The organism is Pleurocapsa sp. CCALA 161 (genome assembly GCF_003003995.1).
In the GTDB taxonomy this organism is placed as follows: Bacteria; Cyanobacteriota; Cyanobacteriia; order Cyanobacteriales; family Xenococcaceae; genus Waterburya.
Genome location: NZ_PVWF01000038.1, coordinates 1 through 42664, shown reverse-complemented (window position 1 = coordinate 42664; position 42664 = coordinate 1). Strand labels below are relative to the sequence as shown.

Genomic DNA, 42664 nt, shown 5'->3' with positions numbered 1-42664 from the left:
AAGTAACAAGTAACAAGTAACAAGTAACAAGTAATAAGTAACAAGTAACAAGTAACAAGTAACAAGTAACAAGTAACAAGTAATAAGTAATAAGTAATAAGTAACAAGTAACAAGTAACAAGTAACAAGTAATAAGTAATAAGTAATAAGTAACAAGTAACAAGTAACAAGTAACAAGTAACAAGTAACAAGTAACAAGTAACAAGTAACAAGTAATAAGTAACAAGTAACAAGTAACAAGTAACAAGTAATAAGTAATAAGTAATAAGTAACAAGTAACAAGTAATAAGTAATAAGTAACAAGTAACAAGTAATAAGTAATAAGTAACAAGTAACAAGTAACAAGTAACAGCTGCTTTTTTTACTTCCAGTTAAAGGGAGAAATCGCCTCTTTTTTGATATACGTTGCTGATTTGAATTATATAGATACTGTTGAAAAACTATACCTCGATTCAGCAACGCCTTTTTTGATAATTAATAGTTTTTTAAAGATACTAATAATAATACAGAATATTATCATTGACTACTTTTGTTATTGATAACATTCTGTATTATGTTTTTATAATAGTCTATAAATATAAAAATCTATCTTTAATTTATAAGAGAGAAAAATCAAGCTAATCAACAAAATAAAAGCCAATTATTTTTTAGTTTTTATAATCACTGGTATCTTTAATTACAGTTTTAATAATTAAAGAATTGCAAACTTAAGCTAAGACATAAAAATATAAAAGGCAATTTTTATTAAGCAGAAGACAATAGCTGATTTATATTTTTATGATGCAAATATTTAAAAATATCTGTTGTATTTAAGCAAATTAAATCATGAAACAACTATTGTTTGAAGTTAAAAAATATTTTTGGTTGCCAATTTTATTGATAGTATCAATCCCCCAAATTGCTTTAGCTCAAGAACAAGCTACGTCAGGAGGTATCAGCGGAATATTTGAAGGAGTATTTCAACGTATTGTCGATGTTCTTAATCTCTTTTTGTACTTCAAAATTGGTGGTGAAAACGGATTTCCCCTAATCGTACTTTGGTTAATTGCTGGGGGAATTTTCTTTACTCTACGCATGAAATTTATCAATGTGAGAGGCTTTAAACATGCGATTGAAGTAGTGCAGGGTAAATATGATAACCCCAACGATGAAGGTGATGTATCCCACTTTCAGGCACTAGCAGCAGCCCTTTCAGGGACAGTAGGTATTGGCAACATTGCAGGGGTAGCGATCGCCATACGTATGGGTGGGCCTGGAGCAGCTTTGTGGATGACGGTAGCAGGCTTTATCGGAATGTCGAGTAAGTTTGCTGAATGTACTCTCGGTCAGAAATATCGCATCATCAAGCCCGACGGTACGGTGGGAGGAGGGCCAATGTACTATCTTTCTCGTGGTTTATCCTCGATCGGCATGAGCAAACTAGGAAAAGGATTAGGGGTATTATATGCAGCCTGCTGTGCGATCGCTGCTATGGGCGCAGGAAATATGTTTCAGGCAAATCAAGGTTATGCTGCTGTGGCTAACGTTTTTCCCTTTTTTGAGAATTATAGCTGGCTGTTTGGCATCATCTTGGTAACTATTGTCGGGTTGGTAATTCTTGGCGGGATCGAGCGTATCGGTTCGGTGGCAGGGGTTTTAGTCCCAGTCATGGCAGTAATTTATGCCTTAGCCTGTTTTTGGGTGATCTTAGTTAAATTTACCTCAGTACCAGCAGCGCTCGGCACAATCATTACTACAGCCTTTAATCCTCAAGCAGTGGGAGGAGGAGCTATTGGCGCGATTGTCGTTGGGTTTCAACGAGCGGTGTTTTCTAATGAGGCGGGGATTGGTTCAGCTGCGATCGCTCATTCTGCTGCTCGTACCGATGAACCAGTTAGAGAAGGAATTGTGGCATTGCTAGAGCCGTTTATCGACACGATCTTTATTTGTAACATGACGGCAATTGTGATTGTGCTGACAGGAGTTTATGCCGATCCAACTTCTGCTGAACTGGATGGATCGAGACTTTCTGCTGCATCATTTGGCACCGTGATTAGCTGGTTTCCCTATGTGATTGCGCTTGCTGGTCTTTTGTTTGCCGTTTCCACCATGATTTCTTGGAGTTATTACGGACAGATGGCTTGGGCTTATATATTTGGGGACAAAACCGTCAACATCTACAAAGTGTTATTTCTCATTTGTGGATTTATTGGTACGGTGATCGATCTCAATCTGGTTTTAGAATTTAGCGATATTGTCCTGCTGGCGATGTCTTTACCCAATCTTTTAGGCTGTTTTCTACTGTCTGGTGTAATTGCTAAAGAGCTAGATAGCTATATGACTCGCCTCAAATCTGGCAGGATGTCAACAAGAATTGAAGAACAAGTTAAAGAACCTGTCCTTAAATAAACGGAGGTAAACTATGAGTTGGCTGAGAAAAAAATCTGTTCTAGTTCCTATTGATTTTTCTGAATGGTCTTATAGCGCGATCGCCACTGCTAAAGAATACGTTGAAACTGAAACTTCTTTAAAACTAATTCACGTTCTGACACCTCTGCATCCTGCTGATCCAGCGTCGATGTGGAATACTCTCGATCATGAGCAGAGAAAACAAAAGGTCAAAGTGTTTCTCAAAGATAAGCTAGTCGAGATGGGATATCAAGAAATTCCCATTGAAGTAAAAATAGGCGATCCAAGTACGGAAATTGTCGATTATGCCAAGGAAACAGGAACAGAGCTAGTCGTCATGCCTTCCCACGGACGTAAGGGCGTAAGTCGCTTTTTATTGGGTTCGGTAGCAGAAAGAGTAGTGCGCTTGTCTCCTTGTCCTGTATTAGTTCTTAAATAAAAATGGAGCTATACGGCAATGAGTATTTAATGGTGGGGGGAATTATTTTTCTAGCTGCTCTAACTCAGAGCATCACTGGATTTGGTTTTGCCATCGTTGCCATGTCTTTCTTGCCAGGGGTAGTTGGTTTGCAAATCGCAGTACCGTTAGTTACCTTAGTCAGTATTGTGGGTAATCTGGTAATTTGGTATTACTATCGGCGTGATTGTAGCTTTAAAACAGTTGGGGTACTAACTATTGCCTCTTTAGTTGCTACCCCGCTTGGTGTTTTATTACTGGACTATATTCCTGAAGCGATCGCCTTAAAAGGATTGGGAATATTGATTTTTAGCTATGTTATCTATGATGGGTTTAATTTGTCTTTACCCAGCTTAAAATCTGCAATCTGGGCTTGTCTACTGGGGGGAATGTCAGGTATTCTCAATGGTGCATATACCGTTGGCGGACCTCCAGTAATTATCTATGCCCATTGTCGGCGCTGGAATCCTCAAGAGTTTAAAGGCAATTTGACTGCCTTATTTTTTTTTAGTTCTTTGCTTGCTGCCCTAACTCATGGTTTTCAGGGAAATATAACTTTATCTGTCAGTCAGTTCGCAGTTTATAGTTTGCCTGGTTTTGCCCTTGGACTTTGGCTAGGAATAATCCTTTCTCAAAAAATAAATCCTTTGATATTTAAGCGTATTACCCTAGCTTTGCTGCTGGTGTCGGCTTTAAGACTGTTGATTTAGTCGATTGTAGAAACAATTAATTCTTGTCGGCTTGAGGTTCAGTACCTTGACTAAGCTGCCAGGCGATCGCATTTAAAACTAAACTGCCGTTATATGAAATACAAAAATGATACAGATAGATAAATAGTCCCCAAGTCCCCAAATCCCCAAATTTTTTATTTGTAGCAAACATTTGTAGATTTTATATTACCTTTACGATTGGAGAATTCTTCAACATTGTCAAAGTTAGTGTTCTACATTTGACGTAAACAAATCAATTCGCGATTGACTTAAGTACCAATCTGAGACAGCTGATGGGTCAATCAGATAATTTTTTACTTCGCGCTCAGACGAACAGGCCTCCCAGGCAACTGAACCTGTGGGAGTCACAATCATACTTGGACACTTTTGAGCAACATGAGCATTGTTGGCGCACATAACAAAGCGTTGGTTTTCAGCAGCACGACTAATAAGGTGGCTTCGCCAAACAGGAGCTTGGGTTGCATCACCAACAGCATTAGTAAGATAGACAAATATGTCAGCGCCCCTACGGGCTAAATACTGCCATTGTTCAGGAAAACGAATTTCACGACAAAGTTGAATTCCTAGCTTGATCCTACGACCGCTGATATCAAGTTCTACTACGGAAAGCTGAGAACCTGCGGTAAACACAGCACGTTCGCTCGTGGCTAAATTAACTTTACGGTAGACAAATTGCGCTTGTTGTGGGCCATAATATATTCCCGCGTTGTACCACTTCCCATGTTCCAGTAAGCACGACCCAAAGACCAAATGAATATTCGACTGTGTGGCAGTTTCTTGTAGTTTTCGCAGTGAGAGCGTTAGAATTTGCTGATTAATTTTACTTAAAAATTCGGTGTCTTCTGCATAACCAGAGAGTGCGCCTTCGGGTAAGATCACCAGTGTATTGGGTTCGGCTTGTGAAAGAATAGACAGAATCACATCCAAATTGTATTGAATATCAAGTGTTACTGGGAATTGTGCCACAAGTACAGGAATAAAGTTGCTCATCCTAAATTAGGAATTGTTAATTCTTGTCGGCTTGAGGTTCAGTACCTTGACTAAGCTGCCAGGAGATCGCATTTAAAACTAAACTGCCGTTACCCGAACAGGATTCTTGAAATTCTTCCTGTTCGGCGACGATTGAACCCAGCCTTTCGATAGTTTTGCCGTATTTTTTGTCTTTAGCTAATTCTTTTTCTTCTGTAGTTAGAGGACGCGATCGCTCTAAAACTACTTTAATAATGGGTATATATTGTTCTGCCTGTTCTGATGCTTCTTGAACCTCAAGCTGAAGCTTGGTTAATTGGATAATTTCTTGAGCGCCCTGGACAATGGGCAACAATTTCTGACTATCTGACACGGTTTTGCTAGATTTTACTTGAGGACTATCGCTTGGTACATAGAAAATGTGGTCTGGAGTTAAACCATCGGGAAAACGATTGACATCGATTTCTTCTTTTTCCCACATCTCCTGCACAAGATCCAAGGCCTTAGCGCGATTTTTTTGATTATCTCCTGTTCCCGCTACTTCGATTAAAATACCTTCTTGTTCGGTTGCTGGCTTAGAAAGATCGCTAACTGCCACAAAATGAGAAACTGCTGGGGTTTTTGCCATCTTAAGTAAAAATCCGAAAATTCCAATATTATTGTACTACTTTAAATTAAATAAACTCAAAAAGATCCGAACCTAATTTGACTTCTAACAGACGATTTCAAGCCATCCTGGTGAATATTTTCCTGCTGCTACGCTTGGTCTGGCAAGCAACACCTCTTTATTTGTGTTTATCTTTGGCAATCCAAGGATTTCAGTCTTTAATACCTGCTTTGATGTTGCTGATTAATAAGGCGATCGTCGATTTGGTAATTGCTAACTGGGGGAACGCTAATTTTGTCTGGCGACCTTTAATTGTTTTAGTGGCGTTGCGGTTTGGGGTTACCTTTGTGCAAGCGGTATTAACTCAAGCCAGTCTTTATGTGGGTCAGATTTTCAACGATCGCCTCAATCTACATACTAAATTTGTTCTACTGGAAAAGTCTGCTCAACTAGATTTAGGGCATTTTGAATCTCCTGAGTTTTACGATACTCTCGCCCGCGCTCAAGATAGCGGTAGTAATCATCCTGTGCGAGTAATTCAAACACTGACGGGATTATTTGGTCAGGGAGTTACTTTAGTTAGTTTGTTGGGCTTGCTGTTGCAGTTTAACGTGGCAATTGTGCCTTTATTGTTTTTTACGGCTTTACCTTCTTTTTGGACGAGTATTGTCTATTCTGGCAGACGGTTTTGGATGACTCGTATGGAGACGGAAAGCGGACGTGTATCTAACTATATTCAGCAGGTGCTAACTAATCCTGAATTTGCTAAGGAAGTAAGGTTATTTAATTTGGGTAAGCATTTATTAGGACAGTGGCAGGATATTCGCCTTGATTTTAACCAAAAGTCAGCAGCGATCGCTTCTGAATATACGCGCATGCGCGGTATCTCTGGAGTGCTGGTGGATAGCGGTTTTTATCTTGCCTATATCTGGACGTTAATTAAAACCATCGCGGGTCAAATTTCGGTGGGGGACTTTACGATGTATACAGGAGCATTTAGCCAAGCGCAACAGGTATTGCCGTCCATCTTAGAGAATATTGCCCGTGTCTATGAATCTAATTTATATGTCTCGCAATACTTCGATTTTCTTGCTCTCCAGCCCCAGGTGATTAATGCCTCTGGTCCTCAGCCTTTTCCTCACCCAATTATGCAGGGGTTATCTCTCAAAAATGTCAGTTTCACCTATTCAGGTGCGAGTAAGCCGACTTTAAGTAATTTAAATCTGGAAATTAAACCAGGAGAAAGTATTGCCCTAGTTGGTTTAAACGGTGCGGGCAAAACAACTCTGCTCAAGCTAATTACTAGATTATACGATGTTGATTCAGGGGCGATCGCGATCGACGGTATTCCCTTAGCCGAAATTAAGCTATCCGAGCTACATCAAAATATCGGTGTCTTAAATCAAGACTTTGCCCGCTATCAGCTTAGTGTCAGAGATAATATTGGCTTTGGTAATTTACCTCAAAGAGAAAATCAGTTCCGTATTGAGCAAGCAGCGATCGCTTCAGGAGCAGATCGCGTAGTTGATACTTTGAAAGATGGCTATCAAACTCGTCTGGGCAAAATGTTCAAAGGAGGAGTCGATCTTTCGGGGGGACAGTGGCAAAAGATCGGTATGGCAAGAGCCTTTATGAGCGATGCACCGATCCTAATTTTGGATGAACCTACCGCTGCTCTAGATGCGATCGCTGAATATGAATTATTTGACAAGTTTCGTACTCTAACCGCAGGTAAGATGACCTTTTTTGTCAGCCACCGCTTCTCTACAGTACAGCTAGCGGATCGCATTGTGGTTTTAGAAAATAGCCAGATCGTCGAAGTTGGCTCTCACCAAGAATTAATGACTCACAACGGTCTGTATGCTGAGATGTTTCTTAAACAGGCATCTAGTTACAAGTTACCATGATCCAACTATATAACTAAAGATTGTTGACAAATTCGATCTTTTTGGCAGCTATCTATCCTGCTTAAAATATAAAAAAAACCTCGAAATATCTTAATAAAAAATTTATCTGTCTTAAGGCATGACTGTATCCCTTTACGTGTCTTGTTGACAGGCGATCGTCTATTGTAATCTAGTTAAATATACGGATAAAATTAACTATTGAGTGTAATTTTTAGTTAACATAACAAGGTGAGTTAAGCGTTTTTGCTAAATTTTTCTCGTTACTTGAATCTTATTTGATTGAACAGCATTATTAAAATTCCATCCTGTTCAATTGATACTCAACGCCTATTTATGATTGGCTTGGTTTTAAGGTGACAATCAAAATTGAGCAATTGCGTCACGAACACAAAAATAGAATAGCTGTATTTGTTATCACTATAATCTGCCTTTCAAAAACTTTTCCACAATATTTTCCAAGCTTTTTGAAGCAGTTATTTTAACTCAAATCAGGGACTAACACATCCCTAAAAATTTTGCACACACCGTTTTTTTTCGGAATCAATAATGACAAAGACTACTTCGGCAGTTAAGGCTTTTATCTCCAAGCAAAACTGTGAGCCTCTGGCGTATCAGAACGTGGAAAGAGCTGTAGAAGCTATTTGCTGTAGCGAACAATTTAGAAGCTTGTTGCTTTCATTAATTGATAGCCCTGCTTTTTCTCAGGAACTAGGAAGAGAGTTTGCTCAAGTGGATGCGGTCAAGGGTATATCCGCTTGTCGTAAACTGCGCACCTGTCTTAATCTCTCTTTTAGCAACTTTTTTGGCGTTTTAGCCGAACTTTTAGCAGCCTTTGACGAAGCTAAAGCTCAGGATTGGTATGAGTTTGCAAACAAAATACACTCCTCAGAATTAGGCACAATTAAGCTGATCGATTATTTAAAAAATAGTGCCGAAGGAAAATTTTATCAAGACTTGGCAGAACGTTTAGTCAGAGAAAATCCCCACGCCATTTATCCTACTTCTAGCTACCGTGAAAGCCGTGGTTATGTAGAAAGTACCCCTGACGACCAAACTATTGAAGCAGTAATGAGGTCAAGCACTTTTACTTCCATAAAAGTTGTGGATAATTCTCTCGATCCTGAGCAGTTGTTACTGAGAGATATGTATATTTCTCATGGACGCTGTGTCTGTCTTGTTGACCAAAACGTCGATGGCTACTTTGGTGAACAGCTAGAACATTATTTTGATTATCACGGTATTCAGCTTGACAAGTTAGTATATCGAGCAATGGAAGTAGATAAAGGGATCTACACTGTCGAAAAAATGCTCGGTGATTTTAAAAACTTAGGAGTATCGCGCAACGAACCAGTCTTAATTGTCGGTGGTGGAGTATTAGCTGACACTGGTGGATTAGCCTGCGCCCTATATCATCGCAATACACCTTATATCATGCTTTCTACGTCGATTGTAGCGGGTATCGATGCAGGTCCTTCTCCTCGCACCTGTTGTGATGGCTTTGGTTATAAGAATCTTTTTGGCGCTTATCATCCCCCAATATTATCAATTACCGATCGCTATTTCTTCAAGACTTTGAAAGAAGGATGGTTGCGTCACGGCATCATTGAAATCATCAAAATGGCTGTGACTAAAGATGCGCAGTTATTTGAGATGATGGAACAGGCAGGGCCTCGATTGATCGAAACGCGCTTTGGTACTGTAGATGCTGATGCTGATGCTGAGATTAATCTTCTCTCCCAGAAGATTTTGGGTGCGGCGCTACGCAGCTATGTAGCAGCAGAATACGACAACCTTTATGAAACCCACCAATGTCGCCCTCATGCCTATGGTCATACTTGGTCACCTGGGTTTGAAATTGAGGCTGGTTTGTTACACGGACACGCAGTTTCTATCGGCATGGGTTTTGGTGCTTATTTAAGTCTTCGTCTGAATTGGATTGATGAAGCACAATTCCAGCGAATCATGCGCCTAATTAGTTCCTTTGGCTTGAGCCTGTGGCACGATATTATGTATAGAACAGATACTCTGTGGGCATCTCAGCAAAAGATCTTTGAGAAGCGTGGCGGCAATTTAGCTGCACCATTACCTAAAGGTGAAATTGGGCAATGTGGTTATCTCAATTATCTAACTCGCGCAGAATTAGATCGGGCAGTTGCGGAGTATCGGTTAATTTGCCTTGAGTATCCTCGTAAAGGTTTAGGAATCGAACCTCACTGTAGTGATGTCGGGTTGGAAGATCCTTCCACAGTGGCTCATGCGCCTCTAGAATCGATAGGCATCAATTCGCAACCACTTTCTGCTGTGTAGAACAAGATTTAGAGATTTTCCCCGATTAGATATCAAAGCTATAGTTGGATAGTCAGGTTGTTCCTGACTATCCAATATTTTTTGCTAAATATTTTGAACAGGGGAAGTTGCATAATACCCATTAGGACTGTTAGAAAAGAAAGTAATGTCATCAAACCAAACTGAGCAACCCTACCTTTTCATTTACTTTTTCATTCTATGGTAACCTCAGATAAACTTTGTAAAATTAAAGTAGTTTAATCAGCAGGATTGATATGAAATTAATAAAAGATGTAGCTCAGTCACTGCTCTGGAAAAATGGTTACAATCTTCAGCGAATTCGTGATTTTCCCGAAGAAAATATTGACTTATTAAAATTATTAGTCAAGCAGTTATTTCAAAATACTTCTGAAGCTGTCATTCTCCAGATTGGAGCCAACGACGGCAAAACAGGTGACCCAGTTCATTTAATAATTACCCAAGGTAATTGGTCGGGGATTTTAGTTGAGCCTCTGCCCAATTTATATCATGAACTTTGTCATACATATAGCCATTTATCAAAGCTCAAATTAGAAAATTGTGCGATCGCCAAAGAAGATGGGATGGTTAAACTCTATCGAGTTATGGCGGATGAATCACTACCCAAATATGTTAGGTTACTTGCCAGTTTTGATCGCAATATTATTCTTAAACAAAAGCCATTAATTCCTAATATTGAGCAACTTATTGAAGTTGTTGAAGTGCCGGCAATGAGTCTGGCTTCGCTGATCGAAAAGCACAGTATTCAACACGTAAATCTATTACAAATAGATACTGAAGGTTTTGATTACGAAATTCTTAAAATGGCATTTCAAAGCAACCTATTACCAGATATTATCAACTTTGAATACACTCATCTTCAGCCAGAAATAACTATAGAATGCGGAAATTTACTGGCTTCAAAAGGATATTCTTATCTCAAGGTTGGTCGAGATATAGTTGCAGTACAGCAAAGCTTGGTTAATTGACTGGATCAATTGGAGTAACCATGCTATTAATATAGTCTTTCATAGTCTTTCTTGATAAATCTTGGCTTGAATATTCTGGTAATTATTTTGTAATTGTTTATCTAGTTCGGTCTAAATCTATTGTGTCTAAACACTTTATATCTAGGCTCATGTAAAAAACGCCTAAAAATTTGCCAATGAAAATTTATACATTTAACGCCGCTGAAGATACTCGTGTCGAAATGTTATGGTCATTGAGATCTCAAAATAGAGACAAGATCTTTAGTCAATTTATAGCCGAAAACCGCTATACAGAAGTTGACTCAATTCAGGATTGTGACGTAGCAATTTATCCCAACAAAGCCTTTACTCCAGAAACTTTAGCTTTTGATAGTTCTGTGTATCAGGCAGCCCAATCAGCACAAACTTACCGTAAACCGCTGATTATCGATGCAACGAGCGACTCGGATGTGTTATTGGATATACCTTGGGCAAACATTTTACGCAATGGTTTGTATAAAAGTTTAAAAAAATCATTTGAAACAGAATGTCCTTACTGGAGCAATGAGCGAACAAAAAGAGGTTTGGATTCTCTAGATATTTCCCCCAAAGGCAAAAAACCAGTTATTGGCTTTTGTGGAACTACATCCTCTCGCGGCAAGTTGGCAAACTTGAGTAAATCTATTGTGCCTGATGCTGTGACCAGATTAGTCTTATCTCAAGGAAAATTATCTCGTCGGGTAGATCCCAGAATAATTGAAGGGATGAGTCTTCAGCTTAGGGAAACGGTAATGAAGATCCTGGCTATCGATTCAAGACTTGAAGTGTGTTTTGATGTTACCAACAATCGTCAAAGTTATTACGTTCATAATGAATCTAATAAAATTGCCCTAGAAAACTTGTTTATTACTAACACTGACAAAAGCGATTATGTATTGTGTGTCAGAGGTGGCGGTAATTTTTCGGGACGCTTTTATATGGCGTTAAATGCAGGGAGAATCCCAGTGGTCATCGATACTGATGGGGTAATTCCCTATGAAGAACAGCTACATCTGATTAAAGTTCCAGTCAATTCGCTCAACAAGTTGCCAGAAGTAATTGCAGAGCATTTTGCAACCACCACCGAACAAGAATTAAAAGAAATGAAACGAGAAAATCGTTTAGCTTACCATCAACTTTTATCCCCTGAGAAATTTTTACCAAACTATATTAGGCAGTGTTGCAACAAGACCTCTGGTGTGGCGGTTAGCTCTTGAACTAGTTATTGTACAAACTTACACAGCTTCGGGTTTCATTGAGACGATTGGGTTATTCCCGACCGTCCAATTTCTGATTCGATAGAAATCAAAGTTGCTTACCAAGGTACGGGCTGACCGAGATGAAAAAAGCCAGCGCTAAGTCTATCATCAGGAAGTGTGGCTAACTGAACGCGAACGCCCGTTTTTGCGCCTTCGGCAATGTCCATCATCGCGCCGTCACCGCCCAATTCTGTTTTTACTCAGCCAGGATGAGTGCTGTTGACCTTTAAAGGAGTATTTCGACGACTCATCTCAAATCCCAGTCCTTTGTTTCTTTGTTTGCGCCAATCACAAGAGCAACTTTATAGTCATTTCAAATAGCAACCAGTGGATCTTATAACGAAGTAACAAGTAACAAGTAAAATTCACCATCATCATTAATACAAAGTAACCATAGGGAAATTAATTAAAATGACTATACCGTTCGATACTGCGTTAACCATTAATTCCTCCTGAGAATAAAGTTTTGAAGATTTTTTTGAAATTTACAATTTAACGAAATCCGTAAGCCTGCCAATTGCTCAATACTTTTTCTTGTAGCGATCGCGGATATACTCTTGCAAATGAACTACGTTTGGGCAGATTATCTATAAAATCATCTGGGGGCAAACAATTCGCCCGTCAACATGAGAGATTTTGGTATCGCCGACGCAATTATAAAACACTCCATTTTCGGCGATCATTTGGGCGAACCAACGCATATTCTGCATCAGCATATTGGGTCTTAGGTGTGTCCATACTGGAGAATCGCTCATGGATTAAGAAAAATAGCTTAAAAGATAGGTTATAAGTTCAGTTTTTCTCTAACGGACGATAACTTTTGCTGCCTTAGTCTGCATGATTTCTTCCTTGCTGTAGTTAACTTAATTAGAAATTGCACCGCAAATCAATTGAGCTAAAGTTTAAATTATCTAAAATCTCCAATATGATGGATAATCCACTTGTTATTTCGTCAAATTCAACACATAAAAAACTGCGACTAACAACCAAATTAATCGCAGATCATTAAGTGTAAATAATCAGCACCTCTACCGAAAACGAACACTTTATTAAGTTAAGAAGATTTTAAAGCATTAGATTTTACTCTAAGTTAGGGGGTGAAATAATAGGTCTGGAAAAAAACGATTAAATTCAATCAAAATCCCTGCGGTAAATGTGAGCAGAGCCATAATTAAAACTGGGGCAGTAGAAAGAAACTTTTGTAAGTCTCCCATAGTATCCTCCTGTGAAACAATAAAGAATGTGATTTAGCGCGGAGAGACAGTGATTTCCGATTCGTCGGCAATCAATTTACCACTGGTAAATTCGCCAAAGGCAAGCAGCGGCCATGTAGCAGCAGCTAACATTTTGCTAATAGCCAAGGGAACGTTAATCACAACCTCCTGCATTTCGGAATTTTTCTCATCTCTAACTGCAATGACGTATGAGCGACCAGCCCAACCAATCCAGCCAGCAATATATAAGAATAAAACACTAGGAATAAAAAAGTCTCCCATGTGTGACCAGCGACCATCTACGATTAAATGGGGGTATCCTTCAGGACCACAAAGAGCTTCTGCATAGCGCTCGGCTCTAATTTGACCAGAGTTTGGATCGTCTGTAGTGTTGCGGAAATTTTTAGCTTTTTGGACGTAGGCAGGATTTTCTCCACAGGGAGTTAAATTAGCTACATCATCAGCATTCGCTGTGGGTGCAAAACCAAACCAAAGCGTAAATACTAATATCAAAGCAAACAATTTTCTCATGAATATGTTTCCTTTTGTGACAGATAATTATGGTGTTTGTACAAAAGCGCCAAGATATATTCTAGACGCTAACTAATAGATAAATTTATCAAAGGATGGCAACAATTTTAGCGATCGAAACAAGTTGTGACGAAACAGCGGTGGCAATCGTAAAGAACCGTCAAGTTTTAAGTAGTATTGTTTCTTCTCAGATTGAACTGCATCAAATTTATGGTGGAGTTGTCCCTGAATTAGCTTCTCGGCAGCACCTAGAAATAATTAATCCCTGTATTGATCGCGCCATCTCAGAGGCAGATTTAACCTGGCAAAATATTGATGCGATCGCGGTTACCTGTACTCCTGGTTTGGTGGGTGCATTATTAGTCGGGATGGCAGCAGCCAAAACCCTAGCTATGATTCACAATAAGCCGTTTTTAGGGGTACATCATCTAGAAGGACATATTTATGCTTCTTACTTGGCTCAACCAGAATTACAACCGCCTTTTTTATGTCTTTTGGTTTCTGGTGGACATACCAGCAGCATCTACGTTAAAGATTATGGCGAATATAAACTTCTTGGCTCAACTAGAGACGATGCAGCAGGCGAAGCCTTTGATAAGGTAGCACGGTTAATGGACTTAGGTTATCCAGGCGGACCAATAATCGATCGCCTGGCACAACAGGGTAACCCCTTGGCGTTTCCTCTGCCAGAGGGCAGAATTTCCCTCTCTGAAGGGGGATATCATCCCTATGACTATAGTTTTAGCGGGATAAAAACAGCAGTTTTGAGACTGGTAGAGCAACTACAGGAGGAAGTTGATCTCCCTGTTGCTGATGTGGCAGCCAGTTTTCAATATACTGTCGCTAAGGTGTTAACTAAGCGCAGCGTCAAATGCGCTCTTGATTACGGTTTAGATACGATTACTATTGGTGGTGGGGTAGCTGCTAATAGTGGATTAAGAAAACATCTACAACAGGCAGCCGAGAAACATAATCTGAAGATATATTTTCCCCCTTTAAAATTTTGTACTGACAATGCAGCGATGATTGCTTGTGCAGCGGCTCAGCATTTCAATCTGGGACATACTTCTAGTTTAGATTTAGAAGTGCGATCGCGTATGCCCATCGATCGGGTAATGGAGCTATATAAGTAAACGGTAGTACGTTTTAGTTTTGTTATACTATTCTAGGCAGAAGAGAGTTATGCACTTAATATTTATTGTGCGTCATAATTATTTCAATCCTAGTTTTTTTCTCAACTCTGTTGCCCCCATAAATAACAATGGAGTAACAATCAAACCTGTGACAATAAAGTGAAGGGGAAAGTGGAAATAGAAATACCACAAAATTAGTACCCCGTAGGTGGAGTCCATGTGATCGATCAAATAAAACAGCTTGTTATTTTCATCACCAGGGGGAATATTTAAGCGACGTTTGATAAAGGAATTGGGTAATTCAGCAAGATTAAACATAAAACCAACTAATAAACCAAACTCAATTAGATTGAAGTTAGAAAATGAGATTGCTTGCCGAGAAAGAACAGGAATTATTATTTCTGAAAAGTTTAATAGATAAACACTCGTAACCATCGCCAGTGGTAAACTTATTAAGCCGCGCCACTTTTTGTTTTCCCCAAACCAATCAATTTGAATGGGAATATTTAAGGCTTGAAACGGACTGGTTTTCCACAAAAAAGCTTCAATAACTCCAGCAATAAATAGACTAAGAGCTAGCCAAAGTAGATTTAAAGTATCTGGAATAAAGTATTGTGTCCAGCCCATTATATATATCTAAATCCTAGAAACAGTGTTATTTTTTAGTAACAAGAACGCCGAGAGCCATAATTACTACTAGACTAATAATATTAGTAAATGTAGATTTTAGATAACTCAGCGATCGCTTGAAGACAAAGGTTCATTAACTATTAACTTGCCTTCTAGCTTTTTGGAGTTAATCACTAAAAAATTGCCCTGCTAAATCAGTAATATCGGTTTCGGGTATTTCTGACTGCTGCCATTGCGCGATCGCATTTAAACTACCATCAAGAAACATACTTTGGCAGGCGCGACGTTGGATTTTACCACTGGAGGTTTTCGGGATGCTGCCAGTTTTGAGCAAGACTACAGCAAAAACATTCGCCATATTTTGTTCTCCTACCGCTAAACGAATTGCCCCAATAACTTCCTCAGCATTGAGGGTACGTAAATCAGTACGATTGATCTCATGAGCAACCACTAACTGTTCTTCTCCCCCTACATCAACGCTAAAGGCAGCACCATGATTAGGACGAAGGGCGGGATGACAGTTTTCGACTGTTTCTTCAATGTGTTGAGGATAGTGATTGCGTCCCCAAAGAATCATCATGTCTTTGATGCGTCCTGTGATGTATAGTTCACCGTCTTTAATAAATCCCAGATCCCCTGTACGAAGATAATTCTTATTTGGGTTATTAGCTAATGTCGCCTGAAAAGTTGCTTCAGTTTGTTCTTCTCTTTGATAATATCCTCTGCCAATACCTGCCCCTGCTGCCCAAATTTCTCCTACTTGATCGCTGCTACAGTGAATCTTAGCTTCAGGATTAACGATAATTACTTCATCTCCCAACCAAGGATGACCACAGCTAACGACGGCTTTAGAGTTAGGATGTTCTGGGGCTACTGCCAGCACTTTATCCTCAGTCAAAGCTTGTTTATCCACATAGGTAATAGTTGGATATTTCCGTGGGTCGATACCTGTGATAAATAACGTCCCCTCAGCCATACCATAACAGGGGTAGAAGGCTTCTTTCTTAAATCCACAGGGTTCATATAGTTGACTAAACTTGGCTAGGGTTTCTGCCCGCACAGGTTCAGCCCCCGTAAACGCCACTGACCAATGACTCAGATCTAAACTAGCCCGTTGCTCATCAGTAATCTTGTGACAAAGTAAATCGTAAGCAAAATTTGGACCACCACTGGTAGTTATCTGATATTTAGATAATGCCTGAAGCCAGAGAAAAGGGTTTTGTGCCAAAGCAATGGGCGACATTAATACCGCAGGTAATCCCGCAAATAAAGGCTGCATCACCCCGCCAATTAAGCCCATATCATGAAACATGGGCAACCACATCAATATTTTTGTTTGGTCATGATGACCAAAAGATTGATAAATAACTTCGGAGTTGTGTAGCACATTACCATGGGTCACCATTACCCCTTTTGGTTGTCCTGTTGACCCAGATGTATATTGTAAGAACGCTAAAGTATCACCGTCTATTTTAGGCGGTTGCCAGGAGTCAGCCAAACTGAGATCGACCCGATCGCTTTCGATCCAAGGTAGAGCTTTAAGCTTGATCGCCATCGTGGGATGAGCCATTAACTGCCCTTTGACGCGGTCAGCAAATTCGTGGGTAGTTAAGGCAATTGAGGCTTGACAATCGACAATACGGTCTTGATACTGGCTAAGGGATTTAATATGCTGTCGGGGGTAGTCGGTAACGGCAACAACTCCAGCATAAAGACAACCCATAAAAGCAGCAATAAACTCTAAACCAGCCGTGTAGGGATAAACCAATAAAGCGCGATCGCCTGGTCTTACCTTAGCTGATAATTCTACGGCGATCGCTCGTGCCTGAAGATCCAACTTTTGGTATGTACAGCTAGCGGATTCATGTTCTCCATCGGCTAAGAAAGTATATGCCTTTTGATGGGGTACAATTGTCGCTCTATTAAGTAAAACATCTACTATGGTGGAATTAATTACCATTCGTTTACCATTCTTTAAACAATGACTGTAAGATTTCCCTATAATGTAGTCCAATAACGGAGGAAGGTAAAATCGTGGGGAGTATAAAAGTAGCAATTGTCGGTATAGGAAACTGTTCCAGTTCTCTTATCCAAGGAATCGAATACTACCGAGATAAACAGGCAGAAGATGCTATTGGCTTAATGCACTGGGATCTGGGAGGCTATAAGCCTTTCGATCTTGAGGTAGTTGCTGCGTTTGATATTGACCAGCGCAAAGTAGGCAAAGATGTCGCCGAGGCGATTTTTGCTCCTCCTAACTGTACAACTGTTTTCTGTGAAAATGTGCCTCAAACTGGTGTAACGGTACAAATGGGCGCAGTTTTAGATGGTGTGGCAGCCCACATGCAAGATGCTGATGAAAAATATACTTTTGTAATTAGCGATCGCCCTGAACAGTCAAAGGCAGATATTGTCAGCAGTCTTAAACAGTCTGGGACAGAGGTTTTAGTCAATTACCTCCCTGTGGGTTCCCAAGAAGCTGTAGAGTTTTATGCAGAATGCGCCTTGGATGCAGGAGTCGCTTTTGTTAACTGTATTCCCGTATTTATCGCTAGCAAGATGTTGTGGGCAGAAAAGTTTAAAAGTCATGGGATTCCCATCATTGGCGATGATATTAAATCTCAATTTGGAGCTACCATTAGTCATCGTACTTTAGTTGATTTGTGCAAAAAACGCGGGGTTAAAGTTGAACGAACGTATCAGTTAAACACTGGGGGAAATACTGATTTCCGCAATATGCTCGATCGCACTCGTTTAGATTCTAAGAAAGAGTCGAAAACCGAAGCAGTACAAGGCGTAATTGCTAAACGCTTAGAAGATGAAGATATTCACGTCGGACCTAGTGATTATGTTCCTTGGCAAAAAGACAACAAGGTGGCATTTATTCGCATCGAAGGTAAATTGTTTGGCGATGTGCCAATGAATTTGGAAATGAGACTTTCAGTAGAAGATTCGCCCAATTCAGCAGGTGTGGTCATCGATGCTATTCGCTGTTGTAAGTTAGGTTTGGATCGCGGTATTGGTGGCGTGCTGACAGCACCTTCTGCCTACTTTATGAAGCATCCCCCAGAACAGTTCACTGATGATCAAGCTTATCAAATGACTGAGGCTTTTATTGTCGAGCAATAGTCCCAGTTAGTGACAAGTCTATACGATCAATTGTTGAGAGCAAGTAGTTAGGATTGCCAAATTGATCGTTGGGGCGATTGGCCAATCGCCCTTACAGAATCACGCTATCGATACTGCTTTATCCGCCACTTATTTTGGCTTTGTAGCCTATTTTAGTCAGTGTCTCTAATAGTTTCTGTTTATGATCTCCCTGAATTTCCAAGCTATTATCTTTAACTGTACCGCCACTCCCACACTGGCTTTTTAGCTTCTTCAATAGCTGACTAAGAGTTTCAGGCTTATGCTGAAACCCACTAATAATAGTGACAGTCTTGCCCTTTCTACCCGACCGCGTTGACTGTATTCTTAAATCTTGTTGGTTGGGTGGTAGATCAGCCACTCCCCTTACCATAGCTTGGGAGTTATCTACGTTGCCGAACTCTTGATAGGCAATAGGATTTTGCTTTGATTTCTTTTGACCAGCCATATTTATTTAATTAATCCTTAACTTGCTAATAATTGATAGCTATTAGCTAAATGCTTGTAATTATTTTATATCCAAGCGATCGCTTACGAATTAACAAGATGCGAGCAGAGGTGAGCAGAAAAATCGAGCATATTATCTAATATCTAAACTATTTTGAGATTTTTCTTTTATTTTTGGGAATTATAAACGAGTCAAACAAAAAAATTAGCTCTTACAAAAAAATTAGCTCTTATCTTACATAAATGTCATCTAAAAATAGTTGCATAGCATTGATAATAACCATTTCAGGATTATTATCGGTGCCTAGTATTGCTCAAGCAAAAGACATTGAAAGTTACGAAGATTATAGAGGATATTGCAGCCCCGCAGCTTATCAATATGACATTGCAAATCCAGACTGCGATAAGTTTAAAAATATTTATGGAGAAAGGTATAAACAAGAGTTAGATTCTCAACGGACGAGAAGAAATACTGAAATACAAGAAAGTACTCAACGAGAATCAAGTGATAATGATGTCAAAGGTTATATCGGGGCTTCCATAGGCTTATTTTTTCCAGACACAGATATTTTGAATACTGGATTTGGGGTCAGCCTTTACGGAGGTGCTAAATTCAATCAATATATCGCAACTGATATAGAACTCGATCTACTAGGTGGTGGAACTATAGAATCAGATGTTGCTTATGGAGTATTTGCAGCGTTTATTAATCCTAGATTCATTTACCCTTTCAGTGACGAAGAAAAGAGTGCATCCGTATATTTCAGTCCTGGTATTGGCATTTCAGCGATAGGTGTAGGTGATGGAGATGTGACAGTAACAGACGATACTCGCCTTACTTGGCAAGCCAAAATAGGTATATCCGTACCAGTTAGTAAAAGATTAAGTACCTTTGGACAAGTAAGATATGCTAGCCAATTCGAGGAAGATACTGTTAATTTTTTCGGCACCGAAATAGGTCTTGATTTTCAGTTTTAATGTTATTGATAGTCCCAAAGAGGTTGCGAAGCGAATCCTTGAGCTTGTTGTAATTGTTTTTTTAGATTTAGATGTAGGGGCGAATGGTATTCGCCCTTAAAATACGTTGTGTCCTAATAACAGTAGCAAGATATGATATTTGTGCAATTAAGGCAGTATTAGCAGTATTAATTAATCATCATGGCTGTAGGCAACGAACCATCAGAAATTTTAGAGCGTAAGCTATCTTACAAAGGGCGCAAGTTTGACTATGAAGTTATTAAGCTGCGTTTACCTAATGGTGTAGCGGGAGAATGGGAATGTATCCGCCATCCTGGGGGAGCTTTGGCCGTTCCCGTGACAGCCGATGGTAAGTTTGTCTTGGTTAAACAATACCGCTTTACTGTAGAAGGTAGATTACTCGAATTTCCCGCAGGAACAGTAGAAGCCAATGAATCTCCTTTTGAGACAATTAAGCGTGAAATAGAGGAAGAAACGGGCTATAGAGCGAATAAATGGCAAGATATGGGCAAATTTATTCTCGCCCCTGGATATTCTGATGAATATATTTATGCTTTTCTGGCACAAGATCTGGAAAAGCTAGCTACTCCTCCACAGCAGGATGAGGATGAAGATATTGAGGTAGTGCTAATGAGCGAGTCAGAACTCGAAGCAGCTATTCTTAACGGTGAACCAATTGACGGCAAATCTATTGCCAGTTTTTATATGGCGCGGGCTTATCTAAATGTTTGAATGTTTGTAGTAAACTTAACAAGCAGCGCTCCGCTTTTTTCCATTTTTATCCATAAATGTAAATGTAGAATATTATTACACTCATCGATATTCGATTATCTACTTAGGAGAATAATCAGTGATCGAAACCATTAACATTAAAGCTTTAGCTAATTCCATCACTGACGAACAATTCGAGCAGCTTTGCGCTCAAAATCGGGATACCAAATTTGAGCTGACTAGCCAAGGAGAATTAATCGTTATGTCCCCAACAGGGAGTGAAAGCGGCAGACAAAATGGTGACTTGTTTGGGCAAATTTGGTATTGGAATCGTCAGACTAAGCTAGGTATCGTCTTTGATTCCTCAACGGGCTTTACTTTCCCTAACGATGCCAAACGTTCTCCCGATGTTAGCTGGATTAAAAAATCTCGCTGGGATGAACTAACTACCAAGCAAAAAAGAAAATTTGCTCCCATAGCTCCAGACTTTGTAATAGAACTTCTTTCTCCTAATGAGCGCTTGTCTGATGTGCAAAGTAAAATGACCGAATATCAAGCTTGTGGAGTTAAATTAGGATGGTTAATTTATCCTGATGAGAAAAGAGTAGAGATATATCGTGTAGGCAGAGAAACTGAAGTCTTGCTTGAACCTAAAAACCTTTCAGGAGAAGACTTAATGCCTAAATTAACTGTAGATTTACAGGAAATATTTTAAAATAAGCTTTAGCAAGATTTAATCACAAGATGAAACTCAACAGTCAATTTTATCTACCCACTGGATCGACACTTATTTCAAGCTTTTGGATTTTAGTTATTACCTTGATCGTGACAATTTCCTGGGGAGTCTCTCCTGCTTGGAGTGCTGACTATAATAAACAATCTTTAATCAACTCAGATTTCTCTCATCAAGATTTGAAGGATGCTAGTTTCGACCATACTAATCTGCGAGACAGCGATCTCAGTTTTATTGATGCTACGGGGGTGCGTTTTTTTGGGGCAAATTTGGCTCAATCTAACTTAGAAGGTGCTAACCTCAGTTTCGCTAGTTTAGAATCAGTGCGTCTCACCCGTGCCAATTTGACTAACGCGATCTTAACAGGAGCATATCTAACTAACGCTTTAATGAATGAAACAATTATTACAGGAGCAGATTTTACCGATGCTTTGCTCAGTCCTACCACGGAAAAAAAGCTCTGTGAAGTTGCCAGTGGCACTAACCCCACTACGGGTCGAAACACCAAAGATACTTTATATTGTCCTTAAAGTGAAACCCTCTAATTATAAATTTAGCGATCGCCATCTTTAAGTTTTGTAATTTTGTCAAATTAAGCAAAAATAGCTCAAAGCTCAAAGCTGATTGACTAACAGCACAGTCTTTTATTTTGTCACCAGTGAAGTTATGTTGATAATTCGGAAAATTCTTAAGATTTTCTTTATATTTGTGTTAGCTTCTTAGAGTATCAAAAATTACTTTATTGAGAATAGTCGTTAGGCTAAAATTCAACATTATGAGAAATACAAGTATAGAATCAAGAATCGTCCATGCGGTTTGGTCTTCTGTATCTGCTATCAACCAGCAAGTGTTGTTACAGCTAGACGATCAGGATTTAATTCAGCAAATTATGCGCCAGATTGATAAATCTTCGAACTTGAGTTCAGAAGATCGTCAGAATTTAATTGGCTATATTAGCTCTAAAATGATGTTGATTAGAGACATCGCTGGGTCTTAAGATTGCGGGTTTGAATCACAAATCTGGCAAAAATGTCACAATATAAAGAATTAAATCTAATATAGTGACCCAGAGTCCGACTTTATAGAACCCCTTGTGAATCTAATTGCCTCTAATTCTGAGTTAAATCTGCAAGAATTATTTCCTTTTGAGCTAGACGAATTCCAACATCAAGCGATCGCTGCCTTAGCTGCTGACAAATCTGTAGTTATCTGCGCCCCTACAGGTTCGGGGAAGACTTTAATCGGTGAATATGCCATTTATCGCGCTCTCAGCCACGGCAAGCGAGTATTCTATACCACTCCACTCAAGGCTCTTTCCAATCAAAAATTTCGTGATTTTCAAGAACAGTTTGCCCAAGGAGACTCCCGCAAGATTGGGCTTCTGACAGGGGATACAATTGTGAATCCGAATGCTGATGTGGTAGTGATGACTACAGAGATCTTTCGGAATATGCTCTATGAGACGCCGATCGGGCAATTAGGCACGTCTCTTGCCGATGTTGAAGCGGTGGTGCTGGATGAGTGTCACTATATTAGCAATCGCTTTCGAGGTACAGTATGGGAAGAGTCAATTATTTATTGTCCCCCGCAAATTCAGCTAGTAGCCTTATCCGCAACCATCGGTAATCCTCAAGAGTTGACGGACTGGATTACCAAGGTAAGGAATTCTAAGCCGAACAGTACAACCAGATATGAGTGCGAACTAATTAATTCTGATTTTCGCCCTGTCCCTTTGCGCTATTACTTTTGCGATCGCAGTGGGTTGCACCGACTGTTGAATCAAACGGAAACAGAGATTAACCCTAAACTAAAGTCCTCCGCTTCTCGTCAAGGACAAAAGCTCAAACGCCTTAAAATTAAAGACTGTCCCAAAATTTATCAGGTGGTGCAGCAGCTACAAAATAAAGATATGTTGCCAGCGATCTATATTATCTTTAGCCGACGGGGGTGTGATAAGGCAGTAGAGATGATCGAGGGTTTAGCTTTAGTCTCCCCCGAAGAAGGACAGCAAATTGAAAGTATCCTGCTATATTTCTTTTTAACTAATAATGTTGAGCTACAGACAGGATTATTAACTCATTTTGGTTCAGTTAATGCCGAATTAGCTGAATTACTGCGAGATTATCTAGCCGATAATGAGCAGGCAGAGGTCAACTTGGCTAATTATTTAGCAGCAAACCCCAATCAAAAATATTTGCTCTGGCAATTTTTATGTGAAAATTCTCAAATTGCCCGTATCGACCAGATTGAGCCTTTAATGCGGGGAATTGCTTCCCACCATGCAGGTTTACTACCCGCTTGGAAAGAGCTAGTGGAAAGGCTGTTTGAAATGGGACTCGTCAAGATTGTTTTTGCCACGGCTACTCTAGCAGCAGGAATTAATATGCCCGCGCGCACTACGGTCATGTCTGCTCTTTCCAAACGCACCGACGGGGGACACAGTATGTTAAGTCCTTCAGAATTCTTGCAGATCGCTGGTAGAGCAGGGAGAAGAGGAAAAGATCGAGTAGGTCATGTAGTCACCATGCAAACTCCCTTTGAAGGGGCGAAAGAGGCTGCATTTCTGGCAACTTCCAGCGCCGAACCCTTAAGAAGCTGGTTTACTCCTTCCTATGGCATGGTGTTAAACCTATTACAGAAATATACTTTACCCGAAGTAAAAGAACTATTAGAGCGCAGCTTTGCCGAATATCTGTCGCAAAAGAGACTCGCTCCCGAACAAACGGCGATCGCCGAAATTACTACCGAATTAGCTAAGTTAGATATTTCCCTCGCTGCGATTCCTCCAGGAAAATTAGCTGGCTATCAGAAACTGCGAGAACGAGCGGTCGAAGAACAGCGCCTACTCGAAATTTTGCAACAACAGGCAGAAATTACGCAAAAAAATCAGCTTAAGCCTCTAATTCCTCAAATCGAGCCTGGCAGAATTATCGGTTTAAAAGGTAAGCATATTCGCCTCAACTCCCCTCTGGCTGCCGTATTAGTCGCTAAAATTCCTGGTTCGGGTAGAGCGCTTAACTTACTCTGTTTAGGTGCAGATAATTACTGGTATGTTGCCGCTAACGCTGACGTTACGGAAATCAACGAAGGAACTTTGGCTGAGGCTGAGATTGCTGAAATTGCTGTACCCCCTTTAGATAACCTCAAATTAGGGAAATGGCGTAAAGGAGATGAACTTACGGCGCTCATTGTCAAACAAATTAGCGATCGCCTTATTCCCATCCCTCCTGCTGCTGAAGTAGCTGAACAGCAGCAGAAACTAGATCGCTTACAGCGAGAAATCGATTCCCATCCCGTGCAGCAGGTGGATAATCCGAATCAACTGCTCAAAAAATATCAAAAGCGATTGCAACTACGAGACAAATTACACAAAACTCAGATTAAATATCAAAAGCAAAAATTAAATCAGTCCTATTATTGGGAAGAGTTTCTCAATCTAATTGGTGTTTTACAGGAATTTGAAGCATTAAAAGAATACAGTCCCAGTTTTTTAGGTCAAGCAGCAGCAACTATTCGCGGTGACAATGAACTTTGGTTAGCCTTAGTCTTTGTCTCTGGGGAATTAGAACATCTTGAACCCCATCACCTAGCAGCTACCGTCTGTGCTTTAATTACCGAAACTCCCCGCGCTGATGTTTGGTGTGACTTTCCTCCCCCACCTGAAGTGTTAGAAGTTTTGGGAGTCAACAAATCAAGCGAAAGCAGTTCAGCCATCAGAGAAATTAGAACTCGTCTGTTTCAGGTACAGCGCCGTCATGGAGTCGGTCTACCCGTTTGGCGCGAATATGGACTGGTGGGATTATGCGAACAGTGGGCGTTAGGGATGAATTGGCAAGATCTTTGTGACAGCGTTAGTTTAGCAGAAGGAGATATTGTTAGAATGCTCCGCCGTACTGTTGATGTGCTGTCGCAAATTCCACAAATTCCGAATATTTCTAACACCTTGTCTAGCAATGCTAGAGAGGCTAATGCGATGATGAAGCGTTTTCCTATTTAGTTTCAGGTTGCAAAAACCAGATGATATTAAATCTGTTTCATAGTTTCATATAAGTTACTTAACTGATTTTACCTACTACCTACTACCCACTACCCACTACCCAAATTTGGCTTAACAAAATCAATATTCTGCCCAGCCATCATTAATACGGTAAGGAGGACCAGGATTAACAAGAGCTTGAATAATGTGATCAAAATAGGGAATAACTTCGACAGCATCTTCATTTTCTAGTAGAGCGATCGCCTCTTCTTTCAGACAGATTAAGGCTTCAACCCAGTTTCCCAAGGGAATCCCAAGAGACTGGTACATTTCTCTCATACCTTCTATCCCAATTTCGTCTAAAGGTTGACTGTTTCCAGCTAACACACAGTAAGCAATTAAACGAATGTACCAACCCTGATCGCGCTGACAGGAATTAGTTTTTCTCATATTCCCGCTATTACTAGGAGTAATAGGACGCCGTTTCCAGAACCTGCGGGAGCCTCTTTGTACGAGCCTGGTTTCATTGTCAGCTAGGATTCTCGCAATCCGAATTCTATTTGCTCCCGTTTGGCAGAAATTTTGTAATAAATTAATTTCGCTTAAACTCGGATAGCGAAGTTCTTCATCAGCATTAATAATCAGTTGTTTGACTATACTCATAGCTTTCCTCTTCTTGGGGGTGTTTTTCCGTATCCAGTGATTCTGGTTCGGCAGGATCTAAGTTCGTAACTGTAATTAATTCTTTATTTTCATCAACTGCATCAGATGCTGTCTGTATGGCTTCTACTATTTCTTTGGGAACGTGACCATTGCTTTGGGATGCCAATCTGGCTAGGCGATCGCGATTTTCCCTAATTTTTTGACCCACAACTTCTCCCGCAGTGTGTTGACGATCTAGTTGAGCTTGCGACCAATTAATCGGTTGAGCCAGCGATCGCATTGCCCAACCTTTAGGAGTAAGGTAGCGTTCATAGGGGACTATATCTTCGCCAAAAGTTGCTAAATATTCATCACTGTCTAAGATTTCATCAACTAAAGTATAAAAGCCTTTTTTGGAGCAAAGATCGTAATATTGATTCATTTCCGCACGCCCGTAGGTAGGACGACCTAATAAACGCCGATGAATACACTCGATCGCTTTAGTAATATACAGGTGATCCCAATATAAATTACGAAACCAGGTGGATTTAGCTAACTGTCGGACAAACTCACGGACGCTAATTTCACTATTTCTTAGTTTAGTTTCAGCGACGGTTAAATGTTGACCAGAAAAGGGCTGCTGTCCCCAAATTTGTTGATATACTCCTTTAATGATGGCTTCAACAGAATGGTTGGAGAGATTAATATTTCGCTGCCGATGTTCATGATTACTTTTGCTTTGCTTTAAAATCCTTTCTGAAGAGTAATTGTTAGTTACATTTTGAATTCTTGAACGAGAATGTACCAGCAGACGGTGATGATCTTGATTAAAGGATGCTGGTTGAGCATAAGGATTATTGGTTTCACTTTTAAAAACTGTACCAAACTGAGTTTCTAGAGGATCGTTGCCTACACCGTAAGGATGCTGATTGGGTAGAGGTTGTTGATAGTTGCCAAACATCGTGACAAATTGAGGAACTTTACGTACCGCAGCACTACATTTAAATAGATTTAATTGCGCTCCCCAGTTGCGACATTCCTGGGCTTCTTGACCTAAACCTCGTAGATAGGGAACAGTTTCTTCCCCAAAATAATCAGCATATTCAACCGAGTCTACTAAAGCATCAATTAAAGCTGGTAAACCACCACGAGAAATAATCTCAAAGTAATCTTGAAACTCTTCCATCGAACTCAAACCCCGTCCTAAAAAGTGACGAAATGCCAGTTCGATCACCCTAGAAATGGTGTATGGTTCGTAAAACAAGCGACGATAGAGACGGGTTTTACCCAAACTGCGGATAAATTCCTTAATCGAGGTATTGCCACCTGTAACCTGAGATTCCAATTGTTTAAAAGTAATGCCGTAGGTGCGATCGATGTCGCATTTAAATACCTGTCGATAGGCTGCTTTAACTACCGCTTGTTTTTCTCTCACCGAAGCGTTATGTTTCATCACAAACTTTGGTCGTGATTCTGCTGCTAAGGAATAACTTTGAGGTAACTCTAGTCCCTGTTGGTCATTAGATATACCTTCGCGCAGTTGATTAGCAGGCTTTTCGACTTCGTATTCTTTGATTAAAATATTAAAATAATATCTAATCGTATTTTGTGACTCCTCATTATCAGGAAAATAACTCAAAGACTTCCAGCACATTTCTTTGAGGGCGACTATCGTAGCGACAGTAACATCTTCTGGAATTACGCCCCGTAATCCCCTGGCATTTACTACCAAAATGCTGGGATTATCAGCGATAATCGCATAGGTAATATAGCGCAGAAACCACCCCAAATCTCGCATTGATCGTTTCATTCTTCTCTCGCCATAACGAGAGATATTAATTGGCTTAAATCCACCAGGTAGAGGTTCTTTACCAGTGGCTTGCAATCTGTAAATTGCTTCCATTAGCAATTCGACAAAGTTAAAAGTACGCCCTTTAATTAAAGATTGTGACTCTGAGAAAATTTTAACTTGATTCTGATTTTGAGCAGCATTTGCCTTGGCAATCGCAGCACTAGCAACAGTTATCGGTCTTACATAACCAGGCAGATCGACTAACTCTTTAGGCTTCTCTAAATAATCCATCGAATTACCACCATAGAAAATGCGATCGCCCCCAGCCGCTACAATAGCATCGGCATTCTGATTCAAGGTATCGACAATTTTTAATAACTTTGTACCAGAATCAAAATAACTAGCGAGTCGATTGAGTTCGCTTTGTTTGGAGTAACGATCCTGCTGTTCAGCTTGAGAAATTACGGCAAGAGGTGTTGTTTGATATAGTTGCGGATGAACAACGGGACTACCGCCACCTGTATTGACATTCATATGTTTAACCTAATTTTGTTTATTGTTTATTGTTTATTGTTTGTAGAGACATTTCTCCTTCAAAGATGTTACGCGACAGGAAGTTAGTGACGCGAAACGCCCTGACTGCGAATAGCCTCTACAGAAATCCTTGAATGATATAGTCAAAATAAGGTGCGATCGCAGCAGCATCCTTGAGACTGAGCATTTCTGCTGTTACTTCTTTTAGACAACGCATACATTCAGCCAGGTTTTTAAGCGGAATTTCCAGAGACTGGTACATCTCCTTTACACCTTTAATCCCAGATTTATCGATTGGTTCTGTATCCCCCAAAACGAGCGCATAAGTAATTAATCGCAAATACCAACCTTGATCTCGCAGACAAGAAGCTCTAAAAGTAGGATTACCAGTATTGCTAGGAGTATTAGGATATCGCTGCCAAAACCTTTGACTGCCTTTATTAACAATCTCAGCCTCATTAGCTACCAAAATTTGAGCTAGGCGCAGTCGATCTTCTCCTCCCTGATAAAAATCCTCAACAGCTTTTAACTCTCCCAGATTTAGATAGCGTGCTTGGCGATCTGCACTCTTAATCGAACGGGTAATAATGCTCATGATTAATATTTATTTTGTGAAAATGGCAATGTTGTAGGGGGCGATCGGCCGATCGCCCCCTACAAAGAATCAACTCAAGCCAGAACAGATGTAGTCAAAATACACACCCATTTCCTTCCCCGCATCAGTTCCGACTAAGTCAGCAGTAACTTCTTTCATGGCTTGAACGGCTCGCATCGTACCGCCAATAGGAACTCCTAAAGAGTTATAGGTTTCTCGTAAACCGTTGAGGACACGTTCTTCGAGAATAGAAGGATCGCCAGCTAACATCGCATAGGTGGCATAGCGCAAAAAGTATTCTAAGTCACGGATACAGGCTGCATAGCGACGACAGGTATACATATTGCCCCCAGGAGCAGTAATATCGGTGTACATCAATGACTTAGCTACTGCTTTAGTAATGATAGATTTAGCATTGGCACTAATAGCTAGAGAAGCTTTAGCCCGTAAATCGCCACTTCTAAAATATTCTTCCAAGCGATTCATCGCGTCACTATCGGGATATTGAGCGCGAACATCGAAAGTATTGATTGTGGAAGTAATAAGGTCTTGCATGATTTTATTTCCTGATTATTTTATTTAAGGGATTGATGATTAAGTCTGCTTTGAATTCTGGGCAACTCATTAAACTAATAGCTAATAGCTATTGGCTATTAGCTATTAGTTTTTCTATGAAAGCGATTGAATGATGAAATCAAAATAGGGTGCAACCTCAGCAGCATCTTCTTCATTCATCATCGATACAGCCTCTTCTTTGAGGCACTGCATACACTCAGCGATGTTGCGGATTGGTATTTCCAAAGAGTTATACATTTCCTTGATACCGATAGTGCCAATTTCTTCTAAGGGTTTTTCGCTGCCTGCCATAACTGAATAGGCAATTAGGCGAACATACCAACCTTGATCGCGCATACAGGAATTAGTTTTTCTTTCGACACCACTATTGCTAGGGGTTACAGGACAACGTTCCCAGAATTTATTTGTCCCATTTTGAACGATCTTTTGCTCATTTTCAGCTAAGAATCTGGCGATTCTCATCCGTTGTTCTCCTGTTTTGAGAAAGTCTTGAAAGATATGTATTTCTTTAGGACCAAGATAACGAGCTTCACTATCGGCATTGAGAATTAATTCAGCAACCATACTCATGAGTTTTCTCCTGATTTTTATTGTTTATATTGGAATTTTTGTTTGTTAGTATTTCAAGCTTGTCCAATCTATGTCCATCCCCTGAAGCAATATTGAGGAATTAACAATCTGAGTAATAATGAGCAGAAATAGACCGAACAAAAAGATGATTCCTAGCATTATTGGTGTAGTTCCCCAACCGCGAGTAACTCTTCCTGCTTCAGAGTTAATCGACTTAAAGAAATACTGTAAAGGGGCTGTTTTTTTGGAGGCAAAATTTGATTGTCTCATTACTAATTACTGTGGGAGATCTGATTACTGGGATTGACTTTTAACTGCTAAAGCTTCTGGCTTCTTACGGCTGGTAACATCGCCAACTTTCGCCCAAACTCCAAACTCGACTTGTTCTTCTAGTTCGATATCGATACCTGCAAAGACATCGCTGAATAAAGCACGAGTACCATGCCAGATATGACCAAAAAACCACAGTAAAGCAAAGCAGGCGTGGAAATAGGCAAAAAAGCCACGATTGCTGGTGCGGAATACGCCATCGGAATTATAGGTTTCGGTATCAAATTTAAAGGCTTCCCCTAATACTGCTTGACGAGCATATTTTTTAACTTGTACAGGGTCAGTAAAAGTTTGACCGTCTAAGAGTCCACCGTAGAAACTAACCATAACTCCAGTTTGTTCAAAGCTATTTTCAGCTTCAACTCTACGGAAGGGAATATCCGCACGAACAATATTATCTTCGTCAGTTAAGACAGTGGGAAAGGTTTCAAAGAAGCTATTCATCCGCCTGACGGTTACTTCTCTCCCTGCGCCATCTTGAAAGATGGGATGACCAAGCCAAGCTAGAGGTAAACCATCGCCATCAACCATGCGACCATAGCGGAATAGACCGCCCTTAGCGGGATTATTGCCAATGTAATCGTAAAATGCCAGCTTTTCGGGAATTTTCGACCAAGCCTGAGAAAGACTATCTCCCGCAGCTAAATTATTTTCTACTCGACGACTGATTTCCTGTTGATAGTAACCTTTATCCCATTGAAAACGAGTGGGTCCCCAAAGTTCTACAGGGGTGGTTGCTGTACCATACCACATCGAACCACTAGCGATCGCACCAGCAAAAAAGAAGACTGCTAAACCGCTAGCTAATGCACCTTCGATATTACCCATCCTCAGCAGTTTATACAGTTCTTCTGAAGGACGTACCACGATGTGAAATAGTCCGCCAATAATACCAACAATGCCAGCAGCAATATGATGAGCCACTACCCCGCCAGGATTATAGGGATCGAATCCCCTTGCATCCCAAACTGGTGCGACGCCCTGCATATGTCCTGTTAGTCCATAGGAGTCTGATACCCACATCCCAGGGCCAAAAATGCCTGTCAGATGGAAAGCACCAAAACCGAAGCAGAGTAAACCAGCAAGTAAAAGATGAATGCCAAATATTCTCGGTAAATCTAAGGTTGGTTGACCTTCTTCGTCAAAGAAAGTAACCAAATCCCAATTAACCCAATGCCAACAAGCGGCTAAAAACGATAGCCCCGATAAAATAATATGCGCGATCGCCACAGTTTCAAAAGTCCAGAAACCAGGATTGGTAAAGGTTTCACCCATAATATTCCAGCCCTGCCAGGAGTTGGTTACTCCCAAACGAGCTACAAAAGGCATTAAGAAACAGCCCTGTCGCCACATTGGATTAAGAACAGCATCACTGGGGTCGTATAAAGCCAGTTCAAACAATAGCATCGAACCAGCAAAGCCCGCACAAAGAGCATTATGCATTAAATGAACGGCTATCAATCGTCCTGGGTCGTTTAAAACTGACGTATGGACGCGATACCAAGGTAAGCCCATTAGTTATCTCCTCTAGATTAGTTGTCAAAAAGCGAGCATTAGAAAAAAAGCTTGAGATATGTACCGTCGAGAGAACCAGGAAAGCAATAATCTAAGATCATTACGATGGTTGAAAAAACGGTAATCATAATGGTGCAAACTAGAACAAAAGCGAGATAGGGTATTAAGCCCGGAGAGAGCAGCTCTTCCTTTTCTTCCGTTGCAGTGTCTGCATCAACGATTTTGTATTTGAACAGATTAGACATATTTAAACCTCCAATTGTCGATCAGAATTGATTATTTAACGATCGCGTAGCGTAGCCCTTTATGGTAGTCTTCGGCTAATCGCGATCGCGTTTGGGAATAGTGGCAAGAATTAATACTGCTGAAAGAATTGCCACGACAGCCAGAAAAGACATCCCTAGTCCGATCAGCACAATGATTGCACCTTCAAAAACATTTTCCATTACTGCGCATTACCCCGTGGCAACACTTCATCAGGAAACTGAAAACCTTCATGGATTTGATCTTGGGGTGCCATCCAAGCCCGTAAACCTTCATTGAGCAGAATATTCTTGGTATAGAAAGTTTCAAAACCAGGGTCTTCTGCTGCCCTTAATTCTTGAGAAATAAAGTCATAGGCTCTCAGGTTAAAAGCCAAGCCCACCATGCCGATCGCACTCATCCATAAGCCAGTTACAGGCACAAACAGCATAAAGAAATGTAACCAGCGTTTGTTAGAAAAGGCAATGCCAAAAATCTGCGACCAAAAGCGATTAGCGGTGACCATGGAATAGGTTTCTTCTGCTTGGGTGGGACTAAATGCGCCAAAGGTATTAAACGCCTGAGCATCTTTAAATAAAGTATTCTGTACCGTCGCCCCATGAATGGCACAGAGTAAAGCCCCGCCTAGGACTCCCGCAACTCCCATCATGTGAAAGGGATTGAGAGTATAGTTGTGAAAACCTTGGAAAAAGAGGACAAACCTAAAGATTCCACCTATTCCTAGACTAGGGGCGAAAAACCAACTTGATTGTCCTAATGGATAGACCAAAAAGACAGAGACAAATACAGCGATAGGGGCAGAAAACGCGATCGCATTATAAGGACGTATCCCGATAAGTCTGGCAATCTCAATCTGCCTCAACATAAAGCCGATTAGCCCGATTACTCCATGAAAAGCCGTAAAATTCCATAAACCGCCAATTTGACACCAGCGCGTAAAGTTCCAGTTAGCTTCAGGACCCCAGAGAAACAAGAGAGAATGACCCATACTATCGGCAGGAGTAGACACCGCAGCCGTTAAAATATTGCATCCTTCAAGATAAGAACTAACTAACCCATGGCTATACCAAGCACTGACAAAAGTAGTTCCTGTAAACCATGCGCCAATGGACAAATAAGCACAGGGGAAGAGTAGCAGTCCCGACCAGCCAATAAACACAAAGCGATCGCGCTTCAGCCAGTCATCGACCTGTTTAAACCAGCCTATATTTGATTGTGAGCGATTGCGATTGATTGCAATAGTCATACTAATGTCCTGTTGAAATACAACATTTAAAAGTTGAGCTTGAGGAAAAGGGGAAAGGAAAAAGGGAAAAAAATGTCCTAATATAATGGCTAGATTCCACTAGGAACAATTGCTAGGAAAAAGCTGATAAACATTAAGGTTGCCATTGCCATAGTCAAAGTGACGATGGACATGATTGGTACACTATTGAAAACCTTGTGAAAATTCTGCATTTTTTATCTCCTTAATTGTTTTGTTAACTTGATAATTCTGATCATCCTGTTGGGTTATGCTCTTGTTTTGGCAACAAGTAACGAATATTCCGAGTATCTTCCCCAACCAAACCTGCAAAATTCTTAACTTATTACTTATTACTTATTACTTGCTACTTGTTACTTATTACTTGCTCCTCACCATTCCACCCAACTAATCAATATCTCCCATTGATAAGACAGGTTCATCATCGCGATCGAGTCCTCGTTCAAAGCCAGCAGCTTGCGCTCTTGCTCTCCCTGCGTGCCACCAATGACCGACGAGAAAGAAGAAAGCGAGAATAATATGCGAACCAGTCATCCAAGTACGAATCGATAAATAATTAAAGCCGTTTATTTCAGTCGCTAAACCTGCTACAGAGTTAATTGACCCCATCGGTGCTTGCACCATATACTCAGCAGCTCGACGAACTTGCCAGGGTTGAACATCGTTACGCAGCTTATCTAGGTCTAAACCGTGATCTCCCCGTAAAGGCTCTAGCCAAGGGCCGCGAAAATCCCAAAAGCGCATGGTTTCACCACCAAAGATAATTTCTCCTGTAGGCGATCGCATTAAGTATTTACCCAAACCCACTGGTCCTTGAGTCGAACCAATATTTGCGCCTAAATCTTGGTCTCTAATTAGAAATACTAATGATTGCGCTTGGGAAGATTCGGCAACAGTAGGTCCATAAAATTCACTGGGATAAGCAGTATTGTTAAACCAAATAAACATGGCTGCAATAAATCCCTGTCCTGCTATATTGCCCAAACTTTGGGAAAGATAGGCTTCTCCCGACCAGATAAAAACTTTGTCAGTCCATTTAAAGGGAACGGTCAAAATATGCCAGATCCCACCAGCAATTAAGATACTACCCATCCAAATATGACCGCCGATAATATCTTCGAGGTTGTCAACACTGACGAGCCAGCCACTTCCACCCAGAGGATTACGGAAAAAGTAACCGAAAATCACTCGAGGATCGAGAGTTGGATTTGTTACTAGACGGACATCGCCACCTCCAGGTAGCCAGGTGTCATAAATACCGCCCCAGAACATTGCTTTACAAACTAAAAGTAATGCACCTATGCCCAAAGCAATTAGGTTATATCCGAGGATGTCAGTGATCTTTTTCTTGTCAGACCAGTCAAAATCATAAAAACCAGCTAGCTTACTAGGACCGCGCAGAGAATGATATAGTCCCCCGATACCCAATACAGCCGAACCGATTAAATGTAAAACGGCGATCGCCATAAAGGGAAATAGGCTGATAACTTCTCCTCCATGACCCACACCAAAGCCCAATGTGGCAATGTGAGGCATCAAGAGACAACCCTGTCTAAACATGGGCAGATCTGGGTCATAGTGTGCTACCTCATAAAGCAGCATTCCTCCCGCCCACAAAGCAATTAAGCCAGCATGGGCTACGTGCGCTCCTAAAAATCTGCCAGAAAGGTCAATGAAACGGGCATTTCCCGCCCACCAAGCATAGCCAGTAGAAGCCTGATCTCTGCCTTCTCGCCCTGGATTGATATCATCCCCCGCCGTAGCGGTAATATTGATCGTTAAATCGGTAAATGGTGTTTCCATAGGTTTTTATTAATTGTTGGTCTGTAGGGGCGAACGGCGACGCGACGAAGGAGCTAATCCTTTAGGGCGTTCGCCCCTACGGTAAATTGGTAGGAAAATTATTTATTTCTTGTTCTGAATTAATTTGCCAGTTAGAAAAAATAGGTAAGGAATCGGTTTGCCTTGTAGTCTCCGATAAACCCAAGTTGGCATCTAAAATAACGTCCATCCAAGTAGGAATTGTTCTACCCTGACTGATAATCGTGGGTTGTTGAAAATTAGTGCCTTCAAAGTCAAATGCCGCAATATCCACGCCAATCGCTGCCGACCAAATACCCGCGACGGGAAAGGCAGCCAAGAAGAAATGAAGCGATCGCGAACTCGGAAAACTAAATCCCCACAGGCTGCGCTGATAGTCTTGGGATTTATCAAATCTATAGGTTGGCTTCTTTTGACCTAATTTATAGCCAAGATTAATTGATTCATGTTTATTTGTATTGCGAATCAAAGTAGAAGTCACAATCGAACCGTGCATGGCACAGAGTAAAGCACCACCCAAAACTCCAATTACTCCTAACTGATGAAACGGACTCATCAAAATATTGTGGTCTGCCTGAAAGCGAAACATAAAGTAAAATGTCCCAGAAATCCCTAGAGGCATTCCTTCGGAGAAACCACCTTGTCCGAGGGGATAGATAATAAATACCGAGACAGCAGCAGCCACAGGTGCAGTAAAAGCTAGGGAAATCCAAGGACGCATCCCCAAGCGGTAGCTTAATTCCCACTCCCGATCTTGATAAGCAATGATGCCAATCAGAAAGTGTAGAACTATGAGCTGATAAGGACCACCATTGACTAGCCACTCATCAATTGAACCTGCCTCCCAAATTGGATAAAAGTGCAAACCAACTGCTGCTGAAGTAGGTATAACCGCTGCGGTGATCAGATTATTCCCATCTAATAAAGAGCCAGATATAGGCGAACCTAATCCTTGCATATCTACAGGTGGTGCAGCGGCGATCGCAATAATAAAGACAATACTGGCAGTTAACATTGTCGGAATCATTAACACACCAAACCAGCCAATATAAATACGGTTGTTGGTACTTGTGACCCACCGACAAAATCTCTCCCACAGATTAATTTGCTCTAATTGTTGAAAAACTGTCGGGATATTAGAATCTGGTTTAGTTGAAGATCTAAGTATGCGACTAGCCTCTAGGTAGGCTTCGCGATGCCTGTGGCTTGTACCGTATAGTTTGGTACTTGTACCGTATAGTTTGGCACTAACTTTATGCGTAGCGGCTTGCCCTCGAATGGAGGTATCCTTGAGGACGTAATCGCGCGGTATCATCTACTTACTCCTTACTAAAAATTGCTGTATTAACCGAAGGTGATTTAATACTCAAAATCTCTCTAACTCTGAATTGCTGGTGCTGTTAGTGCTATGGGTGTTGCCTCACCACAGGCTAAATCTAAAGGAAAGTTATGAGCATTACGTTCGTGCATCACTTCAAATCCCAAATTGGCGCGGTTGATCACATCTGCCCAACTAGGTAATACTCGACCTTGAGAGTCTAAAATTGACTGATTAAAGTTAAAGCCATTGAGGTTAAATGCCATGATGCATATTCCCAAAGCCGTAAACCAAATACAAACCACTGGCCAAGCTGCTAGGAAAAAATGGAGGTTGCGACTGTTTTGGAAACTGGCATATTGAAAGATTAAGCGACCAAAATAACCATGAGCAGCAACTATGTTATAGGTTTCCTCTTCTTGACCGAATTTATAACCATTGTTCTGTGACTCGCTCTCAGTCGTTTCTTTAATTAAAGAAGATGTAACCAAAGAGCCATGCATGGCTGCAAAGAAAGCTCCACCAAATACACCTGCCACCCCTAACATATGAAATGGGTGCATTAAAATATTATGTTCAGCTTGAAAGACAAACATAAAGTTAAACGTCCCACTAATACCCATAGGTAAGCCATCTGAAAAACTACCTTGTCCAATGGGGTAGATTAAAAAGACTGAAGTTGTGGCCGCAACAGGTGCGCTAAAAGCAACGCAAATCCAAGGACGCATCCCTAAACGATAGCTTAGTTCCCACTCTCGCCCCAAATAGCAACATAAAGCAGGAATATAGTGAAAAGCAATCATTTGATAAGGACCTCCATTATAGAGCCATTCATCCATCGATGCTGCTTCCCAAATGGGGTAAAAGTGCAAGCCGATCGCATTAGAGGTAGGTACGACGGCGGCGGTGATAATATTATTGCCATAGAGTAATGAACCAGATACAGGTTCGCGAATTCCATCGATATCTACAGGAGGTGCGCCAATAAAGGCGATGGTGAATACGCAAATGGAAACGCTGAGTAAGGGAATCATGAGTACTCCAAACCAGCCGATATAAAGGCGATTTTCGGTGCTAGTAACCCATTGACAGAAACGCTCCCATAAATCGGCTTGTTGCGATCGCCCAATAGTTGTAGTCATAAGTTATGTATTATCTCTTGAGTGAAAATTAGGTAAGAAAAATTTGTTCGGTGTTAACGAAGGTTAAAGATATTTGCCAGAGAATATTTCGGTTTTATCTACCCAACAGATTAAAAATCGTCCTTTTCTGCTAAGTCTGATTGATCATCTGAATCTCTAGGTATCTAGAAACGAATAAATGCAGTAACATAATTAATAACTCCTTGCTAAAAGGGTAGGGAAATAAACCCCATCGTTACGGTTTCCGAGGCCAGGAACGGTGGGGTTTGCCCATAAGAGAAGTAAAAGTTAGATGGCAACTAATTTACCTCTATGGGAAAGATATTAACCAAACAATCTGAAAAACTTATGAAGAGGATGAATATTTTAGTAACAACTGGAATTAATCTATTCATCCCAGTTGAGTAATCCATAAATTTGAGTAGCTAGGGTCAAAAGATCGAAGGATTTGGCGATCGCCTTAATTCCTCTTGTCTGCTGAAGCTTAACTATCTCTGGAGATTGAGGTGCAGAAGTCAACAAAATGATGGGGATCTGGTTGGTCAAAGAATTTTGCTGTAAATCTTTGATTATTTCTGACCAACTTAAATCGGGGATAATTTCATCAATATCGAGCAAGATAGCCTCAATTTGTCCTGTTGAAACTCTGGCAATGGCATCAACACCAGAACTAGCTATGATTACTTTGCAGTTAAAAATAGTCTCAAAACAAAGCTGCATCATCTCTTCAATTGCACAATCGCAATTAATCAACAAAATACGTTGAGTTTCAATTGACATTGAGAATTTCTTGGTTAGCATCTCTAAATTGTCAGTAGTCTGACATCTTTTTGTAAATACTAAACAAAGAATCTGAATAATTGATGAAGCTGCATTTTGAGCAATAGAACTGCATCGATCATAATCAATAGTTGTTAACTCAAAACTTGAGCTACGCGGTCTGCTAAATTAAACGGATCGTAGGGTTTAGTGATTACATCAAACACCTGTAGTTGAGTAAAAGATTTTAGTTCAGCTGGTTGAGCTTTTGCCGTTAATAAAATTACGGGAATAGAGCGAGTGACCAAATTAGCCTGTAGTTCAGAAAAAGTTTCCAAACCATCCATAACGGGCATCATCACATCTAACGTGTTGCTGCACAATACTACGGCAAATAGCCAGTCCCAAACCCGTGCCACCGCGATCGCAAGAATCGGCAGCATCAACCTGTTGAAAGCGATCAAAGACTGTTTCTAAGTGTTCTGGAGGAATACCTCTACCGCAATCTTGCACTTGAAATCTGACTGTATCATCATTTTGGAGGCGGGCATCTAGAGTAACCGTAGTCTGGGGGGATGAGAATTTGATGGCGTTGCTAAGGAGGTTAGTTAAGGTTTGGATAATGCGATCGCGATCGATGATGTCATTTAGAATCAGAATCCGTGAGACAGAACTTCTGGGTGATGGAAAACATCAATTTTTAACACGAATTGTCTTTTCGCATCTTCAGATTGGTCAAAAATCATTGTTAAAAAGAAAACGGATATTATGGGGTCATCATGTTTATATTGGAGCTTTACGGTTGCCAAATAATTCTCTGCTAACTATTATGGTCATCTTTTCTGCGTTGATTCTCGTAGCGCTAGCTGTATTTTTCTAGCCAAGATTGAAACATAAGGTTCTTGAAGTATTTCCAAATGCTCTCCAGGGACATCAAAAATAGACAAACCCGATTGAGCCAGCTCTTGCCAATCTAGTTTAGAGTCCATATCATCAGTAGCGCGAAACATGTTAATGTGACCTGGATATGGTTGTATTACATAATTTTGATTAACTGCTTGATACTCTCGTGTATATTGAATATGTTCAACTTGAGCAAAATTGCGACTTGTCGTGTCGATAAAATTCTCTCGCACCCAATCGATTTGGTATAAATGCGACCTAAATGTATTCATGCCTAACTCGAAACGCCATTTGACACGATCTAGGACGTGGTTTGTTCCTTTGGTGCGAACTTTATCAATGTGACCCGAAATACGCTCTTTTAAGGAAAGAGGTTTACGAATTGAGTTTTTGTCAGGATAAAAAGTATCTAGCAAACCCAAAAACTTAACCTCCTGTCCCTGAGCTACAAGTCGTTGAGCTATTTCATAGGCAACTACGCCCCCAAAAGATACTCCGATTAAATAATAAGGACCTTGAGGCTGAACTTGTTGTAGATTGGGGGTATAGTAAGATGCCAAACCCATAATATTTCTAGGGTGAGGTTTGTACGGTTCATCACTCAAAAATGATGACAATCCATAAAGGCTGATATCTGTATTCAAATACTTAGCCAGAGGGCGATAAAATTCTAAACCATGACCTAAATTGTGAATACAAAACAAGATTGGTCGGGAATTACCTTGTTTAATTGTCACAAAGCTTTTCGGATAGCCAATGCTTTCGTTTCGACGAATAAGATTAGCTAAAGCTTCTGGAGTTGACGCTTGGAACACAGCAGAGACAGGGATTTTTTGTCGATATCTATGTTCTATTTCAGTAACTACTCGCGCTGCAAGTAGAGAATTACCTCCTAATTCAATAAAGTCATCTCGAATGCCTATCGCCTTAAGCATCAAAATCTCTTGTAACATCTGCACTAGCTCAGATTCTAGGCAATCGCGGGGAGCAATAGCAGATTCTAATGATTCACTGACATTGAGTTCGGATAAAGCACGATAGTCTACTTTGCCACTAATGGTTAAAGGAAAAGCATCTAAAAAAATGAAAGTTCCTGGTATCATATAGGTCGGTAATTTTTCTTGCAGATAACTGCGAAGAATTTCCACTGTTGGCTGTTCAATTTTATTAGGCACAACGTAGGCGCAAAGAGTTTCTCCCAACCTATTCTCGCGGATAATTACGGCGGTTTCTTGAACTAATTGATGTTGAGATAATACTGCTTCAATTTCTCCTAATTCAATCCGCAATCCTTGGATATTGACTTGGCGATCGATTCTGCCGAGGAATTGAATCGAACCATCGGGTAGATAACGACCCAAATCCCCTGTTTTATACAAACGTTCCCCCCGAACATAAGGATTATCGACAAACTTTTCGGCAGTCAATTCAAGTCGATTGAGATAGCCTTGGGCAACTCCCGCACCGCTAATATGAATTTCGGCAGCCACTCCGATGGGTACTGGTTGCAAGTATGAATTTAATAGATAGATTCTCATGTTGGGTATAGGACGACCAACAGGGAGGGTTTTAAAACGGCGATCTATTTGGGCAGGGATTTGATATATGGTAACTACTCCCGTACCTTCTGTTTGACCGTAAATATTAGCTAGTTTGACATCAGGTTTAAAAGTCTCCCGCCAACACTGATAAATTTCTGGGGTTACTTGTTCTCCTCCTGCTGCCACTAACCGCACCTGATTGTCTAATAAGTTTTTGCGATAATCGCTATTTTGCCGCTCTAGAATTGCCGAGAAGTTACGCCAAAAAGACGGAACATGGTCTACTATAGTCACTCCATGACGTTTTATTAGTTCAAATAACTCTAAAGGATTTCTGCTTTCTTCTGCCGTAACAATTACCGCAGTCGCACCTTGGGCTAAAGGCATTAGTAATTGTCTTGCTGAGACTATCAGGGCAATTGAACCACGATGGAGATAAATATCTGCGGGAGTTATTTCTAAAGCTAACTGTAAAGATTGAGCATAATGACTCAGATTACCGTGAGTCAGCATCACTCCTTTGGGTTTGCCTGTAGAGCCTGAAGTATAGACAATATGAGCTAAATCTGAGCTTTTTACAGTCTCATCTAAATTATCTTGAGGTTGTCGGGTAATTAAATGCCAATCTCGCTCAAGACAGATAGTCTGTTCTATTTGGGTAGGTAATTTTTTCAGTAAACTTTCTTGAGTCAATAATACCTTTACCCGAGCATCTTCTAAGATGAAAGCTAGTCTGGCGGGAGGATTGCTAATATCTAAAGGTATGTATGCTCCTCCTGCTTTAAGAATAGCTAAAACTCCAACGACCATGGAGAGCGATCGCTCTAGGCACAAACCGACTAAAGAATCTCTGGTAACGCCTAAGGTTTGTAGATATCGAGCTAGCTGATTGGCTTGGGCATTTAATTCGCCATAAGTTAACTGTTCTCCTCGACAAATAATCGCCACTGCTTCAGGATTTTGCCTAACTCGTGTTTCAAATAGTTGATGAATACATTGCCGTGCAGACTCTGCTTGAGTTTGATTCCAATTAACTAAAACCTGCTGTTGCTCTGATGAAGACAGCAAAGGCATAGATGCAATCGAAGATTGAGGATTGGCAATAATTGACTTGAGTAATACCTGATAGTTGTCAAAGATGCGTTGAATAGTTGTTGCATCAAATAAATTGCGGTCGTATTCGATTCTACAGATTAAATGCTGCGATTTTTCTCTAATGTTTAAAAATAATTCTGGTTCAGGTATTTTTTTGTTGGATTTAACTTCAGAGGTCGAAGATAAGCTATCAAATCTAAACAACATCTGAGATAAAGAAGCTAATCGAAATTCTGAGTTTTGCGCCTCTGAAGCTGTGGTTGAGGTGGGGATGGGTTGAGATACATAATCACTAGTTTCTGAGATTTGGGATTGAACGATCTTCAATAACTCATTGAACTTTTGATTACCTTCAAGAGTTACTCTAATTGGTAATATTCCTGGCTCAGTTTTTTGTCGATTATCATACCAGTTTAAACAGCCAACTACTATATCTTCTTGATTGGTATAGCGATATAGCAGAACTTGAAAAGCACTAAGCAAAATAATAGAAATTGAAATAGTTTCTTGTTGAGCAATTTCTTGTAAGCCTTGCCTTAAGTCTTCAGAAAAGGTAAATAAATTTTCCCCGATGTTAGCTGAAGGATAATCAATTTGAGCTTCTGAATCTACCAAGAGCGAGCGAACCCGATCTGTAGGAAAATCTAATAGTGGAGGAATATTTTCAAGTTGTTTTTGCCAGTAATTAATTTCTCCATTGGAAATTGATGATGAAAAATTATTTTGGTAAAACATAAATACTTTGTTTTTTTGCTAGAGGATCGATGTATTAGCGATAGTATTACTAAGTTTAAGCATTGACATACTCCCACCGCTAATCGGAGTACCGATATAGCGGGGGATTCTTATTCATGGTTCATCGAAGTCCACTTAC

The 42664-nt window shown here is 40.4% G+C and carries 41 protein-coding genes and 1 pseudogene; 15 read left to right on the top strand and 27 right to left on the bottom strand.

Annotated elements, in window-relative coordinates; genetic code table 11:
* Positions 1-825: 825 nt before the first annotated feature.
* Genes C7B62_RS11290 through C7B62_RS11280 form a run of 3 tightly spaced genes read left to right on the top strand, consistent with a single transcriptional unit; the run spans position 826 to position 3555 of the window.
* Positions 826-2388, top strand: a complete 1563-nt coding sequence (locus C7B62_RS11290; RefSeq protein ID WP_106235976.1) for a sodium:alanine symporter family protein — start codon at positions 826-828, stop codon at positions 2386-2388.
* Positions 2389-2401: 13 nt separating this feature from the next.
* Complete coding sequence (locus C7B62_RS11285) at positions 2402-2827, top strand: universal stress protein (RefSeq protein ID WP_106235974.1); 426 nt, start codon at positions 2402-2404, stop codon at positions 2825-2827.
* Positions 2828-2829: 2 nt separating this feature from the next.
* The gene (locus tag C7B62_RS11280) at positions 2830-3555 is read left to right on the top strand and encodes a sulfite exporter TauE/SafE family protein (RefSeq protein WP_106235967.1); all 726 of its coding nucleotides are present in this window, start codon (positions 2830-2832) and stop codon (positions 3553-3555) included.
* Between the two features lie 16 nt (positions 3556-3571).
* On the opposite strand, the gene C7B62_RS25695 is transcribed toward C7B62_RS11280, so the two are convergent.
* Genes C7B62_RS25695 through C7B62_RS11270 form a run of 3 tightly spaced genes read right to left on the bottom strand, consistent with a single transcriptional unit; the run spans position 3572 to position 5173 of the window.
* Positions 3572-3727, bottom strand: a complete 156-nt coding sequence (locus tag C7B62_RS25695; protein ID WP_158260670.1) for a hypothetical protein — start codon at positions 3725-3727, stop codon at positions 3572-3574.
* A 53-nt stretch (positions 3728-3780) separates the two neighbouring features.
* Entirely contained in the window at positions 3781-4566 is a 786-nt protein-coding gene (locus tag C7B62_RS11275; protein ID WP_106235963.1) for a carbon-nitrogen hydrolase family protein, read from the bottom strand.
* A 16-nt stretch (positions 4567-4582) separates the two neighbouring features.
* Entirely contained in the window at positions 4583-5173 is a 591-nt protein-coding gene (locus C7B62_RS11270; RefSeq protein WP_106235960.1) for a hypothetical protein, read from the bottom strand.
* A 77-nt stretch (positions 5174-5250) separates the two neighbouring features.
* On the opposite strand from C7B62_RS11270, the gene C7B62_RS11265 reads away from it, so the two are divergent.
* The 4 genes from C7B62_RS11265 (at position 5251) to C7B62_RS11250 (ending at position 11587) form a co-directional block, all read left to right on the top strand.
* A complete protein-coding gene (locus C7B62_RS11265) occupies positions 5251-7059 on the top strand; it encodes an ABC transporter ATP-binding protein (RefSeq protein WP_199194149.1) in 1809 nt (602 codons plus the stop codon).
* A gap of 546 nt (positions 7060-7605) precedes the next feature.
* The gene (locus C7B62_RS11260) at positions 7606-9366 is read left to right on the top strand and encodes a sedoheptulose 7-phosphate cyclase (protein ID WP_106235958.1); all 1761 of its coding nucleotides are present in this window, start codon (positions 7606-7608) and stop codon (positions 9364-9366) included.
* Between the two features lie 254 nt (positions 9367-9620).
* Positions 9621-10352: an FkbM family methyltransferase gene (locus C7B62_RS11255; RefSeq protein WP_106235956.1), complete on the top strand. Its 732-nt coding sequence runs from the start codon at positions 9621-9623 to the stop codon at positions 10350-10352.
* Positions 10353-10528: 176 nt separating this feature from the next.
* A complete protein-coding gene (locus C7B62_RS11250) occupies positions 10529-11587 on the top strand; it encodes a hypothetical protein (RefSeq protein WP_106235954.1) in 1059 nt (352 codons plus the stop codon).
* 98 nt (positions 11588-11685) lie between these two features.
* Here the strand turns inward: C7B62_RS11250 and C7B62_RS26870 are convergent, their stop codons facing one another.
* From C7B62_RS26870 to C7B62_RS11235, 4 genes are all read right to left on the bottom strand, one after another.
* Positions 11686-11817 (bottom strand): hypothetical protein, encoded by a 132-nt coding sequence (locus tag C7B62_RS26870; RefSeq protein ID WP_255414007.1) that lies wholly within the window; start codon positions 11815-11817, stop codon positions 11686-11688.
* 399 nt (positions 11818-12216) lie between these two features.
* Positions 12217-12384, bottom strand: coding sequence for a hypothetical protein (locus C7B62_RS11245; RefSeq protein ID WP_199194148.1), 168 nt, complete (start codon positions 12382-12384; stop codon positions 12217-12219).
* 330 nt (positions 12385-12714) lie between these two features.
* Positions 12715-12843, bottom strand: coding sequence for a photosystem I reaction center subunit IX (gene psaJ, locus C7B62_RS11240; RefSeq protein WP_106235952.1), 129 nt, complete (start codon positions 12841-12843; stop codon positions 12715-12717).
* A 33-nt stretch (positions 12844-12876) separates the two neighbouring features.
* Positions 12877-13374 carry a Photosystem I reaction center subunit III gene (locus C7B62_RS11235; RefSeq protein WP_106235950.1) on the bottom strand — a complete coding sequence of 166 codons (498 nt, stop codon included), beginning with the start codon at positions 13372-13374 and terminating at the stop codon, positions 12877-12879.
* A gap of 95 nt (positions 13375-13469) precedes the next feature.
* On the opposite strand from C7B62_RS11235, the gene tsaD reads away from it, so the two are divergent.
* Complete coding sequence (gene tsaD / locus C7B62_RS11230) at positions 13470-14507, top strand: tRNA (adenosine(37)-N6)-threonylcarbamoyltransferase complex transferase subunit TsaD (protein WP_106235948.1); 1038 nt, start codon at positions 13470-13472, stop codon at positions 14505-14507.
* A 78-nt stretch (positions 14508-14585) separates the two neighbouring features.
* On the opposite strand, the gene C7B62_RS11225 is transcribed toward tsaD, so the two are convergent.
* Together C7B62_RS11225 and C7B62_RS11220 are read right to left on the bottom strand one after the other, a co-directional pair.
* Positions 14586-15134: a CDP-archaeol synthase gene (locus C7B62_RS11225; protein ID WP_106235945.1), complete on the bottom strand. Its 549-nt coding sequence runs from the start codon at positions 15132-15134 to the stop codon at positions 14586-14588.
* A 169-nt stretch (positions 15135-15303) separates the two neighbouring features.
* Positions 15304-17097 (bottom strand): fatty acyl-AMP ligase, encoded by a 1794-nt coding sequence (locus C7B62_RS11220; protein ID WP_106235942.1) that lies wholly within the window; start codon positions 17095-17097, stop codon positions 15304-15306.
* 74 nt (positions 17098-17171) lie between these two features.
* Here C7B62_RS11220 and C7B62_RS11215 point away from each other — a divergent pair, with 74 nt between their 5' ends.
* Positions 17172-18266 (top strand): inositol-3-phosphate synthase, encoded by a 1095-nt coding sequence (locus C7B62_RS11215; protein WP_106235939.1) that lies wholly within the window; start codon positions 17172-17174, stop codon positions 18264-18266.
* Positions 18267-18384: 118 nt separating this feature from the next.
* Here the strand turns inward: C7B62_RS11215 and C7B62_RS11210 are convergent, their stop codons facing one another.
* Positions 18385-18732, bottom strand: coding sequence for a translation initiation factor (locus C7B62_RS11210; protein ID WP_106235937.1), 348 nt, complete (start codon positions 18730-18732; stop codon positions 18385-18387).
* 242 nt (positions 18733-18974) lie between these two features.
* Between C7B62_RS11210 and C7B62_RS11205 the strand changes: the two genes are divergently transcribed.
* The 6 genes from C7B62_RS11205 to C7B62_RS11180 all read left to right on the top strand — a co-directional run bounded on the left by C7B62_RS11205 (position 18975) and on the right by C7B62_RS11180 (position 25150).
* The gene (locus C7B62_RS11205; protein ID WP_106235934.1) at positions 18975-19709 is read left to right on the top strand and encodes an outer membrane beta-barrel protein; all 735 of its coding nucleotides are present in this window, start codon (positions 18975-18977) and stop codon (positions 19707-19709) included.
* Positions 19710-19889: 180 nt separating this feature from the next.
* Positions 19890-20441: an NUDIX hydrolase gene (locus C7B62_RS11200; RefSeq protein WP_106235931.1), complete on the top strand. Its 552-nt coding sequence runs from the start codon at positions 19890-19892 to the stop codon at positions 20439-20441.
* A 118-nt stretch (positions 20442-20559) separates the two neighbouring features.
* Entirely contained in the window at positions 20560-21135 is a 576-nt protein-coding gene (locus tag C7B62_RS11195) for a Uma2 family endonuclease (protein ID WP_106235929.1), read from the top strand.
* Between the two features lie 29 nt (positions 21136-21164).
* Positions 21165-21683 carry a pentapeptide repeat-containing protein gene (locus tag C7B62_RS11190; RefSeq protein WP_106235926.1) on the top strand — a complete coding sequence of 173 codons (519 nt, stop codon included), beginning with the start codon at positions 21165-21167 and terminating at the stop codon, positions 21681-21683.
* A 245-nt stretch (positions 21684-21928) separates the two neighbouring features.
* Positions 21929-22150 carry a hypothetical protein gene (locus tag C7B62_RS11185; protein WP_106235924.1) on the top strand — a complete coding sequence of 74 codons (222 nt, stop codon included), beginning with the start codon at positions 21929-21931 and terminating at the stop codon, positions 22148-22150.
* Positions 22151-22246: 96 nt separating this feature from the next.
* Positions 22247-25150, top strand: coding sequence for an RNA helicase (locus C7B62_RS11180; protein WP_106235922.1), 2904 nt, complete (start codon positions 22247-22249; stop codon positions 25148-25150).
* A 120-nt stretch (positions 25151-25270) separates the two neighbouring features.
* On the opposite strand, the gene apcD (C7B62_RS11175) is transcribed toward C7B62_RS11180, so the two are convergent.
* The 17 genes and pseudogenes from apcD (C7B62_RS11175) to C7B62_RS11100 all read right to left on the bottom strand — a co-directional run bounded on the left by apcD (C7B62_RS11175) (position 25271) and on the right by C7B62_RS11100 (position 42525).
* Positions 25271-25792: an allophycocyanin subunit alpha-B gene (apcD, locus tag C7B62_RS11175; RefSeq protein ID WP_106235919.1), complete on the bottom strand. Its 522-nt coding sequence runs from the start codon at positions 25790-25792 to the stop codon at positions 25271-25273.
* Positions 25764-28097 (bottom strand): phycobilisome rod-core linker polypeptide, encoded by a 2334-nt coding sequence (locus C7B62_RS11170; protein ID WP_106235916.1) that lies wholly within the window; start codon positions 28095-28097, stop codon positions 25764-25766. The genes apcD (C7B62_RS11175) and C7B62_RS11170 overlap by 29 nt, the downstream gene beginning before the upstream one ends.
* Before the next feature lie 118 nt (positions 28098-28215).
* On the bottom strand, positions 28216-28692 hold the full coding sequence (apcD, locus tag C7B62_RS11165; RefSeq protein ID WP_106235913.1) for an allophycocyanin subunit alpha-B: 477 nt from the start codon (positions 28690-28692) through the stop codon (positions 28216-28218).
* Between the two features lie 69 nt (positions 28693-28761).
* Positions 28762-29247, bottom strand: coding sequence for an allophycocyanin subunit beta (locus tag C7B62_RS11160; RefSeq protein WP_106235911.1), 486 nt, complete (start codon positions 29245-29247; stop codon positions 28762-28764).
* 114 nt (positions 29248-29361) lie between these two features.
* Complete coding sequence (apcD, locus tag C7B62_RS11155; RefSeq protein WP_106235909.1) at positions 29362-29838, bottom strand: allophycocyanin subunit alpha-B; 477 nt, start codon at positions 29836-29838, stop codon at positions 29362-29364.
* Between the two features lie 45 nt (positions 29839-29883).
* Positions 29884-30108, bottom strand: a complete 225-nt coding sequence (gene psbH / locus C7B62_RS11150) for a photosystem II reaction center phosphoprotein PsbH (RefSeq protein ID WP_106235907.1) — start codon at positions 30106-30108, stop codon at positions 29884-29886.
* A 24-nt stretch (positions 30109-30132) separates the two neighbouring features.
* Positions 30133-31683 carry a photosystem II chlorophyll-binding protein CP47 gene (gene psbB / locus C7B62_RS11145; protein ID WP_106235904.1) on the bottom strand — a complete coding sequence of 517 codons (1551 nt, stop codon included), beginning with the start codon at positions 31681-31683 and terminating at the stop codon, positions 30133-30135.
* Positions 31684-32003: 320 nt separating this feature from the next.
* Entirely contained in the window at positions 32004-32129 is a 126-nt protein-coding gene (locus tag C7B62_RS26865; RefSeq protein WP_255414006.1) for a hypothetical protein, read from the bottom strand.
* The gene (gene psbD / locus C7B62_RS11135) at positions 32129-33193 is read right to left on the bottom strand and encodes a photosystem II D2 protein (photosystem q(a) protein) (protein ID WP_106235896.1); all 1065 of its coding nucleotides are present in this window, start codon (positions 33191-33193) and stop codon (positions 32129-32131) included. Before psbD ends, C7B62_RS26865 begins: the two co-directional genes overlap by 1 nt.
* Positions 33194-33282: 89 nt before the next feature.
* The gene (locus C7B62_RS26860) at positions 33283-33405 is read right to left on the bottom strand and encodes a hypothetical protein (protein WP_255414005.1); all 123 of its coding nucleotides are present in this window, start codon (positions 33403-33405) and stop codon (positions 33283-33285) included.
* 193 nt (positions 33406-33598) lie between these two features.
* Positions 33599-35014: a photosystem II reaction center protein CP43 gene (gene psbC / locus C7B62_RS11130; protein ID WP_106235893.1), complete on the bottom strand. Its 1416-nt coding sequence runs from the start codon at positions 35012-35014 to the stop codon at positions 33599-33601.
* Positions 35015-35090: 76 nt separating this feature from the next.
* Complete coding sequence (locus tag C7B62_RS11125) at positions 35091-36167, bottom strand: photosystem II q(b) protein (RefSeq protein WP_199194150.1); 1077 nt, start codon at positions 36165-36167, stop codon at positions 35091-35093.
* A gap of 242 nt (positions 36168-36409) precedes the next feature.
* The gene (gene psbA, locus C7B62_RS11120; RefSeq protein ID WP_106235889.1) at positions 36410-37492 is read right to left on the bottom strand and encodes a photosystem II q(b) protein; all 1083 of its coding nucleotides are present in this window, start codon (positions 37490-37492) and stop codon (positions 36410-36412) included.
* 387 nt (positions 37493-37879) lie between these two features.
* Positions 37880-38272: a response regulator gene (locus tag C7B62_RS11115; protein WP_158260669.1), complete on the bottom strand. Its 393-nt coding sequence runs from the start codon at positions 38270-38272 to the stop codon at positions 37880-37882.
* A 134-nt stretch (positions 38273-38406) separates the two neighbouring features.
* Positions 38407-38610: a response regulator gene (locus tag C7B62_RS11110; protein WP_106235881.1), complete on the bottom strand. Its 204-nt coding sequence runs from the start codon at positions 38608-38610 to the stop codon at positions 38407-38409.
* A gap of 10 nt (positions 38611-38620) precedes the next feature.
* Positions 38621-38887, bottom strand: a pseudogene (locus C7B62_RS11105) (sensor histidine kinase); the annotation flags it as partial.
* Between the two features lie 197 nt (positions 38888-39084).
* Complete coding sequence (locus C7B62_RS11100; protein WP_106235876.1) at positions 39085-42525, bottom strand: amino acid adenylation domain-containing protein; 3441 nt, start codon at positions 42523-42525, stop codon at positions 39085-39087.
* Positions 42526-42664 lie beyond the last annotated feature (139 nt).

Bases quoted from the DNA above. Each gene is read 5' to 3' on its own strand.
- C7B62_RS11290 (WP_106235976.1), top strand. From the start codon at position 826: ATGAAACAACTATTGTTTGAAGTTAAAAAATATTTTTGGTTGCCAATT.
- C7B62_RS11285 (WP_106235974.1), top strand. From the start codon at position 2,402: ATGAGTTGGCTGAGAAAAAAATCTGTTCTAGTTCCTATTGATTTTTCT.
- C7B62_RS11280 (WP_106235967.1), top strand. From the start codon at position 2,830: ATGGAGCTATACGGCAATGAGTATTTAATGGTGGGGGGAATTATTTTT.
- C7B62_RS25695 (WP_158260670.1), bottom strand. From the start codon at position 3,727: ATGTTTGCTACAAATAAAAAATTTGGGGATTTGGGGACTTGGGGACTA.
- C7B62_RS11275 (WP_106235963.1), bottom strand. From the start codon at position 4,566: ATGAGCAACTTTATTCCTGTACTTGTGGCACAATTCCCAGTAACACTT.
- C7B62_RS11270 (WP_106235960.1), bottom strand. From the start codon at position 5,173: ATGGCAAAAACCCCAGCAGTTTCTCATTTTGTGGCAGTTAGCGATCTT.
- C7B62_RS11260 (WP_106235958.1), top strand. From the start codon at position 7,606: ATGACAAAGACTACTTCGGCAGTTAAGGCTTTTATCTCCAAGCAAAAC.
- C7B62_RS11255 (WP_106235956.1), top strand. From the start codon at position 9,621: ATGAAATTAATAAAAGATGTAGCTCAGTCACTGCTCTGGAAAAATGGT.
- C7B62_RS11250 (WP_106235954.1), top strand. From the start codon at position 10,529: ATGAAAATTTATACATTTAACGCCGCTGAAGATACTCGTGTCGAAATG.
- C7B62_RS11245 (WP_199194148.1), bottom strand. From the start codon at position 12,384: ATGAGCGATTCTCCAGTATGGACACACCTAAGACCCAATATGCTGATG.
- psaJ (WP_106235952.1), bottom strand. From the start codon at position 12,843: ATGGGAGACTTACAAAAGTTTCTTTCTACTGCCCCAGTTTTAATTATG.
- C7B62_RS11235 (WP_106235950.1), bottom strand. From the start codon at position 13,374: ATGAGAAAATTGTTTGCTTTGATATTAGTATTTACGCTTTGGTTTGGT.
- tsaD (WP_106235948.1), top strand. From the start codon at position 13,470: ATGGCAACAATTTTAGCGATCGAAACAAGTTGTGACGAAACAGCGGTG.
- C7B62_RS11225 (WP_106235945.1), bottom strand. From the start codon at position 15,134: ATGGGCTGGACACAATACTTTATTCCAGATACTTTAAATCTACTTTGG.
- C7B62_RS11220 (WP_106235942.1), bottom strand. From the start codon at position 17,097: ATGGTAATTAATTCCACCATAGTAGATGTTTTACTTAATAGAGCGACA.
- C7B62_RS11210 (WP_106235937.1), bottom strand. From the start codon at position 18,732: ATGGCTGGTCAAAAGAAATCAAAGCAAAATCCTATTGCCTATCAAGAG.
- C7B62_RS11205 (WP_106235934.1), top strand. From the start codon at position 18,975: ATGTCATCTAAAAATAGTTGCATAGCATTGATAATAACCATTTCAGGA.
- C7B62_RS11200 (WP_106235931.1), top strand. From the start codon at position 19,890: ATGGCTGTAGGCAACGAACCATCAGAAATTTTAGAGCGTAAGCTATCT.
- C7B62_RS11190 (WP_106235926.1), top strand. From the start codon at position 21,165: ATGAAACTCAACAGTCAATTTTATCTACCCACTGGATCGACACTTATT.
- C7B62_RS11185 (WP_106235924.1), top strand. From the start codon at position 21,929: ATGAGAAATACAAGTATAGAATCAAGAATCGTCCATGCGGTTTGGTCT.
- apcD (WP_106235919.1), bottom strand. From the start codon at position 25,792: ATGAGTATAGTCAAACAACTGATTATTAATGCTGATGAAGAACTTCGC.
- C7B62_RS11170 (WP_106235916.1), bottom strand. From the start codon at position 28,097: ATGAATGTCAATACAGGTGGCGGTAGTCCCGTTGTTCATCCGCAACTA.
- apcD (WP_106235913.1), bottom strand. From the start codon at position 28,692: ATGAGCATTATTACCCGTTCGATTAAGAGTGCAGATCGCCAAGCACGC.
- C7B62_RS11160 (WP_106235911.1), bottom strand. From the start codon at position 29,247: ATGCAAGACCTTATTACTTCCACAATCAATACTTTCGATGTTCGCGCT.
- apcD (WP_106235909.1), bottom strand. From the start codon at position 29,838: ATGAGTATGGTTGCTGAATTAATTCTCAATGCCGATAGTGAAGCTCGT.
- psbH (WP_106235907.1), bottom strand. From the start codon at position 30,108: ATGAGACAATCAAATTTTGCCTCCAAAAAAACAGCCCCTTTACAGTAT.
- psbB (WP_106235904.1), bottom strand. From the start codon at position 31,683: ATGGGCTTACCTTGGTATCGCGTCCATACGTCAGTTTTAAACGACCCA.
- C7B62_RS26865 (WP_255414006.1), bottom strand. From the start codon at position 32,129: ATGGAAAATGTTTTTGAAGGTGCAATCATTGTGCTGATCGGACTAGGG.
- psbD (WP_106235896.1), bottom strand. From the start codon at position 33,193: ATGACTATTGCAATCAATCGCAATCGCTCACAATCAAATATAGGCTGG.
- C7B62_RS26860 (WP_255414005.1), bottom strand. From the start codon at position 33,405: ATGCAGAATTTTCACAAGGTTTTCAATAGTGTACCAATCATGTCCATC.
- psbC (WP_106235893.1), bottom strand. From the start codon at position 35,014: ATGGAAACACCATTTACCGATTTAACGATCAATATTACCGCTACGGCG.
- psbA (WP_106235889.1), bottom strand. From the start codon at position 37,492: ATGACTACAACTATTGGGCGATCGCAACAAGCCGATTTATGGGAGCGT.
- C7B62_RS11115 (WP_158260669.1), bottom strand. From the start codon at position 38,272: ATGTCAATTGAAACTCAACGTATTTTGTTGATTAATTGCGATTGTGCA.
- C7B62_RS11110 (WP_106235881.1), bottom strand. From the start codon at position 38,610: ATGATGCCCGTTATGGATGGTTTGGAAACTTTTTCTGAACTACAGGCT.
- C7B62_RS11100 (WP_106235876.1), bottom strand. From the start codon at position 42,525: ATGTTTTACCAAAATAATTTTTCATCATCAATTTCCAATGGAGAAATT.